The organism is Paraburkholderia sp. C35 (genome assembly GCF_003121405.1).
GTDB lineage: Bacteria > Pseudomonadota > Gammaproteobacteria > Burkholderiales > Burkholderiaceae > Paraburkholderia.
The window spans coordinates 1-56,698 of sequence record NZ_QBUY01000053.1 but is presented as its reverse complement, the minus strand read 5'-3'; the positions used below and the strand labels follow the sequence as shown (position 1 = coordinate 56,698).

Sequence of the window (56,698 nt, the reverse complement as noted above, 5' to 3'; positions counted from 1 at the left end):
GACACACCGTTTGCCACCTGGGCGGCCTGGGCCGAACTGGTAAGACCTGCTGAGACGCGGGTGTTTGAAGAGGGTGATGCGCCGTTAAAGAGCGCTGGCAGCGGGCATCAAGAAGAGTGATGCCGTGTGAAGGATAGGACCGGTGGGGGACCCGCAGGCAACTACAAGAACTGGCGGTGTTCAGCGGCTTTCTTTTGCCTACTTTTCTTTGCCGCGGCAAAGAAAAGTAGGTGCCGCCCCGCACAGGGGCGACGCTAGCAAACCAGAAGCAAACCGCGGACGCCAGCACAACAACAAAAAAGCCGCCCAGTAAAAAAACCAGACGGCTTCCACAACAAAACACCAGACAAGCGCCCGCCAAGGGCAAAAAAAATCACACCACGACAGTCTGCGCTTCACCTTCAGCGCTGTCGCGAACAACACCAATCTTCCAGACCTGCTCGCCAGCGGCGGACAAAAGCCCGATCGCAGCATCAGCATCAGCGGCAGAAACGATCACAGCCATACCAATCCCGCAATTAAACACACGATGCATTTCCGCATCAGCGACACCGCCATGCTTCTGCAGCCATGCAAACAGCGGCGGCAGCGGCCACGCGCGATGATCCAGCTCAGCCGTCAGGCCTTCACGCAACACGCGCGGAATATTCTCGACCAGCCCGCCGCCGGTGATGTGCGCCATGCCCTTCACTTCGAGCTGCTGCATCAGCGCCAGCAACGGCTTCACATAGATATGCGTCGGCGCCATCAGCGCCTCGGCCAGCGTGCGACCGTCGAAATCGGCATTCAGGTCCGGCTGCGCGCGCTCGATGATCTTGCGCACCAGCGAATAACCGGTCGAATGAATCCCGCTCGACGCCAGACCCAGCACGACATCGCCCGGCACGATCTTGCTGCCGTCGATGATCTTGCTCTTTTCCACCGCGCCAACGGCAAAACCCGCCAGATCGTACTCGCCGTCCGGATACATGCCCGGCATTTCCGCCGTTTCGCCGCCGATCAGCGCGCAACCCGCCAGTTCGCAACCCTGCGCGATACCCTTGACGACGGTGGCCGCCGTGCCGACGTCCAGCTTGCCGCACGCGAAGTAATCGAGGAAAAACAGCGGCTCGGCGCCTTGCACCAGAATGTCGTTGACGCTCATCGCGACCAGATCCTGGCCGACCGTGTCGTGACGGTTCAGCTGGAATGCCAGTCGCAGCTTCGTGCCCACGCCGTCCGTGCCCGACACGAGCACGGGCTCCTTGTAGCGCTTGGGCACTTCGAACAGCGCACCGAAACCGCCGATGCCGCCCAGCACGCCTTCGCGCAGCGTCTTCTTGGCAAAGGGCTTGATCGCATCGACCAGGGCGTCGCCTGCGTCGATGTCCACGCCCGCGTCGCGATACGACAAACCTTGGGTCGAATCAGGGGAATTCGGGGCGGATTTCGGTTGATTCATGGGGGGAGTGCTCGAAGGTCGGTAAAATGCGATTTTACCCGATGCCGGCCGCACGGCTGGAATTTGAGACGCCGGAACGACACCAGGGAAACCCGCTTTGCAGCAAAACAGTCCGATCCTCACGCCGTACCAGCGCCGCGCCTTTATCTGGCTTGCCATTGCGCTTGCCGTGGGCATTCTGCTCTGGCTGTTGAGCCCCGTGCTCACGCCGTTCCTGCTCGGCGCGATCCTCGCCTATATCCTGCAGCCGGGCGTCGCGTGGATGACGCGTCGCCGCGTGCCGCGCGGCCTCGCCGCGACGCTGATGATCCTGTTCTTCGTGGCGATCGTCACGTTGCTGGTCCTGCTCGTGCTGGGCGTCATCCAGAAAGAAGTGCCGCAGCTCAAGCAGCAGGTGCCTGTGTTCTTCTCGCACCTGCACGGCTGGCTGACACCGAAACTCGCCATGCTGGGCGTGAGCGACTCGCTCGATTTCGCCAGTATCCGCGACATGGTGATGGGCCAGCTCGAAGGCAGCGCGCAGACGGTCGCGCTTTACGCGTGGACGTCGATTCGCACCAGTTCGAACGTGATGATCACCGTGGTCGGCAACGTCGTGATGGTGCCGCTCGTGCTGTTCTATCTGCTGTACGACTGGAACGCGATGCTCGCGCGCGTGCGCGGCTTCATCCCGCGCCGCTTCTTCGCGAAGACGATCCATCTCGCCCGCGACATGGATCACATGCTGTCGCAATACCTGCGCGGCCAATTGCTCGTGATGGGCGTGCTCGCGGTGTTTTATGCCGTCGCGCTGTATATCGCCGGATTTGAAATCGCGCTGCCCGTCGGCATCTTCACGGGGCTGGCCGTGTTCATCCCGTATCTCGGTTTTGCCACGGGCCTCGGCCTCGCGCTGCTCGCCGCACTGCTACAGTTCGGCAACTGGTACGGTTTCGGTGCCGTCGCGTTGATCTACGGCGTCGGACAGATTCTCGAAAGCTTTATCCTGACGCCGCGGCTGGTCGGCGAACGGATTGGCCTGCATCCGCTTGCCGTGATCTTCGCGCTGCTCGCGTTCGGCCAGCTGTTCGGCTTTTTTGGCGTGCTGCTCGCGCTGCCCGTGAGCGCCATACTCTCGGTCGCGTTCCGTGAGCTGCGGCAGAGTTATCTGTCGAGTTCGCTTTACAAGAATTGATGCCTTATCGATCCGCTTATTCGTCTTAACGGCTTATCTATCGTGTCGCGCCAACTGACGCTCGATCTCGGCACCCCGCCGCCATCGACATTCGACAACTTCTTCGCCGGCACCAACGCCGAGCTGGTCACGCGCCTGCGCGAACTGGACGCGGCGCTCGCGGCCGGCCCGGTCGCGGACCGCTCGTTCTACGTGTGGGGCGAGACGGGCAGCGGCCGCACGCATCTGCTGGAAGCGCTCGTGCACGAAGCGCCGCCGGGCCATGCGCGCTACGCCGGCCCGCAGAGCAGCCTCGCCGCGTTTTCGTTCGATCCGGCCGTCGCGCTGTACGCAATCGACGATTGCGACCGCCTGTCGGGCGCGCAGCAGATCGCCGTCTTCAACCTGTTCAACGAGGTGCGCGCGCATCCGACCAGCGCGCTTGTCGCGACGGGCAACGCGGCGCCGATGGGCCTGAACGTGCGCGAAGATCTGCGCACGCGCCTCGGCTGGGGCCTCGTGTTCCACGTCGCGCCGCTCGCCGACGAAGGCAAGGCAGCCGTGCTCAAACGTGCGGCTCGCGAGCGCGGCATCAATCTCGCCGACGACGTGCCCGCCTATCTGCTCACGCATTTCCGCCGCGACATGCCGAGCCTGATGGCGCTGCTCGACGCGCTCGACCGCTTCTCGCTCGAACAGAAGCGCGCCGTCACGCTGCCGTTGCTGCGCACCATGCTCGCGTCGCCCGATAACGCAGGCAGCGCCGCCGACAGCCCACGCCGCGCCGCTCTGCAAGCCCAGTCATCCGCTTCAAGTAAAATAGTCCCCCATGGCTAACCTCGCTCTCTTCGACCTCGATCACACGCTCATCCCCACCGACAGCGACCACGAATGGGGCCGCTTCATGGTGAAGCTCGGCATTGTCGACGCCGACAGCTTCGCGCGCGAAAACGATCGCTTCTTTGCCGACTACAAGGCCGGCAAGCTCGACATTCATGCGTATCTGGTCGCGATGCTGACGCCGCTCGCGAAATATCCGCGCTCGCAACTGAAGGTATGGCACGACCAGTACATGCACGAAGTGATCAAGCCGGCCATCGTTCCCGCTGCAATGGAACTGGTGAACCGGCATCGCGACGCCGGCGATCTGTGCTGCATGGTCACCGCGACCAACGAGTTCATCACGGCGCCCATCGCTGAAGTATTCGGCGTCGAGAAGCTGATCGCGTGCGAAGTAGAGACCGTGGATGGCCATCCGGCATCTGACTACACCGGCTACCCGAAAGGCACGCCGAGCTACCGTGAAGGCAAGATCGTGCGCACGGAAGAATGGCTCGCGTCGCTGGGCAAAACCTGGTCGGACTTCGAGCGCAGCTATTTCTACAGCGATTCGCATAACGACATCCCGCTGCTCGAGAATGGCACCGACCCGATCGCGACCAACCCCGACGACACGCTACGCGCACACGCGCAGAAGAAAGGCTGGCGCATCCTCGAACTCTTTCAACCCACGTGATCAAGAAACTCATTCGCAAGCTGTTTGGACAGGACGCAGAGCCCGCTGACGAGGCCGCGCCCGCCACAGAATCAGACGACTCCGCGCGCGACGAACGCGCGCCGCATACCAGCCGTTCGACGCGTTCTACGTCGAAGAGCGGCACAGGCGCAGCCAAGAGCGGCGCCCGGCGCAAACCGGCCGCAGCCGCTGCCGTGCCTGAGCCGGATGCGCCCGTCATCGTCTCCTCCGATATCCATGGCATCGACCCGTCGCTGATCTCGCGTAACGCGATTCGCGTCACGGAAGGTCTGCAGCAGGCGGGCTTCCGGGCGTTTATCGTCGGCGGCGCGGTGCGCGATCTGCTGCTCGGCATCGCGCCGAAAGACTTCGACGTCGCCACCGCTGCCACGCCCGAACAGGTGCAAAAGCTGTTCCGCCGCGCGCGCATCATCGGGCGGCGTTTCCAGATCGTGCACGTGCAGTTCGGCCAGGAAATCATCGAGACATCGACGTTCCGCGCGCTGGTGGATGCACCGCCCGCCGATGCGCCGCCGCCGCGCCGTCTGAAGCGCGACGAGCTGGATCGCCGCACGCACGCCGTCGATGCCAGCGGCCGCGTGCTGCGCGACAACGTCTGGGGCGAGCAGCATGAAGACGCGACGCGCCGCGACTTCACCGTCAACGCGATGTACTACGACCCCGCCACGCAGACGGTGCTCGATTATCACAACGGCATGGCCGACATGCGTGCGCGCCTGCTGCGCATGATCGGCGACCCGGCGACGCGTTTCCGCGAAGACCCGGTGCGCATGCTGCGCGTGGTGCGTTTCGCGGCGAAGCTCGATTTCGAAATCGAAGAAGCGACGCGCGCGCCGATCAAGGAACTGGCCGATCTCATCAACAACGTGCCCGCCGCGCGTCTGTTCGATGAAATGCTCAAGCTGCTGCTGTCGGGCCACGCGCTTGCGTGCCTGCAGCGTCTGCGCAAGGAAGGCCTGCATCACGGCCTGCTGCCGCTGCTCGACGTCGTGCTCGAACAGCCGCACGGCGAGAAGTTCATCACGCTCGCGCTGAACAATACGGACACTCGCGTGCGCGCCGGCAAGCCGGTGTCGCCGGGCTTCCTGTTCGCTACGTTGCTGTGGCATGACATGCAGCAACGCTGGCAACAATACGAAGCCAACGGCGAGTATCCCGTGCCCGCGCTGCATCGCGCGATGGACGACGTGCTCGACATGCAGACCGAGAAGCTCGCCATCCATAAGCGCTTCTCGTCGGATATGCGCGAAATCTGGGGCTTGCAGCATCGCCTCGAAAAGCGCTCGGGCCGCAGCGCGCTGAAGCTGCTGGAACACCAAAGATTTAGAGCGGGGTATGATTTCCTCCTGTTGCGCTGCGAATCGGGCGAGCTGGATGAAGCCGTCGGTACGTGGTGGACGGAGTTCATCGAAGGAGACATCGCCGCGCGTGAAGCACTGCTTTCGCAAGGCGGGAAGGACCGGGCGCCCAGAAAACGTCGGCGGCGTAGCAATAGCCGGAACCGCAGCAAACAGGGCGACGGAATGGAGGGCGGCACGGCTTCAGGAGACCGCGCAGCAGACGATGCGAGCCACGACGGCCCGCACGAAGACTGACGCAGTTCCGGCCCGCGCCGTCGAACGCAAGTTGCAGGAAGTTATGCCATGACGGTTGCCTATCTCGGCCTCGGCGCGAACCTCGGGGACGCGCGCCAGACCCTGAAAGACGCGGTGGTGTGCCTCGCACAACAGCACACCATCACCGTGCTCGCCAAGTCGAGCCTGTATCGCACCGCCCCGATCGACGCGGGCGGCGACGATTATCTGAATCTCGTCGTCAAGCTCGATACCACGATGCCCGTGCGCCATCTGCTCGCGCTGTGCCACAAGATCGAGCATCACTTCGGCCGGGAGCGTCCCTTTCGTAACGCGCCGCGCACACTCGATCTCGATATCCTGCTGTACGGCGAACACGCCATCGACGAACCCGATCTGATCGTGCCGCATCCGCGCATGACGGAGCGCGCGTTCGTGCTGGTGCCGCTGGTCGAAGTCGAACCCGAACTGATCATTCCGCAACGCGGCCGCGCCGATGCGTTTCTGGCTGCCGTCGCCGATCAGCGTATCGAGAAGTTGAAATCGCCCTGCCAGTGCCTTGCGCCCGGCGCGGTGGACAACATCGGAAGCGCGGACGCCGCGCCCAAAGGCGGCTGCCCATGAGTTCGCTGCCCATGACCGCCCCGCCGCTCACCGTGACGGCGCCCGATCTGCGCCCGCCGCATGGTTACCTGACCATCGAAGGGCCGATCGGCGTCGGCAAGACCTCGCTCGCGCGGCGTCTCGCGCAACGCTGGTCGATGCACGAACTGTTCGAGCGCCCGCAGGACAATCCGTTTCTCGAACGCTTTTATCGCGATACGGCGCGCTATGCGTTGCCCGCGCAACTGAGCTTCGCGCTGCAACGCGCGCAGCAGGTGCAGGACATCAACGCGTTGCGCACGGCGAATACGCCACTCATCACCGATTTCATGACGCAGAAGAACGACATCTTCGCGCGTCTCACGTTGCAGGACGACGAGTATCAGCTGTATCGCGCGCTGGGCGCGAAGCTCGATGCGCCGGGTCCGTCGCCCGATCTGATCATCTATCTGCAGGCCAGTCCTGAAGTGTTGTTCTCGCGCATCCAGAAACGCGCGCTGCCGATGGAACTGCAGATTTCGGACGCGTACCTGCGCTCGCTGTGCGACGCGTACAACGACTTCTTCTATCACTACAGCGGCGCGCCCGTTCTCACGGTCAACGCCGAACACCTGAATCCGCTCGATTCCGACGCGGACCTTGCTTTGCTCGTCGAACGCATCGAATCGATGCGCGGGCGCAAGGAATTCTTTGTCAAAGGCGGCACGCTATAGCGTCTGGCTGTAGCGTGACGCCGTCTTTCCAACGGATCACCCATGACCTATTTGCAGGAGACGAGTCGCAGCGCCGTCACCGTCCCGAAACTTCAGGCGATGCGCGAAGCCGGCGACAAGATCGTGATGCTCACGTGCTACGACGCGAGCTTCGCGGCGCTGCTCGATCGCGCGGGCGTCGATTCGCTGCTGATCGGCGATTCGCTCGGCAACGTGCTGCAAGGCCAGAGCACGACGCTGCCCGTCACCATCGATGAGATCGCCTATCACACGGCCTGTGTCGCGCGCGCGAAGCCGTCGGCGCTGATCGTCGCCGATATGCCGTTCGGCACCTACGGCACGCCCGCCGACGCCTTCACGAACGCCGTCAAGCTGATGCAGGCAGGCGCGCAGATGGTGAAGCTGGAAGGCGGCGAATGGCTCGCCGATACCGTGCGCTTTCTGGTCGAGCGCTCGATTCCCGTGTGCGGTCACGTCGGCCTCACGCCGCAATCGGTGCACGCGTTCGGCGGCTTCAAGGTGCAAGGCAAGACGGAAGCGGGCGCGGCGCAGCTGCTGCGCGATTCGCTCGCGATGCAGGACGCGGGCGCGCAACTGCTGGTGATGGAAGCGATGCCGACGCTGCTCGCCGCCGAGGTGACGAAGCAAGTGCGCATTCCGACCATCGGCATTGGCGCGGGCGTCGATTGCTCGGGTCAGGTGCTGGTGCTGCACGACATGCTGGGCATTTTCCCCGGCAAGCGCCCGCGCTTCGTGAAGGATTTCATGCAGGGACAGCCGAGCATTCTTGCGGCCGTCGAAGCCTACGTGCGCGCCGTCAAGGACGGCACGTTCCCAGGTCCTGAGCACACGTTCTGAAGTTTTGACTGAATTGCGCGGCGCTTCGAAGCGCCGCTTTTTCTTTGAGATTATCTTTAAGACCGTTCTGATTCGGCCTGCAATTGGCATCCACTATCTTCGTTCTCTTTTCAACGCGCTCACCGCGCGCCACCGGAGATACGAACATGAGCCCCTTCTGCCTGATCGACGTCACGAGTATTCGTGACCACGGCAATCATCCCCACGAATACGACGTCACCTGGCATGCGCGCCTGACTGCATGGATCGGGCGCCTGTTTCACCGGCATCCCGTCTGATGCGTATTTCTTCTACGTTGCCGGCTCAATCATTCAAGCAATAATCCGCGCCGGCAACGCGCCACGCAGCGCATTGCAGAGCATCAGCGATTGCGCGTTCAACACGTCTTCCCGGGTCAATACCCGCTCGCCCGCCTGCATGTCGGGATCTCCCAGCAGCACACTGCGCATCACGCCCGGCAACACGCCCGATGACAACGGCGGCGTCCACCAGCGCCCATCCAGCATCACGAAAACGTTCGATCGACCGCCCTCGGTCAATTCGCCATGTTCGTTGAAGAACAGGGTATCGAACGCATCCTGCGATTCGGCTTCGCGCCAGCCGCGATCGTATTCCGCGCGACGTGTGGTCTTGTGGCGCAGCAGCGGATCGGTTGCGTGCATCGTCGCAAAACCGTGGTCCGGACCGAGCAGCACGCCGACCACTTCTTCCGCGAGCGGCACGAGCGGCGCGACCGTGATTTCCACCGCGCCCGCCTTGTCCAGCGTGAGACGCATCCGGTATTCCGTCGCGCTGCGCAGCGCCGCGCATTGAGCGACGAGTTGCGCGCGCACGCCTTCGCCGTCGAATGCGAAGCCCAGCCATCTCGCGCTATTGCCCAGCCTTGTGAGATGGCGATCGAGATGCCGCACGCCGTCTTCGCGTGTCGCGTACATCGTTTCGAATAGCTGGAAGCCTGGGTCGGCTTCCGTCAGGAAACGTGCTTTCAATTTGCACTCCGCGTATTCGTCTTGCGCAACGCTATCGAGCACGATGCCCGCGCCGATACCCATTTCACCGTGGCGCACGCCGTCCGGCGCCGCGGCACCGATCGACAGCGTACGAATGGCGACCGACAGGCAAAAGTCGCCGCATTGCTTGCCGACCGCGTCGCCGAGATCCGGCTGCGCGTCGAGCCAGCCGATTGTGCCTGTATACAAGCCACGCGGCGTCGATTCGAGTTGTTCGATCAGCTGCATGGTCTTGTGCTTCGGCGCGCCCGTGATCGAGCCGCACGGGAAAAGCGCACGCAGCACGTCGGCGAACGAGGTTCGCGGGCGCAATGTCGCCGTCACGGTCGACGTCATCTGCCAGACGGATTGATACGGCTCGATCGAGAACAGCGCAGGCGTTTTCACCGTACCCGTTTCCGCGATACGCGACAGATCGTTACGCAGCAGATCGACGATCATGACGTTTTCCGCGCGGTTCTTCGGATCGTTCGCGAGAAACTCGGCGGCTGCACGATCTTGCGCTGCGTCCGAGGCACGCGGCGCGGTGCCCTTCATCGGCCGTGTGCGCAGCGCAGCGCCTTTCTTCTCGACGAACAGTTCCGGCGAACACGACACGATCCAGCCGTCATCGGGCAGTGCGATCAGCGCGCCGTAGGGCACCGCCTGGCGCGCGCGCAGCCGCCTGAACAGCGCGGCGGGCGTGCCGAACACATCGAAGTACAGCCGGTATGTGTAGTTGATTTGATAGGAGTCGCCGACGCGCAGCGCGTCGTGAATCGCGCCGATGGCCTGCGCGAACTGCGCTTCGTCGACGCTCGCGTGGACGCCGCCGATGCCCGCCACGGAAGGCTCGACTGCCGCGCTGTCATGGAGCACGAGCCACGCATCGACCTCGTCTCGCGACATCTTGCGGCACTGTTCGAACAATAAAAAACGCAGCGTGCCGCTGGCACGCTGCGTTTTTTGCTGCAAAGCCTGTCCAAACTCGTAGTCGCCCAGCACGACTGCGAACAGCCCGCCGTCGACATCGGCCGAAGCCGCCTCGCACACAGCCTCGAGCTGCGCGGGATCAGTGCAGACGTGCTCGCGCCGAAACCCCGTGTACAGCCGGCTAGACCGGCGACTCGCACTCGAATCGCAGTCGTCCAGCAACGCGAACACCGAGCCTGTTTTTTGAGCCGCCATGCATACCGCCAACTTCTGAACGCGCGTCAGAACAGATTAGTCGAAAAAGCTCTTCACGCGGTCGAACCAGCTTTTGCTTTGCGGGCTGTGACGCGCACCGCCTTCCGTCAGCGACTTCTCGAACTGCTGGAGCAGATCGCGCTGCGCGTCGGTGAGCTTGACAGGCGTTTCGACCTGCACATGCACATACAGATCGCCCGCGATGCTGGAACGCAGACCCTTGATGCCCTTGCCGCGCAGACGGAACGTCTTGCCCGACTGCGTGCCTTCCGGCACCGTGAAGCTCGCGCGGCCAGCCAGCGTCGGCACTTCGATCTCGCCGCCCAGCGCTGCCTTCGTGAACGGAATCGGCATCTGGCAATGCAGATCGTCGCCGTCGCGCTCGAATACCGCGTGCGCCTTGATGTGAATCTCGACGTACAGATCACCCGACGGCCCGCCGTTGATGCCCGGCTCGCCATTGCCAGCCGAACGGATGCGCATGCCGTCGTCGATACCAGCCGGAATCTTCACTTCCAGCGTCTTGGTTTCCTTGGTCTTGCCTGCGCCGTGGCAGTGCGTGCAAGGCTCGGGAATGTAGGTGCCCGTGCCATGGCACTTCGGGCAAGTCTGCTGGATGCTGAAGAAACCTTGCGACATCCGCACCGCGCCCGAACCGTTACAGGTCGGGCAGGTTTCCGGCTTGGTGCCCGGCTTCGCGCCGGAGCCGTGGCAGATTTCGCACGATACCCAGCTCGGCACGCGGATTTGCGTGTCGTAGCCGTGTGCGGCCTGCTCGAGCGTGATTTCCATGCTGTAGCGCAGATCTGCGCCACGATAGACCTGCGGACCGCTGCGGCCGCCGCGTGCAGCGCCGCCCGCGGCCTGGCCGAAGATGTCGCCGAAAATGTCGCCGAATGCATCGGCAAAACCGCCAAAGCCCTGAGCGCCTGCACCCGCCATGTTCGGATCGACGCCGGCGTGGCCGTACTGGTCGTACGCGGCACGCTTTTGCGAGTCCGACAGCATTTCATAGGCTTCCTTCACCTCTTTGAAATGCTCTTCCGCATCCTTGTTGCCCGGATTGCGGTCAGGGTGGTACTTCATCGCGAGCTTGCGATAAGCCTTCTTGATTTCGTCGTCGCTCGCGTTCTTCGCGACGCCCAGAACCTCGTAGTAATCCCGTTTCGCCATATCGGTTCAACGCCATCCGCGCAATGGGGCGCGGCGGCTCCTCTTGAATGCTGGAGTCTCGCGACTCGTAAGGCCCGGACTTGCCCGCAATTTACGGGTCAAAAGCCCTGCCCTCCATAAAACAAATGTGCCCGGAGAGCCAGAAAGGCTCGCCAGGCGCGTATCCGGTTCGGTCACCCGGCCATGCCGGGCGCCAACCTTGTTAGCCGGGCTGCGCATGTCGCCATGCACAGCCTTACGGTCAAACCGCGACCCGGCTTTAGTCCTTCTTCACTTCCTTGAACTCGGCGTCGACGACATCGTCGGCCTGCTGGCTCGCGCCCGCTGCTGCTTCGGCACCCGCTGCGCCCGCACCTGCCGCGCCTGCTGCACCTTGCGCCTGCATGTCGGCGTACATCTTTTCGCCGAGCTTCTGCGATGCCGTTGCCACCGTTTCGATCTTCGCTTCGATCGCGGCCTTGTCGCTCGCGCTGTTCTTCAGCGTGTCTTCAAGGTCCTTCAGCGCGGTTTCGATCTTTTCCTTCTCGCCTGCGTCCAGCTTGTCGCCGTACTCGGTGAGCGCCTTCTTCGTGCTGTGGACCAGCGCGTCGCCCTGGTTACGGGCATCGGCCAGTTCACGCAGCTTGTGATCTTCTTCCGCGTTCGCTTCCGCGTCCTTCACCATCTTCTCGATTTCGGCTTCCGACAGACCCGAGTTCGCCTTGATCGTGATGCGGTTTTCCTTGCCCGTCGCCTTGTCCTTCGCGCCGACGTGCAGAATGCCGTTCGCGTCGATGTCGAAGCTCACTTCGATCTGCGGCACGCCACGCGGTGCGGGCGGAATGCCTTCCAGGTTGAACTCGCCCAGCAGCTTGTTGCCCGCTGCCATTTCGCGCTCGCCCTGGAACACCTTGATCGTCACGGCGCCCTGATTGTCGTCCGCCGTCGAGTACACCTGAGCGTGCTTCGTCGGGATCGTGGTGTTCTTGTTGATCATCTTCGTCATCACACCGCCGAGCGTTTCGATGCCCAGCGACAGCGGCGTCACGTCCAGCAGCAGCACGTCCTTGCGGTCGCCCGACAGCACCTGGCCTTGAATCGCAGCGCCGACAGCAACGGCTTCGTCCGGGTTCACGTCACGGCGCGGTTCCTTGCCGAAGAACTCCTTCACCTTCTCCTGCACCTTCGGCATACGCGTCTGGCCGCCGACGAGAATCACGTCGTCGATGTCGCTGACCTTCACGCCTGCGTCCTTGATTGCGACGCGCGCCGGCTCGATGGTGCGCTCGATCAGGTCTTCGACCAGCGCTTCCAGCTTGGCGCGCGTGATCTTCAGGTTCAAGTGCTTCGGACCCGATGCGTCTGCCGTGATGTACGGCAGGTTGATTTCCGTCTGCTGGCCCGACGACAGTTCGATCTTCGCCTTTTCAGCCGCTTCCTTCAGGCGTTGCAGCGCGAGCACGTCCTTCGACAGATCGACGCCCTGCTCTTTCTTGAACTCGCTGATGATGTAGTCGATGATGCGCTGGTCGAAGTCTTCACCGCCGAGGAACGTGTCGCCGTTCGTCGACAGCACTTCGAACTGCATTTCGCCGTCCACGTCAGCGATTTCGATGATCGAAATATCGAACGTACCGCCGCCGAGGTCGAACACGGCGATCTTGCGGTCGCCCTTTTCAGCCTTGTCCAGACCAAACGCGAGCGCAGCTGCCGTCGGCTCGTTGATGATCCGCTTGACTTCCAGACCGGCGATGCGGCCTGCGTCCTTGGTAGCCTGGCGCTGGCTGTCGTTGAAGTACGCCGGCACCGTGATCACGGCTTCCGTAACCGGCTCGCCGAGGTAGTCCTCAGCCGTCTTCTTCATCTTGCGCAGCACTTCTGCCGAAACCTGCGACGGTGCGAGATTCTGACCGTGCGCTTCGACCCACGCGTCGCCGTTATCGTGCTTGACGATCTTGTAGGGCATCAGGCCGATGTCCTTCTGCACCTCCTTTTCGTCGAAGCGGCGGCCGATCAGGCGCTTGACCGCGTACAGCGTGTTTTTCGGATTGGTGACCGACTGGCGCTTGGCAGGCGCGCCGACGAGAACTTCGTTGTCGTCCATATAGGCGATGATCGACGGCGTGGTGCGCGCACCTTCCGAGTTCTCGATCACCTTGACCTGGTTGCCTTCCATCAGCGCCACGCACGAATTGGTGGTGCCGAGGTCGATGCCGATGATTTTGCCCATTTTTACTAATCTCCTGACTTTGATCGCTGCGGGCATCGCTGGCTGGACCATTTGGCCACCGGGCGCCCCGCCCCTGAATTTCATCCTGCACTCAAAATGAGTGCCGCTGCATCGTTTTCAAGACCCTGAATACGATGCGGTCATTAATTTTTTTCAATCGGTCTGGCCAGCGATTGAGCGAGACAAACCCGCAACCGCCGTTCCGACGCCGGCCGCGCCTGCTTCAGCCGCGGCGCGGATTCTCTCACGAGCCGCCGAGACGGCCGCTTCGAATTGCGCCAGACCATGCCAGCCCGTCGCCCGCCCGAGGCGCTTGCCGCGGTGAAAGAAGAACCACGTGGGCACGCCATGCAGCAAAAAGCGCCTGCCAAGCTCGCGATGCTCATACACATTGCTGTGAAACCAGCGCAGGCCAAGGGCGCGAATCGCGTCCGGCTGTGCCAGCATGGCTTTCTTCGCGATTTCGCAGTTGAAGCAGTCCAGTCCCCAGAAGAACACCGCCGCCAGTTCGTCGCCCGCCGACTGGAGGCCGGCATCGAAGTTCGTGGCAGTGAGTTCCTGCATGTCGAAGACCGCGAACGCGGTGCTGTCGACGGGGATACCGGACATGGCCGCGCGAACTGCGCGTACTTCGGTGCCGCAACCGTGACGAGCGCCGGACGCAGCACGCGGTCGGCGATCACATAGCCCTTTTGCAGCACGGCAACGACGGTGTTCGGCTCCTGATCGGCCGGAACCATCGAAATGGCTTGATGGCGATGCGGATCGAACTTCTCGCCAACGGGGTTCAGAGCAACAACCTTGCCCTTCTCCAGCGCGCCCACCAGCTGGCGCAGCGTGAGCTCGACGCCTTCGCGGACCTTCGCGAGGTCATCAGTGGAGTGTGTGACGGCCGCTTCGAGGCTGTCCATCACGGGCAGCAGATGCTCGGCGAAGCTTTCGATGGCGAACTTGTGCGCCTTCGCCACGTCTTCCTGACCACGGCGGCGGACGTTTTCCGTCTCCGCCTTGGCGCGCAGGAAGCTTTCCTGCATCTCGGCCAGCTTGGCTTGTACTTCCGCCAGCGCGGCTTCGGCGCCGGACGGTTGTGCCTGCTGTTCGCCAGCCGCTTCCGGCTGTTGCGCCTGAGCTTGCGGCTCGCCCGATGCGGCCTCTGCGGCCTGGCGCGCGGCTTCGTCGGCGGGCGTGGGATTCTGGCTCGTCGGATTCTCTTGCGTGTTTTCCATGTCGCTGAAATTCAAATAAATAAGGCCAAGAAACGGCGGCAGTTTAATGGGACTCGCCCGTTGGGCGTGGTGCCGATACAACATGCCGGCCGCGCATCAACGGTGCAAGTAAGGGTGCGCCCGCCGTATTTCAAGGCTCCCGTCGATGCTTTTTGCACCTCGCAGGGGCCTGGAAATCTGGCGTAACAAGCATTTCGAGCGCGTCATCATATTGAGATTGAGCGCGGTGCGCGAGTGTCCTAAACTCAACTCAGGCGTCCGAAAAGGCACGTTAACCCTAATCTGACGTACGGCTTACTACTAGCTGAATCAACCAGATCAACCGTTTCCGCTTGCAATCTCAAGGGGGAGTACCGTGAAACTGACCTTCGCCATATCGGTGGTGGCATTGGTACTCATTGCTGGCACCACGACCATCTGCATGTCCGGCGTCGTCAACGAACACACGACCGAGTACGGCGGCGTTCACGCGACCATGGAACAGCTGTTCAACCCTCACGCGAAAATTTGTCGATAACGCGCCGGTCGCGTTTGGTCGGCCTTCCGTGCAACTCCGCGGTCGGCTCGCGATACGTCTTGCGCCGTTCGTGCTCCTGCACCCGCTTCACCTTGCTCTCTTCCGATTCGGCATAATGCGTCTGCGCGACGCTCGCCGGCCCGCGGACGTCGCACCCGCCTAGCACCTCGACCTGCCACACGATCCGCTCGATCTCGATCTCGACCAGATCGCCGACGCGCACGTCCTTGGCCGGCTTCACCGTCGCGCCGCCAATCCGCACCCGGCCCTTCTCGACGGCATCGGCGGCAAGCGAGCGGGTCTTGAAGAAGCGAGCCGCCCACAGCCATTTGTCGATGCGCAACCGCGCGCCCGGTTCGATAGAAATCTTGTAGTTCATCAGTCCTTCTTCAGGCGTTTTCAAACGTCTCAAACCGCTGCCCGAATGCAGATTGCATGCCGGACCCGCAGACTCAGGCAACCGACGCGCTTTGCGGCGCGCTCACCTGCACTGGCCAGCCCTGCAGATGCTGCGCGACGATTTCGCCCAGTGCCGCAATCCAGGCCGGCGACGCGTTCAGGCAGGGAATGGCGTGAAAAATTTTCCCGCCCGCGTGCACGAATTCATCGCGCACTTCCATGCCGATTTCCTCGATCGTCTCCAGACAATCAGCCGTGAAGCCTGGACAAAACACGTCCGCGCGATTCACGCCTGCCGCGCCCAGTTCCTTCAGCGTCGGTGCCGTATAGGGCTGCAGCCATTCGGCCTTGCCGAAGCGCGACTGGAATGTCACGCGGCATTCGACGGACGTCAACCCGAGCGCGTGCATCAACAGCGACGCCGTCTGCTGACATTGTTCGTGATACGGGTCGCCGAGATCGAGCGTGCGTTTCGGCACGCCGTGGAAGCTCAGCACCAGCTTGTCGCCCGCCGCGAAATCCGGGCGGCCGTGGGTGTGCCAGTAATGGTTGACCTGCGCGGCAAGCGCCGAGATGTAAGCGGGATGATCCGCGTACTGGCGCACCGTGCGGATTTCGGGCTGGTTGCGCATGCGCTTGAGCGCGGCGAACGCGTCGTCGAACGCCGTGGCCGTGGTCGACGACGAATACTGCGGGTACATCGGCATCAGCAGGATGCGGTCGGCGCCCGCGAGCTTCAGCTGGTTCAGCATGCCGGGAATATCGGGCGTGCCGTAGCGCATCGCGTACTCGACGATCACCGCGTAGTCGTTCAGATGCAGCAGATGCCGCAGCCCTTCAACCTGCTTGACCGTATGGACGCGCAGCGGCGAGCCTTCCGGCATCCACACGGCGGCGTACTTCTTCGCCGAGGCCACGCCGCGCGACGGCAGGATGAGCAGACGCAGAATGATTTGCCATATCAGCGACGGAATCTCGACCACGCGCGGATCCGACAGGAACTGCGCGAGATAGCGGCGCACGGCACGCGGCGTCGGCGCATCGGGCGTGCCGAGATTGATCAGCAAAACAGCAACGCGATGTGCCGCAGCAGACTGCAAGGGCCGCTCGAGGTCGAAGCGCATAGGCAAAGGAAAGAGCCGCACAGGCGCGCGGCACGTAATGAATCGAGAAGGTCATTATAGCGGCGCGGTCTGCCGCCGATACCTGGCCATTCGGCCAATTGGCACGGCGGAAAACGCCGCGCATGATTCACTCCATGCCGACCGCGGCGTCACCCCTGACTGAGCGTCATGGAAAGCAGACGTGCGGTGATATCGACGATCGGAATCACGCGGTTGTAGGCCATGCGCGTCGGCCCGATCACGCCGAGCGTGCCGACGATCTTGCCGTTCACTTCGTACGGTGCCGTCACCACGCTCATTTCTTCGATCGGCACGAGATTCGACTCGCCGCCAATGAAAATCTGCACGCCCTGCGCGTGACTCGACACGTCGAGCAACTGAAGGAGACTGGTCTTTTGATCGAACACATCGAACAGTTTGCGCAGTCGCGCCATGTCCGACGAAAGGTCGGCCACTTCGAGCAGATTGCGCTCGCCGGAAATCAGCACGGTTTCGCCCGTGTCGGTCATGTCCGTGCTCGCGGTGACGGCCGCGTGCATCAGCGTCGTCATGTCGCCGCGCAACTCGTCGATTTCCCCGCGCAGACGCAGACGCACCTCGTCGAACGAAAGACCCGCGAAGTGCGCGTTGATGTAATTGGACGCTTCCGTGAGCTGCGACGGCGAGAAATCGCGCTGCGTGGCCATGATGCGGTTTTGCACGTCGCCTTCCGGCGTCACGATGATCAACAGGATGCGTTTATCGGACAGGCGCAGGAATTCGATCTGCTTGAACACGTGGCTGCGACGCGGCGTCAGAATCACGCCCGCGAACTGCGACAGGCTGGACAGCACGCTCGCGGCGGCCGCAACCACCTTCTGCGGCTCGCCCGGCTGCAGCGTAGTCTTGACGGCGCGCATCACGGCGTCATCGTCGGCGGCGGGTTCGACGGTCAGCATCGTGTCGACGAACAGCCGGTAGCCGCGCGGCGTGGGAATGCGTCCCGCCGACGTGTGCGGGCTGATGACGAGTCCCAGTTCCTCCAGATCGGACATCACGTTGCGGATGGTCGCCGGGCTGAGCTCCAGCCCCGAGTACCGCGACAATGTGCGCGAGCCGACCGGCTGACCTTCGGCGATATATCGCTCGATCAGCGTTTTCAGGAGGGTTTGTGCGCGAGGATCTAGCATGGCGTGAAAATTTTAGCGTAACCACCGCATGGCGGCGAGCGCGCGGCGGCCCGCGGCGCAGCGGCTTGGCGGCCGCACACGCCCTGCGCGGCTCCCCGCCCGCGCTCGAGCCACAGTGCATGGATCGATGCAGTCGTCACGTCTGTCATGAGGACTTCACCATTCTAACGATAATCGGACCAGGTCTGTCCGGCGTCACGCGCGCGTCACGTATCCGCCCCGGCGGGCGCGCCAGCGGGGCGGACGGTTCTTTTCAGGTCGCACCTATGGTGTAATGCGGGCATGCAAGCTAACAGCCAGTTCAAGACCGTTGCGCTCGTCGGGCGCAGCAATACGCCGGGCATCGGGGAGCCGCTGACCGCGCTCGCCACGTGCCTCGAAAAGCATGGCTACGAGATCGCGTTCGAGGCAGAAACCGCCCAGGAAATCGGCGTGACGCAATGGCCTGCGCTGCGCCCGGCCGAGATCGGCGCGCGCGCGGACGTGGCGATCGTGCTCGGCGGCGATGGCACGATGCTGGGCATCGGCCGGCAGCTGGCGCCGTACAAGACACCGTTGATCGGCATCAATCATGGCCGGCTGGGCTTCATTACGGATATCCCGTTCTCCGACATGCGCGAGATCATTCCGCAGATGCTGTCGGGCAGTTTCGAGCGCGAAGAACGCACGCTGCTCGAATCGCGGATCATGCGCGACGGCCAGCCGATCTACCACGCGCTCGCCTTCAACGATGTGGTCGTGAACCGCTCGGGCTTCTCGGGCATGGCGGAACTGCGGGTGTCGGTGGATGGCCGCTTCATGTACAACCAGCGCTCGGACGGTCTGATCGTCGCGACGCCGACAGGCTCGACGGCCTATGCGCTGTCGTCGCAAGGACCGATTCTGCATCCGCAACTGCAAGGCCTGGTGCTGGTGCCGATCGCGCCGCACGCGCTGTCGAACCGCCCTATCGTCATACCGGACGATTCCAAGGTCAGCATCCAGATCATCTCGGGCCGCGACGTCAACGTGAACTTCGACATGCAGTCGTTCACCGCGCTCGAACTGAACGACACCATCGACGTGCGCCGCTCGCGCCACACGGTGCCCTTCCTGCATCCCGTCGGCTACAGCTATTACGCGACGCTGCGCAAGAAGCTGCACTGGAACGAGTATCCGTCGCACGAAGACGATCCACGCGACTGACGGCGTGCCGCCGCTGCCTGCCGGATAGTCGAACGCACCACCACTGCAACACGCCAACCCACGCACGCCACGCCATACAGATAGACGCGCCATGCTCCGCCACCTTTCGATACGCGACTTCGTCATCGTCGCCGCGCTCGACCTCGAATTCGACAGCGGCTTTACGGTCTTCTCCGGCGAAACAGGCGCCGGCAAATCCATCCTCATCGACGCCCTCGCGCTGGCGCTCGGCGCACGCGCCGATGCGAGCGTCGTGCGAACGGGCGAGGCTCGCGCCGACATCACCGCCGAGTTCGACACGCACCCGCTCGTCGATGCCTGGCTCGATGAACAGGCGCTCGCCGCGGACGAAACCGAGCACGGCAACATCGTGATGCTGCGCCGCGTGGTCGATGGCAACGGCCGGTCGCGTGCGTTCATCAACGGCACGGCCGCGACGCTGACGCAATTGCGTGAAGTGGGCGAAATGCTGGTCGACATTCACGGCCAGCATGCGCATCAACTGCTGATGCGGCCCGACGCGCAGCGCGAACTGTTCGACACGCACGCCGGTCTGCTCGACACCAAGGCCGGCGTCACGCGTGCGTGGCGTGCCTGGCGCGATGCAGCACAAGCCGTGGAAACCGCGCAGAGCAAGGACCGCGAACTGCAACTCGAACGCGAGCGGCTCGCCTGGCAACTTACGGAACTCGACAAGCTCTCGCCGCAGCCTGGCGAATGGGAAGAGATCAATACGGAGCATCGGCGGCTGTCGCATTCGGCGAATCTGATCGACGGCGTGCAGGGCGCGCTGTCGGCGTTGTCCGAATCGGACGAAGCGATGCTCGGCCATCTGTCGTCGATCATTTCGAAAATACGCGATCTCGCCGAGATCGATCCTGAACTGAACGATGCGCTCGCCGCGCTCGAACCCGCCGAAATCCAGTTGCAGGAAGCGTCGTACTCGCTGAGCCATTATGCGCAACGGCTGGAGCTCGATCCCGACCGGCTCGCCCAGGTGGAAAAGCGCCTCGACGCGCTGCATTCGGCCGCGCGCAAATTCCGGCTGCAACCGGAAACCTTGCCGCAAGAACATCAGGAGCGCCGCGAGCAGCTTGCCAAGCTCGACGCCGCCGCTGACATCGACGCGCTGCGCGCTGTCGAAGCCAAAGCCAAAGACGCCTTCGTTGCCGAAGCAAAGGTGCTGTCGAAGGCCCGCGCGAAGGCCGCGAAGGCGCTAGGCGCCGCGGTGACGACGGGCATGCAGGAACTGTCGATGGCGGGCGGCAGCTTCGAAGTCGCGCTGGTGTCGCTGCCCGAAGGCGGTCCACACGGGATGGAGCAGATCGAATTCCGCGTCGCCGGTCACGCAGGCGTGCCGCTGAGGCCGCTGGCAAAAGTGGCTTCGGGCGGCGAACTGGCGCGTATCAGTCTGGCGCTGTCGGTGATCGCGAGCGCGGCCAGCCCGACGCCAACACTGATCTTCGACGAAGTGGATACGGGTATTGGCGGCGGTGTCGCCGAAGTGGTCGGCCGTCTGCTGCATCAGCTTGGCGAGCAGCGTCAGGTGCTATGCGTCACGCACCTGCCGCAGGTTGCCGCGCGCGGCGATCATCACTTCCAGGTCGCCAAGAACAGCAAGGGCAAGAGCGGCACCGTCAGCACCGTGACGCCGCTGAACAAGTCGAGCCGCATCGAAGAAGTCGCGCGCATGCTGGGCGGTATCGAAATCACGGCCACGACGCGCAAGCACGCGAAGGAAATGCTCACAGCCGCGTGATCCATCGGTAAAGACGCGGCGCGGCAGTCAACGGGCCGCGCCGCCGCCGCTCACAGATTCAACCAAACACCCGCCGCCACAACCGCAACACGGCTTCGCGTTCTTTCTCGACGCTGTGCGGTTCGACGCGCGCTTTCTCCATCCCGTCGAGCCGCAGCTTGTGCTGCAGCTTCCGGTAAGTCCGGTAAGCCGCGCCCACCGTATCCGCCTCTTCGCCGCTCATCAGCCCGAAACGCGATACTTCCCGCAGCAGCGCGATATTGCCCGTGTTGCGGATCAGATCGGGATCGCGCGCCGCGTGCAGCAGCACCCAGTACTGCACGGTGAACTCAATATCGACCATGCCGCCGCGATCGTGTTTCAGATCGAACAGTTCGGTGCGGTTCGGATGCCCTTCCTCGACGCGCCGCCGCATATCGACGATTTCAGCGGCCAGCGGCGCCGCCTCGCGCGGCGTAGTCAGCACCTGTTCGCGAATCGCCTCGAACTGCGCGCCGACAGCAGGATCGCCCGCGCAGTAACGGGCGCGCGTCAGCGCCTGGTGCTCCCAGACCCAGGCCGTGTTGGCGGCGTCGCCCTCGCGCAACTGGTAGCGGCGGAACGCGTCGAGATCCGTCACGAGCAGACCCGATTCGCCGTTCGGCCGCAGCCGCAAGTCGACGTCGAACAGCGTGCCAGCACCCGTCGCCGTCGTAAGCCACGTGATAAGCCGGCGCGTGAAGGTGGCGTATATATCGGACGCGTTGTCGTCAGGATCGTCGTACAGGAAGATCAGATCGAGGTCCGACGCGTAGCCCAGTTCTTTCCCGCCCAGCTTGCCGTAAGCGATGATCGCAAAGCGCGGCACCGGCCGATGACGCTTGGCAAGCTGGTTCCAGACGGCTTCGATGGTCACGTCGAGCACGGCATCGGCGAGTTCGGACAGACGGTCGCTCACATGCTCGACGCTCAGCTTGCCCGCCAGATCGATCAGCAGAATGCGGAACACTTCGGCCTGGTGCGCGTGACGCAGCAGGTCCATCTGCTGCTCGACGCCATCGGCGGCGGCGAGGCGCGCGCGCAGCGTGCGCTTGAACTCGGGCCAGTCGAACGGGCTTGCCATCGCTTCGTCATCGAGCAGTTCGTCGAGCAGTTGCGGATGGCGGATCAGATAACCCGCCGCCCAGCGTGACGCACCCAGCACCGACAACACGCGATGCAGCGCCTGCGGATACTCGGTCAGCAGCGCGAGGTACGCGCCGCGCCGCCCGATCGCTTCGAGCAGATCGAACAGGCGCACCAGAATATCGCCGCGCCGTTCGGCAGGCTCCAGCGTCTGCGCGGCTTCGAGCGCGCGCTGCGCGACGATATCGAAGCGCTCGCGGCTGCGTTCCGCCAGCCCCGTATAGCGCGACGACTGCCACACGGCTTTCAGCCTCGACAGCAGATCGGCGGGATGCTCGATGCCGAGTTCGACCAGACGCGCGGCGAGCGCATCGTCGGCACTGTCGTCGGTGAGCGCGCTGCTCCAGATCCACACGGCCGCGCCGTCTTCGCGTGCGCCGCAGCCGCCCTGCCCGCTCACCTTGTCGGCGAAAATCTGGTCGAACTGCTGCTCGACCAGCTCGCGATGCGTTTCGAGCTTCGCCATCAGCGCCGCGTAGTCGTCGAATCCCAACGACTTCGCCAGATGCGCACGCTCGGCGGGATCGACAGGCATCGCGTGGGTCTGGGCGTCGTTCCTATATTGGAGACGATGTTCGAGTTCGCGCAGAAACAGATAGGCGCTGGTCAGATCGGCGCACACGCCCGGCGAAATGAGACCGCGCGCCGCCGCGTGACGCAGCACGGCGAGCGTCGGCCGCACGCGGAAGCCCGCGTCCTGACCGCCGCGAATTAGCTGGAACACCTGCGCGCTGAACTCGATTTCACGGATGCCACCGCGGCCGAGCTTGATATCGTCGGCCTTGTCGGGACGCATCGACGCGCGCCGCTGCGCTTCCTGGCGGATCTGCAGATGCAGCGACCGGATCGCGCTGATCACGCCGAAGTCCAGATAGCGCCGGTAGACGAACGGCTTCACGATCGCGTCGAGTTGCTTCGCGAGCCGGCGCGCCGAATCGCTGGCGTGTTCGGACACGACCCTGCCCTTGATCCACGCGTAGCGCTCCCATTCGCGGCCCTGCACGTAGAAATACTCTTCGAGCATGCCCAGGCTGCACACCAGCGGCCCGGAATCGCCGTTCGGCCGCAGCCGCATATCGACGCGAAACACGTAGCCGTCCGCCGTCACTTCGGCGAGCGCCGCGATCAGCCGCTTGCCGAGCCGCGTGAAGAAATCCTGCGTGGCGATGGGCGAGCGCTGGCCGCCCGTGGTCTCGCCATCGTCTTCATAGACAAAAATCAGATCGATGTCGGAAGACGCATTGAGTTCGCGTCCGCCAAGCTTGCCCATACCGACCACGCCGAGCGACAGCCGCTCGCCCTGCGAGCCGCGCGGCTCGCCATAGAGCGCTTCGAGATCGGCGCTGACCACGGCCATCGCGCGCTGCACGGTCGCTTCGGCCAGATCGGTCATCGTGCCCGTGACCTCGGCGACGTCGGCCGCGCCGGACAGGTCGCGCTCCATCACGGCGCAGAACACCTCGGCCCGAAGCTGCCGGAGCGCCTTTTTCAGTGCATCTTCGGAAAGCGGCGCATCGGGCGACGCACGCAGCGCGCCGATCAGCGCGTCGAGCCGTTCGTCGATCCGCTGGCGGCTGATCGCCGACGCCGCCAGCGAGGCGACGCGCGGCGCAAGACCTGGATTCGCCGCATAGGCGCGTGACGCAAACAGTGAATAGCTGGAACTCAACAGGGATGGTTCGGTCATCAAAGAGCTGGCTCGCTCGTTGCTTGAATTCTGCGTCGGGCCCCGGCGGCGGTTAGATGTGCCATCTGCCGGAACCGCGTGTGGCCTTGCCCATACAGGCCGTACCAAAGGCCCGTGGCTGCTGGCCTGTGTGATACATTTCGTCGTTAGACCGCAAAACTACCATACGCCTACCCCGTCGCAGCATGTCCGAGCGAAACTCATCCGCCGACCCGCACGAAGCTGGACGCGTCAAGCCCGTAGGCGGAGGCGATCATGCAGTGCTGCGCCACACACTGCGCGTCCTGCTCGGTATTGCGCTGTTCATCTATTTCATCGTCGTGCTGGCCGTGCTCGGCCTGCGCTACATCGTGCTGCCCCAGGCCGATTCGTTCCGGCCAAAAATCGAAGCGGCTATCTCCGAGAAAATCCACGCGCAGTTCAGGATCGGCAAGATCGCGCCGCACTGGACGGGTTTTCAGCCGGGCCTCGAAGTCACCAACGTCACCATCACCAATCGCGACGGCAAAGTCGCGCTGAACATTCCGCACGCCAGCGCGGCCGTGTCGTGGTCGTCCGTGTGGAAGCTCGCGCCGATCCTGTCGAGCGTGATCGTCGATAAACCGGATCTGCTGATCGAGCGCGAGACGGACGGCTCGCTGTCAGTCGCGGGCGTGATGGTGCCGACCACGCATTCGGGCAACGACACCTTCAGCACCTGGCTGCTGCGCCAGCAGGCCATCATCCTGCGCGGCGGCACGCTGCGCTGGCACGACGCGCGCCGCGACGCGCCCGAGATCGCGCTGCAGAACATTCGCCTCGCCATTCTGAGCGAGGGCTACGATCACCGCGTCGCGTTGCAGGCGCCGCCCGACGGCAAGGTGCTGTTCGGGCCGCTCGACTTTCGCGCGAACTTCCGTCACGCGCGACTTTCGGCGATGGGCAAGCCGATCAACTGGACGGGCGAAGCCTATATCTCGACAGGCACCGTCGATCTGCCCATGCTCGCCCGCTACATGGATTTCCCGATCGAAACCTATGCGGGCCGGGTGAACAGCGCGATCTGGCTGCAGTTCGCGCAAGGGCGCGTGCGCTCGGCATCGGGCGAACTGTCGGGCAACGACATCGCGCTGCGCGTGAAGCCGACCCAGCCGAAGCTCGACGTGCCCGTCGCGAGCTTTTCTTGGGCGGTCGCGCATGACGGCGACGAGTGGACGCTCGATCTGAACCACCTGCACGCCGAACTCGGCCAGCCGCCGCTCGCCGACGGCACGCCCGTCACCCGCATCCTCGCACTGCATACGCTGTCGAGCCGCTACCGGATGCCGAGCGTCCAGCACGGCCAGTTGATCAGCATTTCCGGCGATCGCGTCGATCTGGGCATTCTCGCGGAATTCAGCCGCGCGCTGCCGCTGCCCAGGCGACTGCTGAACAGCCTCGTGCGTTTCAACCCGCGCGGCCTGGTGGCGAATTACACGATCGAAGTCGAGCGCGGCAAGCCGGATTCGGGCGAAGCGGCTAGCGAGCATCGCGAGCCGAACGCGGAACCGATCATCCGGTATCGCTTCAAGGGCGATCTGCAGGGTATCAGCGTGGCGGCTCAAGAACCGCCGCCGGGGCTGACGGCGCGCGGCCATCCACGCGCGGGCATTCCGGGCGTCGAAAATCTGTGGGGCACCGTCGATGCCGACGACAAGCACGGCACGATCTCGATCGACACGGCCAACGCCGCGCTCACGCTGCCGGGCGTGTTCGACGATCCGCGTCTCACGTTCGATCATCTGAGCGGCAAAGGCACGTGGACCATCGGCTCTACGGTCGAGCCGGGCCAGTTGCACAAGGCGTTCAAGGTCGATGTGTCGGAGCTGAAGGTATCGAATGCAGACACAGCCGCGAAGGCGACGGCCAGCTATGCGAACGTCGGCAGCGGACGCGGCTCGCTCGATCTGAAAGCGGACTTCGAGCGCGCCCAGGTCACGCGCATCACCCGCTATCTGCCGACCAGCATCAGCGAAAAGCTGCGCGTCTATCTGACCCACGGTTTGCAGGCCGGGATTTCGCGCGGCGGCACGATCGAGATTCACGGCAATCTCGAGAAATTCCCGTATTCGCGTGATCCGAGTGCAGGCGTTTTCAGAATCATCGCGCCGTTCAAGGGCGGGCGCTTCGATCCATCGCCCTATCCGCCGCGCACGCTGAAAAACGGCACGCCGAACGTGTGGCCCGCGCTCGATGGCATCGACGGCACGTTCCAGCTGAAAGAGAACCTGCTGCGCTTCGACGTCGATCGCGCGCACTACAAGCACGTCGAGATGGGCAAAGTGACGGGCAAGATCGACGATCTCGGCAACCGCGCGTCGAGCCTGATCATCACGGGGGGCGGACACGGTCCGCTCGCCGATATGCTCGACTACGTGAACAACAGCGCGCTCGGCGGCATGGCGAAGCATGAGACCGAGAAGATTCACGCCGATGGCCCCGCCGCGCTCGCGCTCAAGCTGACCGTGCCGCGTAATCCGCCTACGCCGCCGGGCGTACCGCCGCCCAAGATGCATGTCGCGGTGGAAGGCTCGCTCGCGTTCGAGAACAACCGGCTCGCCGTGGACAATGTCCCGCCGCTGTCGCAACTGCGCGGCAAGGTGCGCTTCACCGAACGCACGGCGCAGGTCGATCAGTTGACGGGGCAGTTCATGGGCGGCGACGTGCGCGCGAAAGGCGGCCTCAGCGACAAGGGCAGCTATGCGCTCAACGTGTCCGGCCAGGTCGCCGTCGATGCCGCGCGCGACCTGAATCTGCACGGCCTGCCCGCCCAGGTGCTGACACACATGAGCGGCAGCGCGCCCTATGACATCAGCGTGCGCGGCGCGAAAGGCCGGCTGCCGGATGTCGCCGTGCATTCGGATCTGACGGGTCTCGCGCTCAATTTCCCTGCGCCGTTCAACAAGCCGGTCGGCACGCCCATGCCGCTCGATTTCACGTTCCGGCCCATCGGCAATGGAGACGGCAACGCGGGTGGAAGCGGCAGTAGTGCGAACAACGCCAGCAAGGGCAGCAGCGGCGGCAGCGACAACACCGCCAGCGCCAACACTGCCAGTGGCAGCAACGACAGCCCAACCGCGACCGGCCTGCAACGCGCCGACCTCACGTTCGGCCCGATCGCCGCGCCCTATCTGCTGCGCCACACGGCCGGCGAGCCGCCCCAGGTCGTGCGCGGCGCGATTGGTGTCAACCGGACGCCCGAATTGCCAACGGAAGGCGTGATCGCCGCCGTCGATATCGATTCGCTCGACGCCGATGCATGGCGCGCCCTCTTCCTGCAGATGCGCAAGGCCAACGAAGGCGTCGCGCCCGTGCCGCCCAGCGCGACGGCCGTGCAGTTCATGCCGAACCGCTTCGCCGTACACATTGGCACGCTGACGCTGCTCAAGCGCCACTGGGAAAGCGTGGTGGTCGGCGCGTCGCACTACGACCGGCAATGGCAGGCGAATATCGCGTCGAACCAGGTGGCGGGGCACGTGTCGTGGCTGCCGGGCGCCCAGCCGGGTTCGCCCGGCACGCTGCAGGCGCGGCTCGCGCGTCTGGTCATTCCATCGGCGACCGAGAACGATCTGCTCGGCCCGGCGATCAACCAGCCGGCGCAGAACATTCCGTCGATCGATCTCGTCGTCAACGAACTGATCGTGCGCGAGCGCAATATCGGCAAGCTCGAAGTCAACGCGCATAACTTCGAAGACAACGGCACGCCCGTCTGGCAACTCGACTCGCTCGAAATCAGCAATCCTGCCGCCGTGCTGAAGGCGACGGCGAACTGGCGCACGGGCCGCAACTACGGCCCGAATCAGGACGACGAGACCGAGCGCAGCACCGAAGTCGATTTCAAGCTGGACATCAAGGATGCCGGCCTGCTGCTGCAACGCGCCGGCCTGCCGCGCACGCTCAAGGCGGGCGAAGGCTCGCTGTCGGGCAAGCTCGGCTGGCAGGGCGGCCCGACCAAGCCCGACTATCCGACGCTCAACGGCAATCTCGCCGTCGATCTGCGGCACGGGCAGAGTCTCAAGGACGATCCGGGTGTCGCGAAGCTGCTCGGCGTGCTGAGCCTGCAAAGCCTGGCGCGCTACGCGCAGATGGACTTCCGCGACGTGATCGGCGAAGGGCTGCCGTTCGAGCATGTGACAGGCACCGCGCAGGTGGTGAACGGCATCGGCTCGACCAGCAATTTCGAACTGGTGACGGCGCCGGCACGCGCCAATATGAAAGGCACCGTCGATATGACGACGGAAACGCAGAACCTGAACGTACATATCGTGCCGACTGTCAGCGCGGGCGCGGGCGTGGTGGCGGCGGCCATCATCAATCCGCTGCTCGGTCTCGCCGCGCTGGCCGGCGATTTCGCGCTGTCGCATTCGATCGAACACGCGTTCGCGCGCGACTACTCGATCACGGGTTCGTGGGCCAAACCACACGTCGAGCGGGTGAAGGGAGATAGCGGTAAGATGGACGCGCCGGCTGCCATCGCGGCGCCGAACTGAGGGCCGGACCGGGTTCCTCAGACTCGGCGAGCGCACCAGATTCTGGTGAATCGCGCCGGCGTCCGCTGTCCGCACTGCCCAACGCAGGAGTTTTCCGAACGCCTATGAGCGACCTGAACACGCAGTCCGCGAAGTCCCCTTCCCACGCTGGTCCTTTCCGCGTCGCCGCCTTGCAGATGGTGAGCACGCCCGATCGCGACCGCAATCTCGCCGATGCCGAACGTCTGATCGCCCAAGCTGCCGCCGATGGCGCGCAACTCGTCCTGCTGCCCGAGTATTTCTGCTTCATGGGCTTCAAGGACACCGACAAGCTCACGGTGCGCGAAACCTACGGCGACGGCCCGATCCAGCAGTTTCTCGCCGATGCCGCGCGCCGCCACCAGGTGTGGGTGATCGGCGGCACGCTGCCGTTGAAAGCGCCCGAAGAAACCCGCGTGCTGAACACGACGCTCGTGTTCGATCCACAGGGCAACGAGGCGGCACGCTACGACAAGATTCACCTGTTCAACTTTGAAAAAGGTGAAGAATCGTTCGACGAAGCGCGCACCATTCGCCCCGGCGACACCGTGCGCACCTTCGAGGCGCCGTTCGGGCGCGTGGGCCTGTCCGTCTGCTACGATCTACGCTTTCCCGAGCTGTACCGGCGCATGGGCGACTGCGCGCTGATCGTCGTGCCATCGGCGTTCACGTACACGACGGGCCGCGCGCACTGGGAAACCCTGCTGCGCGCGCGGGCCGTCGAGAACCAGTGTTACGTGCTCGCCGCAGCGCAGGGCGGCAAGCACGAGAACGGCCGCCGCACGTGGGGCCACAGTATGCTGATCGACCCGTGGGGCGAAATCATCGACGTGCGCGACGAAGGCGCGGGCGTCGTCGCGGGCAATATCGAGCGTGCACGTATCGACGAAGTCCGGCAAAGCCTGCCGGCCTGGCGTCACCGCGTGCTCAGCTGATTACGTTTGACCTGAAATGCACGTATTGAAAGTGCCGCTGCCGTCACCCATCTGACAGGCGTGCACGTCAACTGAATACCCTGAATCGAGCGAACTTCGCATGAACATCATCGAACCCAGCATCCGTAATCTCGCGACAGCCAAAGACGTGCTTCTGACGCCCTACGGCCTCGACGAAGCCGTGCTGACCCGCACGCTCGCCGAAATCTTCACGCATCGCGTCGATTACGCCGACCTCTATTTCCAGGCTACCCGCAGCGAGGCGTGGAGCCTCGAGGAAGGCATCGTCAAATCGGGCAGCTTCAGCATCGACCAGGGCGTCGGCGTGCGCGCGGTGTCGGGCGACCGCACGGCGTTTGCGTATTCGGACGATCTGTCGCCGGAAGCGATCCGCCAGGCGGCCATCGCGACGCGCGCGATTGCCAAGGCGGGTGGCGGCAAGCAGAAGATCAAGGCAGCTTCGACGCTGACGGGCGTGGCAGGCCGCGATCTGTATCTGCCGTCCGATCCGCTGCATTCGCTCGACGCAACCGCCAAGGTCAAACTGCTCGAGCGCATCGAGCAGATGGCGCGCAGCCGCGATCCGCGCATTACGCAGGTGATGGCGGGCCTCGCCGGTGAGTACGACGTCGTGCTGGTCGCGCGCAGCGACGGCGCGCTGGCCGCGGACATCCGTCCGCTGGTGCGCGTGTCGGTGACGGTGATCGCCGAGCAGAATGGCCGCCGTGAAATCGGCAGCGGTGGTGGCGGCGGTCGCTATGACTACGGTTATTTCACGGATGAAATGCTGTCGAAATATGTCGACGACGCCGTGCATGCCGCTTTGGTGAATCTGGACGCACGCCCGGCACCGGCCGGCGCGATGACCGTCGTGCTCGGACCGGGCTGGCCCGGCGTGCTGCTGCACGAAGCGATCGGCCACGGTCTGGAAGGTGACTTCAACCGCAAGGGCTCGTCGGCATTCGCTGGCCGTATCGGCGAGCAGGTCGCGGCCAAGGGCGTGACGGTCGTCGACGACGGCACGCTGCCGAATCGCCGCGGCTCGCTGAACATCGACGACGAAGGCAACCCGACGCAGTGCACGACGCTGATCGAAGACGGCATCCTGAAGGGCTACATCCAGGACACGCTCAACGCGCGCCTGATGAAGATGCCCGTGACGGGCAACGCACGCCGCGAATCGTACGCCGCGCTGCCGCTGCCGCGCATGACCAACACCTACATGCTCAACGGCGACAAGGATCCGCAGGAAATCTTCGCGTCCGTGATGAACGGGCTGTATGCGGTGAACTTCGGCGGCGGCCAGGTCGACATCACGAACGGCAAGTTCGTGTTCTCGGCGTCCGAGGCGTACATGATCGAAAACGGCAAGATCACGTATCCCGTCAAGGGCGCGACGCTGATCGGCAGCGGTCCGGAATCGCTCAAGTACGTGAGCATGATCGGCAACGACATGTCGCTGGATACGGGCGTCGGTGTGTGCGGCAAGGAAGGCCAGAGCGTGCCTGTCGGCGTCGGCCAGCCGACGCTGCGGATCGACAAGATGACGGTCGGCGGTACGGTCTGATTTTGCATCGCCCGCACGTTTCGTGCATGTCAAGCATGAAACGTGCGGATTTCCCGCATTTTTGACCCTAACGGCTTGCCAGCCGAGCAAACCTCGGGTTATAAAGCCAATCAACCTTTTCGACGAGCCATCCCTTTTTCGCCATGTCCGCCAAGTTTTATTTTTACTTTTTTTGGGCATCTCAGACCGCTGGCGGATCGAGAGGGGTGTGAACGTACATAGGCACCTAGAATTCCCGAAAAAACCGCCAGCGAGTCTGGCGGTTTTTTTTCGCCCCTACCCACTTTGAATTTGAACTTTTAAGCCTGTTGATCTGTTCGTTGCGGCGCCGTCAGTCATACGCAGACCGCTCGAACCGCACCACACGCAAGGAACGAGGAGAAAACCATGCCCCCGCACAATACCGACGATGTCCGCATCCGTGAACTGAAAGAACTGACGCCGCCCGCTCACCTGATCCGCGAATTCCCGTGCGACGAGAAGGTATCGGACCTGATCTACAACTCGCGCCAGTCGATGCATCGCATTCTGCACGGCATGGACGACCGGCTGATCGTGATCGTCGGGCCGTGCTCGATTCACGACACGAAGGCCGCGATGGAATACGCCGGCCGTCTGATCGAGCAGCGCAAGCGCTTCGCGGGCGAGTTGGAAATCGTGATGCGCGTGTATTTCGAAAAGCCGCGCACGACGGTGGGCTGGAAGGGTCTCATCAACGATCCGTACATGGACAACAGCTTCAAGATCAACGACGGCCTGCGTACCGCGCGCGAACTGCTGCTGAAGATCAACGAACTGGGTCTGCCAGCAGGCACCGAGTACCTCGACATGATCAGCCCGCAGTACATCGCCGATCTGATCTCGTGGGGCGCGATCGGTGCGCGCACGACGGAATCGCAGGTGCACCGCGAACTGGCATCGGGGCTGTCGTGCCCGGTCGGCTTCAAGAACGGCACCGACGGCAATGTGAAGATCGCCGTCGATGCGATCAAGGCGGCTTCGCAGCCGCACCATTTCCTGTCGGTGACGAAGGGTGGCCATTCGGCCATCGTATCGACGGCGGGCAATGAGGATTGCCACATCATCCTGCGCGGCGGCAAGGCGCCGAACTACGACGCCGAGAGCGTGAACGCTGCCTGCAGCGATATTGGCAAGGCGGGGCTTGCTGCTCGTCTGATGATCGATGCGAGCCACGCGAATAGCTCGAAGAAGCATGAGAACCAGATTCCCGTTTGCGCGGATATTGGCCGCCAGATTGCTGCCGGGGACGAGCGGATCGTTGGCGTGATGGTCGAATCGCATCTGGTGGCGGGCCGCCAGGATCTGCAGGAAGGCTGCGCGCTGACGTATGGGCAGAGCATCACCGATGCGTGTATCGGGTGGGATGAGAGTGTCGCTGTGCTTGAAGGGCTTGCTGAATCCGTCAAGCAGCGTCGCGTTGCGCGAGGTAGCGGTAACTGATTGTCGGTTGTTTTGCTCTGGCATCCGCCGGTTGGTTTTTTGCTGCTTTCGCTGGCATCCGCGGTTTGCCTTCGCATTTCATGCGTTGCCCCTGTGCGGGGCGGCACCTACTTTTCTTTGCCGCCGCAAAGAAAAGTAGGCAAAAGAAAGCGGGCTAACACCGCCCACTCCGGTCTTTGCCTGCGGGCCCCCAACGGTTCCTATTCTTCACACGGCAATCTCTCAGTCCCCGCCCGTTGCCTTCGCTTCGAATAAGCGCCTACCCCACTCCAATCACCCGTAGCGCCCCAAGCGGCAGCGACTCGCATATGCAGCCCAGGTGGCAAACGGTGTGTAGGTTGTCGCACATTCTGCGTCGGCGATCCTACAAGACACACCGTCTTTGCTTTTCAGTCCGGAGTGAAGCGCATAAGGCGCGACAGCCGACACACCGTTTGCCACCTGGGCGGCCTGGGCCGAACTGGAAAGGCACGCTGAGACGCGGGTGCTTGAAGAGGGTGATGCGCCCTTTAAGAGCGCTGGCAGCGGGCATCAAAAAGAGTGATGCCGTGTGAAGGATAGGACCGGCTGGGGGCCCGCAGGCAAGGACCGTAGTGGGTGGTGTTCAGCGGCTTTCTTTTGCCTACTTTTCTTTGCCGCGGCAAAGAAAAGTAGGTGTGTAGCCCCGCACAGGGGCGACGCTAGCAGACCACTAACAATAAGCGGATGCCAGCGAAAAAAAGCAAACCGCGCCTGCCAGCAAAAAACACCCTCCCCCATACCCTGGCCATTCAGCCGAATCGAACCTTTCCCTTCCCTTCTGTAACTTCAAATCTCGTCCCGGTACTGCAAAAGCAGATTGAACACCGGAGGCCGCAGGTATAAAATTTTATACATGAAGGGACTACATGGAGCTGGAAAAAGAGATTCGCTGGATCGGCTCCAGCTACGAAGACCTGCTCGCGTTTCCCGATGCACCGCGCCGCCAGGCTGGTTTTCAGCTTGCCAAGGTTCAGGCAGGTCTCGATCCGGACAACTGGAAACCATTCGATATCGTCGGCGCGGGCACGCGCGAGATTCGCGTCAACGAGCAGGAAGGCGCCTTTCGCGTGATGTATGTCGCCAAGTTCGTCGAGGCCGTTTATGTGCTGCACTGCTTCCGCAAGAAGACGCAGACCACCAGCCGGCATGACAGGGAAATCGCCGAGGCGCGCTATCGCGCCGTGGCCAATGTGAGGAAACTATGAAGACCATCGACACCAAGGTCCGGCACGTCACCAAACCGGGCGCCAACCTGTTTCTCGAACTCGGCTTTCCCGCCGAGGAAGCGAAGCGCCTGCATGCGGCGTCGCAGAAACAGATCAACGACACGCGGGTGCTCAAGGAACAACTGATGACCGAGCTCTCCACGTGGATCGAGCAGCATCATCTGAAGCAGTCTGAGGCGGCCGAGATCCTGATGGTGTCGCGGCCACGCGTGTCCGATGTCGTGAACAAGAAAACCGCCAAATTCACCATCGATACGCTCGTCGAAATGATGAGCCGTATCGGCAAACCCGTGACGCTCGCGGTTGGCTGAGCAACGCAGCGAGCGGCGCCGTTACACGTTGCCTGGCTCAGTGGCCTTGCTCGCGCCGCGATCATGCCGCCACAGCACGTCGCTGCCACCGTCCACGCGGTTCAGCACGCGTGCCAGTACGAACAGTAGATCCGACAGCCGGTTCACATACCGGCGCGGCGCATCGTTGATGGTCTCGAGCGTGCCGAGCGCGACAATCGAACGTTCCGCGCGGCGGCAAACCGTGCGGCACACATGCGCCAGAGACGCCGCCCGCGTGCCCGCCGGCAGGATGAACTCCTTGAGCGACGGCAGCGTCGCGTTGTACTCGGCCAGCCATGTGTCGAGTTGCGCGAGGTGGTTATCGGTGATCATCGAATGTCCTGGAATGCATAGCTCGCCGCCCAGATCGAACAGATCGTGCTGGATCGCCGTCAGCGCAGTGCGGACCTCGACGGGTAAGGTCTCGCACAGCAACACGCCAATGTTCGAGTTCAGTTCGTCGACGTCGCCGATCGCGGCAATACGCGCATCGTCCTTGCGCACGCGGCTGCCATCGCCGAGACCCGTGGTGCCGTCGTCACCCGTGCGTGTCGCGATTTTGCTCAAGCGGTTGCCCATGATCCGTGTCCTCATAACGTGTTGCGATGCATCCACACGGATATATCGCGGCATGCCGTATAGCATTGATCCATTATAAGGAGGCCGGCGCCAACGTCCGTCGCGCCCATCTGCAAGCCTGGCGCCGCGCCAGCGATCGATGGGCGTAAAATGGGCATCAACCATCAGAATATTCGCCAACAGGAGACGCAGGTGAACCATCCCGTGCCGCCCGCCCCCGTGCGCCGCCCTTTTCCTGCTGAACTTCTTACTGCGCTCAAGTCGGCCTTCGGCGAACGCGTAGCCACTTCCGAAGCCGTCCGCACCCATCATGGCCGCGACGAGTCGCCTTTCGACCCGCAATTGCCCGACGCCGTCGTGTTCGCGCACAGCACGGAGGAAGTGCAGACCATCGTCAGGCTGTGCGGCCAATACGGCGTGCCGATCATTCCCTACGGCAACGGTTCGTCGCTGGAAGGTCACCTGCTCGCGGTGCAAGGCGGCGTGTCGATCGACCTGTCCGGCATGAACCGCGTGCTGTCCATCAATGCCGAAGACCTCACGGTGACCGTTGAACCGGGCATCTCGCGCAAGCAGCTGAACGACGCACTGCGCGACACCGGGCTGTTCTTCCCGATCGATCCGGGCGCGGACGCCAGCATCGGCGGCATGTCGGCCACGCGCGCGTCGGGCACGAACGCCGTGCGCTACGGCACGATGCGCGAAAACGTGCTGGGCCTGACCGTCGTACTGGCCGATGGCCGCGTGATCCACACAGGCACGCGCGCGCGCAAATCGTCGGCGGGTTACGACCTTACGCGTCTGTTCGTCGGCTCGGAAGGCACGCTCGGCGTGATCACAGAAATCACCGTCCGGCTTTATCCGCAGCCCGAAGCCGTGTCGGCGGCCGTGTGCACGTTCCCGTCGATGGGCGATGCCGTGCGTGCCGTGATCGAAACCATCCAGATCGGCGTACCGATTGCGCGCGTCGAGTTCGTCGATTCGCTCGCCGTCCGCTCGATCAACCGTCACTCGAACCTGACGCTGCGCGAAGCGCCCACGCTGTTCTTCGAATTTCACGGCACGGAAGCCGGTGTGAAGGAACAGGCCGAACTGGTGCAGGACATCGCCGCGCAAAACAATGGCGAAGGCTTCGAATGGGCCACGCGCCCGGAAGACCGCAGCCGCCTGTGGAACGCGCGTCACAACGCATACTTTGCGATGCTGCAACTGAAGCCAGGCAGTCGCGCGGTCACCACGGACGTCTGCGTGCCCATCTCGCGTCTGGCCGAATGCGTGGTCGAAACGGAAGCGGATCTGAAAGCGTCGCCGCTACCCTGCCCGATCGTCGGCCACGTTGGCGACGGCAACTTCCACGTGGCGATGCTGATCGACCCGAACAAGCCGGAAGAGCTGGAAGAAGCCGAGCGCCTGAACCATCGCATCGTGCAGCGCGCGCTGCGCATGGACGGCACCTGCACGGGCGAGCATGGCGTGGGCCTGCACAAGATGGGTTTTCTGCTCGAAGAGCACGGCCCCGTGGCCGTCGACGTGATGCGCTCGATCAAGCATTCGCTCGACCCGCACAATCTGATGAATCCCGGCAAGATCTTTACGTGGGCGGCATAGCGTAATCGTATGTCCGGCTGCATCGCGCACAAGCGCGCGGCCGTTGAAGGAGGAGACATTCCATGAACGCACCCGGCGAGCTGTCCCCCGAACTGTCGCCCGAGATGCTTGCGCAACGTCAGCGCGAAGTCGTGCAGGCGTTGATGGCCGTGCTGCCAACGCACTGCCTTTTGTATCGCGAGGAAGACACCGTCGCTTATGAATGCGACGGCCTTGCTGCTTACCGGCGCTTGCCGCTGGCTGTCGTATTGCCCGAGACGGAATCGCAGGTGCAGCGCATCGTGCAGATCTGCCACCGGCTCAACGTCCCCATCGTGCCACGCGGTGCGGGCACCAGCCTGTCAGGCGGCGCAATGCCGATCCGGCATGGTGTGGTCGTCTCGCTTGCGCGCTTTCGCAAGATAATCGAAGTCGATCCGTATGCGCGTACGGCGACCGTTCAGCCCGGCGTGCGCAACCTGTCGATCTCCGAAGCCGCCGCACCTTACGGCCTCTACTATGCGCCCGACCCTTCGTCGCAGATTGCCTGCACGATCGGCGGCAATGTCGCGGAAAATTCCGGCGGCGTGCATTGCCTGAAATATGGGCTGACCGTCCATAACGTGATGCGCGTGCGTGCCGTCACGATGGAAGGCGAGATCGTCGAGTTCGGCTCGCTCAGCCCCGATGCGCCGGGGCTCGATCTGCTGGCCGTGGTGATCGGCAGCGAAGGCATGTTCGCGATCGTCACGGAAGTCACCGTCAAGCTGATTCCGAAGCCACAAGCCGCACAGGTCATCATGGCCAGTTTCGACGATGTCGTGAAAGGCGGCGACGCCGTCGCGGGCATCATCGCCGCGGGCATCATCCCGGCCGGCCTCGAAATGATGGACAAGCCGGCCACGCGCGCCGTCGAGGAATTCGTGAAAGCGGGCTATGACCTCGACGCGGCAGCCATTCTGCTGTGCGAATCGGACGGCACGCCCGAGGAAGTCAGCGAAGAAATCGTCCGGATGACGGCTGTCTTGCGCGAGCAAGGCGCGACGCGCATCCAGATCTCGCGCACGGAGGCCGAACGACTGCGCTTCTGGTCGGGTCGCAAGAACGCGTTCCCCGCCGCCGGCCGTATTTCGCCCGATTACTACTGCATGGACGGCACGGTGCCGCGCCGCAGCATCGGGCCGCTGCTCGCACGCATCGAAGCGATGGAAAAGAAGTACAACCTGCGCTGCATCAACGTGTTCCATGCGGGCGACGGCAACATGCATCCGCTGATCCTCTTCAACGGCAACGATCTCGACGAGTGGCACCGCGCCGAAGCATTTGGTTGCGACATCCTCGAAACCTGCGTCGAACTGGGCGGCACGGTGACGGGCGAACATGGCGTGGGCATCGAGAAGATCAATTCGATGTGCGTGCAGTTTTCGCCGGAAGAGCGCGATGCGTTCCACGCGGTCAAGCGCGCCTTCGATCCCGCCTGCCTGCTCAACCCCGACAAGGGTATTCCGACGCGCGCCCGCTGTGCCGAGTACGGCAAGATGCACGTGCGCGGCGGCTTGCTGCCGCATCCCGATCTGCCTCGTTTTTAAGCAGTACGCCGCGCTGCCGGGCCGGGCAGCGCCGTTGCATCGTCATACCGCATGAATAATGCCGTCCTGTGATACGGGTCGGAACCGGGTTGCCAGCGCGGCGTGCCTCGGTACAATCGAACGCACTACAACGAAGCAACGCACCATGAAAGAGGACGACATCGTCGCCGCGTGGTCGGAACGGGTTCGTGCAGCTACGGCTGCAGAACAGCCGATCCGCATCCGTGGCGGTGGCACAAAGGACTGGTACGGCCAGTCATTGCAGGGTGAGATCCTCGACACGCGCGCGCATCGCGGCATCATCGCGTACGATCCGGCCGAGCTGGTCATCACGGCACGCGCCGGCACGCCGCTCCTCGAAATCGAAGCGGCACTGGCCGAACACGATCAGATGCTCGCCTTCGAGCCACCCCACTTCGGCCCGCAAGCGACCCTTGGCGGCTGCATTGCCGCGGGTATCGCGGGTCCGCGCCGCCATTCGGCGGGCGCGGCGCGGGACTTCGTGCTGGGCGCCGTCGTCATGAACGGCCAGGGGCAGGCGCTGACATTCGGCGGACAGGTGGTGAAGAACGTCGCCGGTTACGACGTGTCCCGTTTGATGGCCGGTTCACTAGGCACGCTCGGGCTGATTCTCGAGTTGTCCGTTAAGGTGCTGCCACGTCCGAAGGCTGAAGCAACGCTCAAGTTCGACATGAACGGCACCGACGCCGTCCGCAAGCTCAACGAATGGGGCGGCCGCCCGCTGCCCATCACGGGGAGCGCGTGGCGTAACGGCACGCTGGCCGTGCGGCTGGGTGGCGCCGAAGCAGCGGTCAAGTCGGCGCGTACGGGGTTGGGCGGCGAAGTGGTCGATGCCGTCGAAGCCGAACGCTTCTGGGCGGGCCTGCGCGAACAGACCGATCCGTTCTTTGCGGCCATCGCGCCGAAGTCCGCGTTGTGGCGCCTCGCACTGCCGACCATCACCGAGCCGCTGCAACTGCCCGGCGCGCAACTGATGGAATGGGGCGGCGCACAACGCTGGTGGATCACCGACGCCGACGCTCAAACCGTGCGCATGTCCGCGAAACAGGCTGGCGGCCATGCGACCATCTTCCGCACCGGCCTCGGCTACGACCGCGGCGCAGGCGTATTCACGCCGCTGCCCGCGCCGCTGATGAAAATCCATCGCGGCCTGAAGGCCGCCTTCGACCCGGCCCGCATCTTCAACCGCGGCCGGCTGTACCCCGACTTCTGAGCGCACGATGCAGACCAACCTCGCCGACTTCATGCGCAACACACCGGACGGTGAAGAAGCCGACGCCATCCTGCGCAACTGCGTGCATTGCGGCTTTTGCACGGCCACCTGCCCGACCTATCAACTGCTCGGCGACGAACTGGACGGACCGCGCGGGCGCATCTATCTGATCAAGCAGATGGTGGAAGGCGCACCCGTCACGCGCAGCACGCAACTGCATCTGGACCGCTGCCTCACGTGCCGCAACTGCGAATCGACCTGCCCTTCCGGCGTGCAGTACGGCAAGCTTGTCGAGATTGGCCGCAAGCTCACCGAAGAAAAGGTGCCGCGCCCGTTCGGCCAGCGCCTGATGCGCCGGATGCTCGCGAGCTTCGTGCCGAACGCCACGCTGTTCACGCCTGCCATGCGCCTTGGCCAGCACTTCCGCCCACTGCTGCCGAAGAAGCTGCGGGACAAAGTGCCGCAACGCCAGCGCCAGCTCGAATGGCCGACGGCCACGCATGCTCGCAAGATGCTGATGCTCGCAGGTTGCGTTCAGCCCTCGATGATGCCGAACGTCAACATCGCCACCGCGCGCGTGCTCGACGCACTCGGCATCCAGACGGTCGTCGCGCCCGAGGCAGGCTGTTGCGGCGCGATCCGCCTGCATCTGGGCTACAACGACGAAGCGCTCGACGACGTGCGGCAGAACATCGACGCATGGTGGCCGCATGTCGAACTGGGCGCCGAGGCGATCGTGATGAACGCGTCGGGCTGCGGCGCGACCGTGAAGGAATACGCGCATCTGATGCGCAACGATCCCGCCTACGCGGAAAAAGCGCGGCGCATTGTCGAACTGACGCGCGACATCAGCGAGATCCTGCCGGACTTTGAGGAAGCGTTGACGCCACTCACGCGCCGCCGCGCGATTCACACAGTCGCGTATCACCCGCCCTGCACGCTGCAGCATGGCCAGCAGATTCGCGGCAAGGTCGAGCATCTGCTGGGTGCGTTGGGCATCGACGTCAGACTGCCCGCCGACAGCCATCTTTGCTGCGGCTCGGCTGGCACTTACTCGCTCACGCAGCCCGCGCTGTCGTACGCGCTGCGCAACCAGAAGCTGGACAAGCTGAAGGCACAGGAGCCGCAGATCATCGTGTCTGCGAATGTGGGTTGTATTTCGCATCTGCAAAGCGGCACCTCCACGCCTGTCGTGCATTGGGTCGAACTCGTCGAGCACATGCTCGCGTCCTGATCGACAGCTTGCCGCTTTGCGAATGGGCACACCACCTGGCCGATCGGCCGGGTCGTGCCATGCGGGCGGCGTCCGTATAATCCGATTCGTCGCCCTCGCATCGGTACACAACGTTTCATGCCCGATCTCGCTCACAATCTCGACGCAGTGCATCAGCGCATCGCCCTCGCCGCGCAGGTCGCGGGCCGCGATCCTGCTTCCATTGCGCTGCTCGCCGTCTCCAAGACATTTCCCGCCGAAGACGTCCGCGCCGCGCATGCCGCGGGCCAGCGCGCTTTCGGCGAAAACTACGTGCAGGAAAGTCTCACGAAAATCGAGGCTTTGTCCGATCTGCGCACGTCGCTCGAATGGCATTTCATTGGGCCGTTGCAATCGAACAAGACGCGGCCGGTCGCTGAGAATTTCGCCTGGGTGCATTCCGTCGACCGACTGAAAATCGCGCAACGTCTGTCGGAGCAGCGGCCGGAAGGCTTGCCTGTGCTGAACGTTTGCCTGCAAGTCAACATCAGCGGCGAGGCATCGAAAAGCGGCGTGACGGCTGACGATGCTGTCGATGTCGCGCGCCAGATCGCCGCGCTGCCCAGGCTGCGTCTGCGCGGCCTGATGGCCATTCCCGAACCGGCGGGCGATGTCGAGCAGCAGCGCGTACCGCATCGCGCATTGCGCGAGCTGTTCGAAAAACTGCGCTCGGAAGGGCTTGAACTCGACACGCTATCGATAGGCATGTCGGGCGATCTCGAAGCCGCCGTGCTCGAAGGCGCGACCATCGTGCGCATCGGCACCGCCATTTTCGGCGCCCGCGATTACTCTCACTGACCATCCCGAACATCATGAAAATTGCCTTCATCGGCGGCGGCAATATGGCCGCTGCACTCATCGGCGGACTGATCAAGCGTGGCGTCGCGCCGTCGGACATCCTTGCGATCGATCCCAACGAAGACGCCCGCAAGCGTAGCGTCGAGCAGTTTGGCGTTGGCGCGAGCGCTGCGGCGGATGCGTCGCTGCAATCGTTCGATGCCGTCGTGCTGGCCGTAAAGCCGCAGATCGTGAAGGACGTCGCGGCTGCGCTCGCGCCGCACCTCACGGCGTCGCAACTCGTCATCAGCATCGTCGCGGGCATTCGCGGCGAAGATCTCGTGCGCTGGCTCGGCGGCCACGCGCGTGTCGTGCGCACGATGCCGAACACGCCCGCGCTGATCGGCATGGGCGTGACGGGTCTGGTCGCGCTGGAAGGCGTCGATGAAGCGGGCCGCGAGCTCGCGTCTCAAGTGCTTGGCGCGGTCGGTCAGACCGTGTGGTTCGACGACGAAGCGAAGATCGACGCTGTCACTGCCATCTCCGGCAGCGGCCCGGCGTACGTGTTCTATTTCATCGAAGCGATGCAGGAAGCGGCACGCCAACTCGGCATGGACGAAGAGCAAGGTCGCGCGCTGGCCGTCGCGACGTTCACCGGCGCGGCTCAACTTGCCGCGCAATCGGGCGAACCGGCGAGCGTGCTGCGTGAGCGCGTCACGTCGAAAGGCGGCACGACGGCAGCCGCGCTCGCTGCATTCGACGCGCAAGGCGTGAAGGACGCGATCGTACGCGGCGCATTGGCTGCAGACGCGCGTGCGCGTGAAATGGGCGAGGAATTTGGCAAGCAGTGATATTGCTTGCCTTGTGACTGGGACGGTTTGAGACGAAGCGGCGACACGCCTGCTTCGTCTGGCGGGTCAATCAGTCCTAGAACGCCTGAGCCGCATAGTGCGCGGCGATACCCGCGAACAACGCGCCGCCCAGCCAGTTGTTGTGACGGAACGCAGCGAAACAGGCCATGCGCTCACGGTCCTTGATCAGCGTGTAGTGGTAGACAGCGCAACCAGCCGCAGCGGCCAGACCGATCCAGTACAGCACGCCAAAGCCCAGCATCACGCCGATACCGGCATAGATGCCAAGCGTGACGGCATAGCAGAGCATGATCGCGAGCACATCGAAGCGGCCAAAGGTCAGCGCCGAGGTACGGATGCCGATCTTGATGTCGTCGTCGCGGTCGACCATCGCGTATTCGGTGTCGTACGCAACCGACCAGAACACGTTCGCCAGCAACATGACCCACGCGAGCACCGGCACCTGATTCTGAATGGCCGCGAACGCCATCGGAATGCCGAAGCCGAACGCGATGCCCAGATACGCCTGCGGAATCGCGAAGAAGCGCTTGGTGAACGGATACGTGCCCGCGACGAACAGCGCAGCCACCGACAACTCCTTCGTCAGCGCATTGAGCGGCAGGATCAGCAGGAACGCCAGCAAAGAAAGTCCCGCGGCCAGCGCCACCGCTTCCCATGCCTTGATCTTGCCCGACGTGATCGGACGATTTTCGGTGCGCTTCACGTAGCGGTCGAAATCGCGGTCCGCGTAGTCATTGATTGCGCAGCCGGCCGAGCGCATCAGCACCGTGCCGAGCGTGAAGATCACCAGCAGGGACAGCGACGGATGACCGTCCGACGCAATCCACAATGCGTTGAGGGTCGGCCACAGCAGCAGCAGGCTGCCGATCGGCTTGTCCATGCGGACAAGGCGCAGAAAGAGCGGGAGTCGGGCGAACATGGCGGTGCGCGGAGATACGATCCCGGTATTTTAGAGCAGCGCGCGTGACAGCCCTGCTCAGGTGCGCATGAACAAATGCAAAAGCCCGGCGGGCACTCACCCGCCGGGCTTTTATCGATGCATCTCGTTACGCGGCCGCGAACGCTTCAGACACTGTCAGCGCTACACAGCCTTCTCGATCATCAAGCCAGCATCGAACGCAGCATCCACGCGTTCTTTTCGTGCGTCTGCATACGTTGCGTCAGCAGGTCGGCCGTCGGCTCGTCGTGAGCCGCGTCCGTCACCGGGAAGATCGCGCGCGCGGTGCGCACCACGGATTCCTGGCCTTCCACCAGCTGGCGGATCATGTCTTCGGCGGCGGGCACGCCGTCCGCTTCAGCGATCGACGACAGCTTGGCGAATTCCTTGTAGCTGCCCGGCGCTGCAACACCCAGCGCGCGGATGCGCTCGGCGATCAGATCGACAGCCATCGCGAGTTCCGTGTACTGCGTTTCGAACATCAGATGCAGCGTGTTGAACATCGGACCCGTCACGTTCCAGTGGAAGTTGTGGGTCTTCAGATACAGCGTGTACGTATCGGCGAGCAGACGCGAGAGACCTTCGGCGATCTTCTTGCGGTCCTTGTCGCTGATACCAATATTGACGTGCGGTACGGCTTCTTTCTTGGCCATGATGACTCCTTTTAAGAGTGATTTGAACCGGTCTGCATGCCCGGAACTGCGCGTGTGCAATCGTTCAACGCTCGAACGCCCGCCAGTTTAGCGTAGAACCGCTAACCGTTCGCGAGACCCATCGCCGCGCTGCGCGTGCGTTTCAGACCACGCATGGCCATCCGCGCGATACGTCAGCCGTGAACTGCGCGCACCAGCGTCGCGACGATCGCCACGTAGCCACTGCTCACAATCGCGAAGCCCACGAGCTTCTGAAACAACATCGGCGCGCGCACCTGTTGCGCGATGCTGCGAGTGCCAGCGCTATTTGCACGACTTGCGCGGCCTGCCTGAAATCCAACTGCGTTCATCACCATCTGCACCATGATCTTTCTCCTTCACGGGCGACAGCGCTGCGCTGCCGCCCTTCACTCTCTATATCGTTACTTCGCGTTCGCTTTTGCGAGCGCCTCGATTGCACCGATCACACCATCGGCATAGGCCGGATCTATCTTGCGGAAATGCTCGACCTGACGCGCGACGATATCGGCAGGCACGCCTTCGATCGAACGCGCGATATTGCTGAACAGACGCTCGCGCTGCGCATCGTCGAAGAGCCGGAACAGCGCTGCCGGCTGGCTGTAGTAATCGTCGTCCTCGCGATGGTTGTAGTGATCGACATTGCCTGCCGCGAGCGGCGGTTCCATTGCGTTACGGTCCTGCGCGAAATCGCCGAGACGGTTCGGCTCATAGTTCACGTTGCCGCCGAGGTTGCCATCCACGCGCATGCCGCCGTCACGATGGAACGACCGCACATGCGGTGCACGCGATGCATTCACGGGAATCAGATGGTGATTCACGCCCAGGCGATAGCGCTGCGTGTCGCCGTACGAGAACAGACGCCCTTGCAACAGACGGTCGGGCGAATAGCCGATGCCCGGCACCACATTCGCCGGCGTGAACGCGGCCTGCTCCACGTCTGCAAAGTAGTTCTGCGCATTACGGTTCAACTCGATCACACCCACATCGATCAACGGATAGTCGTTGTGCGGCCAGATCTTCGTCACATCGAACGGGTTGTAGCGATACGTCGCGGCGTCCGCTTCAGGCATCACCTGAATCTGGAAGCGCCATTTCGGAAAGTCGCCGTTATCGATCGAGCCGACCAGATCGCGCTGCGCACTCTCACGATCACGCGCGACGACTTGCGCGGCTTCTTCATCGGTGAAATTCTCGATACCCTGCATCGACTTGAAATGAAACTTCACCCAGAAGCGCTCGTTGTCCGCGTTGATGAACGAATACGTGTGCGAGCCGAAACCGTGCATCTGCCGGTAGTTCTTCGGAATGCCGCGATCGCTCATCAGAATCGTCACCTGATGCAACGACTCCGGGTGATACGCGAAGAAGTCCCACGCATTGGTCGCGCTGCGCATGTTCGTGTACGGGTCGCGCTTTTGCGTGTGGATGAAATCGGGGAACTTCAACGGATCGCGGATAAAGAACACGGGCGTGTTGTTGCCGACCACGTCCCAGTTGCCCTCTTCCGTGTAGAACTTGATCGAGAAACCGCGCACGTCGCGTTCGGCATCGGCGGCACCGCGCTCGCCCGCCACTGTCGAAAAGCGCATGAACAACGGCGTTTCCTTGCCGACCTGCCCGAACACCTTGGCCTTCGTGTAGCGCGAGATGTCGTGCGTCACCTTCAACGTGCCGAACGCGCCCGAACCTTTTGCGTGAACGCGGCGCTCGGGAATCACTTCGCGGTCGAAGTGCGCGAGCTTTTCGATCAGCCACACGTCCTGCAGCGCGACGGGGCCGCGCGGGCCAGCCGTCAGCGAGTTCTGGTTGTCGGCGACGGGTGCGCCCGAGGCGGTGGTGAGATTGCGTTCAGACATATTGTTCTCCGGGTGTTTCTGAAATGTGCGTGTGGGGTGTGTTCGGATGAGGAGATGTGCAGCGCCGTGTCAGGCGGACAGCGCGCGATCGACGAGCAGTGCAAACGCGACCGAGCGGAAACTGGACGCGCTACTAGCGGCCGGCGCGGCCTGCTGCGATGACGGCGAGGGAGAAACTGACGGGAACAGCGAAGACGTGGACGGCTGCATGATTTCCTCCGGTTTGTCGTGTTGGATCTCGGCGACCCATGGAGGAAATCTTAAAGAAAACTATCGAACTAGACGATTTGATTAATTTTATATATTCGATAGGGCCGCCTCATGCAGAGGGCGGCGAGCGCATCGGCTTCGAAACGGCCGATGCGCGCAGGACTAACGCTTAAGCGATGGCGGCTGGCAAATCCAGCTTTTTTACGCCGGGAAGATCACACGCGGCGATGGCGTCGCAGATTGCGTCGATGGCAGGCATGCGCGTGAAGCTCTTGCGCCACGCCAGCACGACACGGCGGTCCGGCACCGGCTCGTCGAATGGCACGTAGCTGAGCAACCCGGAATCGACGCCGCCCGCGTGCGGCTTCACTTCATGCACGGACATGCGCGGCAGCACCGTAATACCGACGCCGCTCGCCACCATATGCCGGATCGTTTCCAGCGACGATCCTTCGAAGGTCTTCTGGATGCCGTCCGCGTTCTGCGAAAAGCGCATCAGTTCCGGGCACACGCCGAGCACGTGATCACGGAAGCAATGACCGCTGCCGAGCAGCAACATGGTTTCCTGCTTCAGATCGCCTGGATCGATCTTGTTGCGCGACTCCCATGCGTGGCCCGACGGCAATGCGACCACGCACGGCTCGTCATACAGCGGACGTAGCATCAAACCCGTTTCCGGAAACGGCAGCGCCATGATGGCGACGTCGATTTCGCCCTGCTTGAGCAGTTCGATCAGCTTGAGCGTGTAGTTTTCCTGCAGCATCAGCGGCATCTGCGGGACGCGCTTGATCATCTGCTTGACGAGTGTAGGCAGCAGGTACGGCCCGATCGTATAGATCACGCCGAGACGCAGCGGCCCGACCAGCGGATCCTTACCTTGCTTGGCAATTTCCTTGATGGCGAGCGTCTGTTCGAGAACGCGCTGCGCTTGCGTGACGATCTGCTCGCCAATCGGCGTGACGCTGACTTCGCTCGTGCCGCGCTCGAAAATCTGTACGTTCAGCTCGTCTTCGAGCTTCTTGATCGCGACGGACAACGTCGGCTGGCTCACGAAACACGCTTCTGCCGCGCGCCCGAAATGCCGCTCGCGCGCTACGGCAACGATGTACTTCAGTTCTGTGAGGGTCATTGGGGACCAATCAGTGCGATGAATTCGATAGGTTTCTGTTATACACCTATGGGGCCAATTCGCCAACCTTCAAGCGGGAATCAGGCATGGTGCGGTGCGGAAACGCTTCCACGCCCGTCTTTCACTAGGCCTTCAGATACTGTTCGCGCGTATTCAGCCAGCGCAACAGATGCTGCGTGACGACGTTCGGATACTGCGCGAGCAGCGTCGTGGCCGCCTCGCGCGCCGGCTCGATCAGCCAGCCGTCGTTTTCGAGATCGGCGAAGCGCAGCATCGCCGCGCCTGACTGTCGCGCGCCGAGAAACTCGCCGGGTCCGCGAATTTCGAGGTCGCGACGGGCGATTTCGAAGCCGTCGGTGGTTTCGCGCATGGTTTGCAGACGCGCGCGAGCCGTCATCGACAGCGGGCCGGTGTAGAGCAGCACGCACACCGACGCTGCGCTGCCGCGCCCCACCCGTCCCCGCAACTGGTGCAATTGCGCGAGACCAAAGCGCTCGGCGTGCTCGATCACCATCAGGGACGCATTCGGCACATCGACACCCACTTCGATCACCGTGGTCGCGACCAGCAACTGCACTTCGTTGCGGCTGAACGCGTCCATCACCGTGGCTTTTTCGACGGGCGTGAGGCGTCCGTGCACCAGCCCGACCTTCAGTTCCGGCAGCGCGGCGACGAGCGTTTCGTACGTTTCGACGGCAGTCTGCAACTGCAACGTCTCGCTTTCCTCGATCAGCGGACACACCCAGTACACCTGGCGGCCCGTCAGCGCGGCCTCGCGCACGCGACCGATCACTTCTTCGCGGCGGCCATCGGAAACGAGCTTGGTCAGGATCGGCGTGCGGCCGGGCGGCAGTTCGTCGATGGTCGACACTTCGAGATCCGCGTAGTAAGTCATGGCCAGCGTGCGCGGAATCGGCGTCGCCGACATCATCAGCTGATGCGGCTGGAAGTCGCGTGCGCCATCGGCGGCGTTTTGCGCCTTGGCGCGCAATGCCAGCCGCTGAGCGACACCAAACCGATGCTGTTCATCGACGATCACGAGGCCCAGCCGTGCGAATTCGACCGCGTCCTGAATGATCGCGTGCGTGCCGATCACGAGTTGCGCGGTGCCTAGCGCGGCGGCTTCGATCGCGCTGCGCTTTTCCTTCGTCTTCAGGCTGCCCGCCAGCCACGCCACTGACACGCCCAGCGGCTCCAGCCAGCCGCGCAGCTTCCGCGCGTGCTGCTCGGCGAGGATTTCGGTGGGCGCCATCATCGCGGCCTGATAACCGGCGTCGATGGCCTGAGCCGCCGCGAGCGCGGCGACGACCGTCTTGCCGCTGCCGACGTCGCCCTGCAACAGACGCTGCATCGGATGCGGCTGGGTCAGATCGTGCGAGATTTCCGCGCAGACACGCTGCTGCGCGTTGGTCAGCCCGAACGGCAGCGTTTTCAACAAACGCGTCACCAACGAGGCTTCATTACCCGGTTCACTGCGCGGCATGACAGGCGCAGCACGCGTGCGACGCTCCTCGTGCGCACGCTTGAGCGACAGTTGCTGCGCGAGCAGTTCCTCGAACTTGATGCGCGTCCACGCCGGATGCGTGCCGTCGATCATCGCCGCTTCGTCCGAATGCGAATTCGGATGATGCAGCGTGCGCACGGCGTCCATCAGTTGCGGCACGTCGAGCGGTTGCAGGTATTGGCGCGCGACGGGTTCCGGCAAAAGCTCAGGCAGCGACGTACGTGCCAGCGCGTTGTCGATCGCCTTGCGCAGATATGCCTGCGACACGCCCGCCGTGCTCGGATAAACGGGCGTCAGCGCCTGCGGCAACGGCGTGTCTTCATCGACCACGCGCACGGCCGGATGCACCATCTCCATCCCGAAGAAACCGCCGCGCACGTCGCCGCGCACGCGCAGGCGCGTGCCGATTGCCATCTGCTTGACCTGCGAGCCGTAGAAATTGAGGAAGCGCAGGATCAGTTCATCGCCTGCGTCGTCGCGCATTTTCACCAGCAACTGACGGCGCGGCCGGTACGCGATCTCGTTGTCGTAGACCACGCCTTCCGCTTGCGAAACGCCGCCCGGTAGCAACTCGCCGATCGGCGTCAGCGAGGTTTCGTCCTCGTAGCGCATCGGCAGATGCAGGACGAGGTCGATATCGCGCGTCAGGCCCATTTTTGCGAGCTTGTCGGCGGTTTTGGCTAACGTGGTTTTCTTCGCCGCTACGGGCTTTTTCGCGGCGTCGGCGGCAGGCGCATCGGGCGTTTGAGCCGCGTCCGCGTCCGCCTTGCTCCGGGCGGCGCGGCGCTTCTTCGGGGCGCTGTCGTCGTCGGTGTCGAGAGGTGAACGGGTATCGGACAAAGGCATGAGTCGCTTCGCAAGTACAATATCGGCTTCAGAAGTTTCGCGGCCAGCGCGTGTGTGAGTCACTCGCGCGCAGGGCCGCTGCGGCAATGTCCCGCAATCATAGCCGCTCGACGGGCGCTGTCGTAGACGCTGATGCTCCGCAGCGCGTTCCGCCCGAGACGCAATTCCATTGAGTACCGCTTCAAGCCAGCCCGCATGTTCACGCTTTCCGATTTCGATTTCGACCTGCCGCCCGAACTGATCGCGCAGGTCGCCTTGCCCGAGCGCAGCGCCAGCCGCCTGCTCGAAGTGAATGGGCAAACCGCGCCCGCGACGCTCGTCGACCGGCGTTTTGCCGAACTGCCCGACTGCATCGAGTCCGGCGATCTGCTCGTCTTCAACGATACCAAGGTTCTGAAGGCGCGCTTCCTCGGCCAGAAGGCCAGCGGCGGCAAGATCGAAGTGCTGGTCGAACGGCTGACGGGCGAACGCACGGCGCTGGCGCAGATTCGCGCGAGCAAGAGTCCGGGCGAAGGCACCGTGCTGCGTCTGGCCGACGCGTTCGATGTCACCGTCGGCGAGCGCGTCGAGCCGTTCTACACGCTGCACTTCCCCGACGACTGCCTGACGCTGATCGAACAGTTCGGCCGCCTGCCGCTGCCGCCGTATATCGAGCACGATCCCGACGCATTCGACGAAACCCGCTATCAGACGGTCTACGCGCAGAATCCTGGCGCCGTCGCCGCACCCACGGCCGGCCTGCATTTCGACGATTCGATCTTCGCGCGTCTAGATGAAAAAGGCGTCGAGCGCGCGACGCTCACGCTGCATGTCGGCGCGGGCACGTTCCAGCCGGTGCGCGTCGAGAATATCGCCGAGCACAAGATGCATAGCGAGTGGTATCAACTGCCGCAATCGCTGGTCGACAAGATCGCTGCGACGAAAGCGCGGGGAAATCGCGTGATTGCGGTGGGCACGACCTCGATGCGCGCGCTCGAAGCCGCCGCGCGCGATGCTGACCAAGCTGGAAGGCCTCTCGCCGCAACCAGCGCCGAGACGGACATTTTCATCACGCCGGGCTATAAGTTCCGCGTGGTCGACCGGCTGGTGACGAACTTCCATCTGCCGAAGTCCACGCTGCTGATGCTGGTGTCGGCGTTCGCGGGCATCGAAACGATCCGCGCGGCGTACCGGCATGCAATCGACGAGCGCTATCGCTTTTTCAGCTACGGCGACGCGATGCTACTCACGCGCAGCGAAGACGCGCTTAACGCATAATCCCTCACCCGCCGCCGGGAGCCTCCCGGCGGCGCACATCACATTGCGCCGAACTGTTCTTCGGTTGCATACGGAGTCAAAACATGACCGACGGTCATCACACCGCTGCACGCGCCGACGGCGCCTACCTCGGCGACCACGTTCGCCCCGACAACGGCCTGAAATTCGAGCTGCTGAAAACCGACGGCCAGGCGCGCCGCGGCCGTCTGACGCTGAATCACGGCGTGATCGAAACGCCGATCTTCATGCCCGTCGGCACGTACGGCACCGTGAAAGCGATCCAGCCGCGCGAACTGGAAGAAATCCACGCGCAGATCATTCTCGGCAACACCTTCCACCTGTGGCTGCGTCCCGGTCTCGAAACCATCGGCGCGCACGGCGGTTTGCACAATTTCATGGGCTGGAAGCGACCGATTCTCACGGATTCGGGCGGTTTCCAGGTCTTCTCGCTCGGCGATCTGCGCAAGATCACCGAAGACGGCGTCACGTTCGCGTCGCCGATCAACGGCGACAAGCTGTTCCTGTCGCCCGAAGTGTCGATGCAGATCCAGAAGGTGCTGAACTCGGACATCGTGATGCAGTTCGACGAATGCACGCCCTACGCGACCAACGGCGTGGCGACTTCGCATAAGGACGCTGCCGATTCGATGCGCATGTCGATGCGCTGGGCAAAACGTTCGATCGACGAGTTCAACCGGCTCGGCAATCCGAATGCGCTGTTCGGCATCGTCCAGGGCGGCATGTTCGAAGATCTGCGCGACGAATCGCTGGCGGGTCTGTCGGAGATCGGCTTCCACGGTCTGGCGATAGGCGGGCTGTCCGTCGGCGAGCCGAAGGAAGACATGATGCGCGTGCTGAACCACATCGGCCCGAAGCTGCCCGCCGACAAGCCGCACTACCTGATGGGCGTGGGCACGCCGGAAGACCTCGTGGCGGGCGTCTCGGCAGGCGTCGACATGTTCGACTGCGTGATGCCGACCCGCAACGCGCGCAACGGCTGGCTGTTCACGCGTTTCGGCGACATCAAGATCCGCAACGCGACCCACAAGAACTCGCTGCGTCCGCTCGACGAACAATGCGGCTGCTACACCTGCCGCAATTTCACGCGCGGGTATCTGCACCATCTGCATCGCGTCGGCGAAATTCTCGGCGCGCAGTTGAACACGATCCACAACCTGCACTACTACCTCGAGCTGATGCAGGAAATGCGCGACGCGATCGACGCGCAGATGTTCGACACCTTCCGCAAGCTGTTCCACGAGAACCGCGCGCGTGGGACGGACTAAAGTAAATGGAGCATTGGGAGACGCGTAAAAAAACCGTTCTCCCACATAGCGCAGCAGACATTACAATTAACTTTCGGATTCTCGGCAAAAACCCCTTGACAGCCCGTCAGGAAAACCCGTTCCGGGTGCCGTCCCGTAAATGGCCGGTGGTAGAATAACCGGCTGATTTTTTTCGATTGTTATAACGGAGAGACCAACGTGTCGTTCATTACCGATGCCTTCGCGCAAGGCAGTGCAGCAGGTGGCGCCGAATCGAGCCTGATGAGCTTCCTGCCGCTGATTCTGATGTTCGCGGTGCTGTATTTCATCATGATTCGCCCGCAAATGAAGCGCCAGAAGGAACACCGCAACATGCTTTCCGCCATGGCGAAGGGCGATGAAGTGGTGACGAACGGCGGTATCGTCGGCAAGGTGACCAAGGTGGGTGAAGCCTACGTTGGCGTCGAAATCGCAGAAGGCACCGAAATCACCGTGCAGAAGGCGTCGGTGACGACCATTCTGCCGAAGGGCACCCTGAAGTCGCTGTAAGGCCTGCTCTCTCGCGTCCGGCGCGGCCTCGCGCCGATCGAAGCCCATCACGCATGCTTCGCCTCCTCGCGCTCATCGCCGGACGCATCGCTTTCAAGCCAACCTCCCGTTGGACCACTCCATGAATCGTTACCCCCTCTGGAAGTATGCCGTGATGCTGGTGGCGCTCGTCATCGGCCTCGTCTACACGCTGCCCAATTTCTTCGGCGAAGCGCCGGCGGTGCAGGTGTCGAGCGGCAAGGCAACGGTCAAGCTCGATTCGACCACGCTGTCGCAGGTCGAAGCGGCGCTCGCATCGAGCCAGATCAAGCCGGACGATGTCACGTTCGACAACTCGACGCAAAACGCGAATATCCGCGTGCGTCTGAAGGACACCGACACGCAGTTGCGCGTCAAGGATCTGCTGCAGAAAGCGCTCAACAGCGACCCGAACGATCCGCAGTACATCGTTGCGCTGAATCTGCAGAGCGCGTCGCCGCACTGGCTGACTGCGCTGCACGCGCTGCCCATGTACCTCGGTCTCGACTTGCGCGGCGGCGTGCACTTCCTGCTGCAGGTCGACATGGCGGGCGCACTGAACAAGAAGCTCGATTCGGACGCATCGGATGCACGCACGCTGCTGCGTGACAAGGGCATCCGCGACGGCGGCGTGAGCCGTAACGGCCAGACGGTGGTGGTCAATTTCGCCGATCAGGACGTCGCGGAGGGCGCACGCAAGCAGTTGGCAACCGGTGTTGCCGAGCTTCAGTGGGCGACGCAGCCGAACCCGGCTGGCGGCTTCCAGGTGGTAGGCACGTTCACGCCGGCGGTGCAGAAGACGGTCGAGGACGCTGCACTCAAGCAGAACATCACGACGCTGCATAACCGCGTCAACGAACTCGGCGTGGCCGAACCGGTGATCCAGCAGCAAGGCTCAGACCGTATCGTGGTCGAACTGCCGGGCGTGCAAGACACGGCAAAGGCGAAGGACATCATCGGCCGCACGGCGACGCTCGAAGCGCGCCTTGCCGATCCGAACGGTCTGCATCCGAATCCGAACGATCCCGTCCCTGCTGGCGACGAACTCTTCACGCAAGGCAATGCTGTTCCCGTTCTGCTGCGCAAGGCCGTGATCTTCACGGGCGACCGCATCATCGACGCATCGGCGGGCTTTGACGAGCATCAGCGTCCGTCCGTGAACATCCGTCTGGATTCGGCGGGTGGCCGTGCCGTGCGCAGCGTGTCGCGCGACAACATCGGCAAGCCGATGGCGATGGTGCTGTTCGAAAAGGGCAAGGGCGAAGTGCTGACGGTTGCGACGATCCAGTCGGAACTGGGTGACCGCTTCCAGATCACCGGCCAGCCGACGCCGCAAGCCGCAACCGATCTCGCGCTGCTGCTGCGCGCCGGTTCGCTCGCTGCGCCGATGGACATCATCGAAGAACGCACGATCGGCCCGAGCCTCGGCGCGGACAACATCAAGAAGGGCTTCCACTCGGTGGTGTGGGGCTTTGCCGCGATCGCGGTCTTCATGATCGCGTACTACATGCTGTTCGGCCTGATCTCGATGATCGCGCTGTCGGTCAACCTGCTGCTGCTGATCGCCGTGCTGTCGATGCTGCAGGCCACGCTGACCTTGCCGGGTATCGCCGCTATCGCGCTGGCGCTCGGTATGGCCATCGACGCGAACGTGCTGATCAACGAGCGCGTGCGTGAAGAACTGCGTAACGGCGCGCCGCCGCAACTGGCTATCCAGAGCGGCTACGCGCATGCATGGGCGACGATTCTCGACTCGAACGTGACCACGCTGATCGCCGGCCTCGCGCTGCTCGCCTTCGGTTCCGGCCCGGTGCGCGGCTTCGCTGTCGTGCACTGTATCGGCATCATGACGTCGATGTTCTCGGCTGTGTTCTTCTCGCGCGGTCTCGTGAACCTGTGGTACGGCGGCAAGAAGAAGCTGCAATCGCTTGCGATCGGTCAGGTGTGGAAGCCCGCTCCCGCTGAAGGCGCTGCCGCTTACCTCGACAACGCGGACACGCAAACCGACACGGCTCGCGCCATGGCTGCAACGGTAGCGCCGAAGCAGAAGGCCAAGGCGAAGGCCGCGGCCGGCGCGAAGGCCAGCGCCGCCAAGCCGACGCTGCGCAACCGCAACGCGTCAGGTGGCACGAACAAACCGGGTTCATCCCGCTGAGTCCCGGAGAAAGAGAACATGGAATTTTTCCGCATCCGTAAAGACATTCCGTTCATGCAGCGCGCGTTGATCTTCAACGCGATCTCGCTGCTGACGTTCATCGCTGCCGTGTTTTTCCTGCTGCATCGCGGGCTGCATCTGTCCGTCGAGTTCACGGGCGGCACTGTGATCGAAGTGCAGTATCCGAACGCCGTGCCGCTCGAACCCGTGCGCGACACGCTGTCGAAGATCGGTTACGGTGACGCGCAGGTGCAGAACTTCGGCACCTCGCGCGACGTGCTGATCCGTCTGCCGCTCAAGCAAGGTCTGACGTCTGCGCAACAGAGCGATCAGGTGATGGCTTCGCTGAAGTCGCAGGATTCGAATGCGCAATTGCAGCGCGTCGAATTCGTCGGTCCGCAGGTCGGCAAGGAACTCGCCACCGACGGCCTGCTCGCGCTCGCGTGCGTGGTCGCGGGCATCGTGATCTATCTGTCGTTCCGCTTCGAATGGAAGTACGCGGTGGCGGGCGTGATCGCGAACTTGCACGACGTCATCATCATTCTTGGCTTCTTCGCGTTCTTCCAGTGGGAGTTCTCGCTGTCGGTGCTGGCTGCCGTGCTGGCCGTGCTCGGTTACTCGGTGAATGAGTCCGTGGTTATCTTCGACCGGATTCGCGAAACCTTCCGCCGCGAACGCAAGATGAGCGTGATCGAGGTAATCAACCACGCCATTACGAGCACGATGTCGCGTACGATCATCACGCACGGCTGTACGCAGATGATGGTGCTGACGATGTTCCTGTTCGGCGGCCCGACGCTGCACTACTTCGCACTCGCGCTGACGGTCGGTATTCTGTTCGGTATCTACTCGTCGGTGTTCGTCGCGGCAGCGCTGGCGATGTGGTTCGGCGTGAAGCGTGAAGACCTGATCAAGGACAAGAAGGAACGCCACGATCCGAATGATCCGAACGCGGGCGCGCAGGTTTGATCGCGCAAAGCGTCTGATACTTTTAGCAGCAAAGAAAAAAGGCCGGTTCGATATGAACCGGCCTTTGTCGTTTACGGCGGTGCAGCCATCACCGGAAGCCGAGCTTGCTCCGTGCTGCGAGCAACGCAATCACGCTCAGCACGGCGGCGAACATCAGATAGAAACTCGGCGCGATTTTCATGCCCGTCGCCTGAATCAGCCACGCGATGATGAACGGCCCGAAGCCACCAAAGATCGTCACGGCGATGTTATAGGCGAGCGACATACCCGTCGTGCGCGTCTGCACGGGGAAAATCTCGGACAGCAGTCCCGGCAGCGAGCCGAAATATGCCGTCATCAGAAAGCCGAGCACGATCTGCATCGCGATCAGCGCGCCGAAGGTCGGGTGCGCGACAAGATAGCTGAAGGCAGGACAGATCAGCAGGAACAGCAACACCGCGGGAACGAGCATGATGCGCACGCGTCCGTGGCGGTCGGACAGATGCCCGACGACAGGCGAGAACACCATCTGGATCACGCCGATCAGACCGATCGCCGCGAACGCCACGGACGGCGCGAGACCGAGTTGCTTGATCGCGAAGGTCGGCATGAAGAGCACGAGATAGGTCGACACCGTGCCGAGCACGACGATGCCCATGCCGACGAACAGACGCAGCTTCTGGGTGGCGAACGTATCGCGGATAGGCGTCTGCGTGGTTTCGGCGGCGAGGAACTCGGGCGTTTCATCGAGTTTCGTGCGGATGTACCACGCCACTGGTCCGATCAGCAGGCCGAAGAAGAACGGCACGCGCCAGCCCCACGACGCCATTTGCTCCGGCGACAGGTTACCCGTCAGCACCATGCCGAACAGCGCGGCGAGCAGCGTGGTCAGTCCCTGACTGGCGATCTGCCAACTGGCGAAATAGCCGCGCCTGCCGGGCACGTGTTCGGCGAGGAAGGCCGTGGCACTGCCGAACTCGCCGCCCGCCGAGAAACCTTGCATCAGCCGTGCGACCACGAGAATCAGCGGCGCTGCGAGGCCGATCGACTGATAGGTGGGCAATACGGCGATGATCAGCGTGCCGACCATCATCAGCAGGATCGAGAGTGTGAGGGCAGCCTTGCGTCCGGCGCGGTCGGCGTAGGCGCCAAGCACGATCGCGCCCAGTGGCCGCATGAAGAACGACACGCCGAAGGTGCCGAGCGTGAGCAGGAGCGACACGGTGTCGTTGCCTGACGGAAAGAACAGCTTCGAGATGATGACGGCGAAGAAACCGTAGACCACGAGGTCGAACCATTCCAGCGCATTGCCGATCGATGCGGCGACGATCGTGCGCCAGGTGTTGGAACGGCTAGGCGCCGCCGTGCTGGCTAGTGTTGAACTCATTGCGGATCTCCATGTGCGCGGCAGTTTCTGGTTTTTTTTGTCGAATCGCCGGATTCGATGTGCGCACAACGACCGATCCGGTGTTGCGTTCGATTTTTACCGAAATAATAAGTCTGTACGAGGGGTGGAAATGCTTAGTTTTTGGTTTGGAGTGGTGTTGGGGGTTGATTGTTTGGGGTATTTGCTGGCATCCGCTTTTTGTTACTGGTGCTTCATGCGTTGCCCCTGTGAGGGGCGGCACCTACTTTTCTTTGCCGCCGCAAAGAAAAGTAGGCAAAAGAAAGCGGGCTAACACCGCCAACACTTCTTCTTGCCTGCGGGCCCCCTACGGCCCTGT

47 protein-coding genes and 1 pseudogene are annotated in these 56,698 nt (G+C 63.2%); 29 read left to right on the top strand and 19 right to left on the bottom strand.

The annotated features are described in order from the left end of the window. Positions 1-373: 373 nt before the first annotated feature. Entirely contained in the window at positions 374-1,441 is a 1,068-nt protein-coding gene (gene purM, locus DK391_RS26505; protein WP_109480972.1) for a phosphoribosylformylglycinamidine cyclo-ligase, read from the bottom strand. Positions 1,442-1,538: 97 nt separating this feature from the next. Here purM and DK391_RS26500 point away from each other — a divergent pair, with 97 nt between their 5' ends. The 8 genes from DK391_RS26500 to DK391_RS45625 all read left to right on the top strand — a co-directional run bounded on the left by DK391_RS26500 (position 1,539) and on the right by DK391_RS45625 (position 8,157). Next, complete coding sequence (locus tag DK391_RS26500; RefSeq protein WP_109480971.1) at positions 1,539-2,615, top strand: AI-2E family transporter; 1,077 nt, start codon at positions 1,539-1,541, stop codon at positions 2,613-2,615. 42 nt (positions 2,616-2,657) lie between these two features. Continuing rightward, positions 2,658-3,431 carry a DnaA regulatory inactivator Hda gene (gene hda / locus DK391_RS26495; protein WP_109480970.1) on the top strand — a complete coding sequence of 258 codons (774 nt, stop codon included), beginning with the start codon at positions 2,658-2,660 and terminating at the stop codon, positions 3,429-3,431. Next, positions 3,424-4,110 (top strand): HAD family hydrolase, encoded by a 687-nt coding sequence (locus tag DK391_RS26490; protein WP_109480969.1) that lies wholly within the window; start codon positions 3,424-3,426, stop codon positions 4,108-4,110. The genes hda and DK391_RS26490 overlap by 8 nt, the downstream gene beginning before the upstream one ends. Further along, a complete protein-coding gene (gene pcnB, locus DK391_RS26485) occupies positions 4,107-5,726 on the top strand; it encodes a polynucleotide adenylyltransferase PcnB (RefSeq protein WP_109480968.1) in 1,620 nt (539 codons plus the stop codon). Before DK391_RS26490 ends, pcnB begins: the two co-directional genes overlap by 4 nt. A 48-nt stretch (positions 5,727-5,774) precedes the next feature. Further along, positions 5,775-6,329 (top strand): 2-amino-4-hydroxy-6-hydroxymethyldihydropteridine diphosphokinase, encoded by a 555-nt coding sequence (gene folK / locus DK391_RS26480; protein ID WP_109480967.1) that lies wholly within the window; start codon positions 5,775-5,777, stop codon positions 6,327-6,329. 11 nt (positions 6,330-6,340) lie between these two features. Next, positions 6,341-7,021 carry a deoxynucleoside kinase gene (locus DK391_RS26475; protein WP_109480975.1) on the top strand — a complete coding sequence of 227 codons (681 nt, stop codon included), beginning with the start codon at positions 6,341-6,343 and terminating at the stop codon, positions 7,019-7,021. 42 nt (positions 7,022-7,063) lie between these two features. Beyond that, entirely contained in the window at positions 7,064-7,879 is an 816-nt protein-coding gene (gene panB / locus DK391_RS26470; protein ID WP_109480966.1) for a 3-methyl-2-oxobutanoate hydroxymethyltransferase, read from the top strand. A gap of 146 nt (positions 7,880-8,025) precedes the next feature. Then, entirely contained in the window at positions 8,026-8,157 is a 132-nt protein-coding gene (locus DK391_RS45625; protein WP_275426833.1) for a hypothetical protein, read from the top strand. A gap of 33 nt (positions 8,158-8,190) precedes the next feature. On the opposite strand, the gene pabB is transcribed toward DK391_RS45625, so the two are convergent. From pabB to grpE, 5 genes and pseudogenes are all read right to left on the bottom strand, one after another. Then, positions 8,191-10,056, bottom strand: a complete 1,866-nt coding sequence (gene pabB / locus DK391_RS26465) for an aminodeoxychorismate synthase component I (protein WP_109480965.1) — start codon at positions 10,054-10,056, stop codon at positions 8,191-8,193. Positions 10,057-10,092: 36 nt separating this feature from the next. Next, a complete protein-coding gene (dnaJ, locus tag DK391_RS26460) occupies positions 10,093-11,229 on the bottom strand; it encodes a molecular chaperone DnaJ (protein WP_109480964.1) in 1,137 nt (378 codons plus the stop codon). 259 nt (positions 11,230-11,488) lie between these two features. Then, on the bottom strand, positions 11,489-13,438 hold the full coding sequence (gene dnaK, locus DK391_RS26455; protein WP_109480963.1) for a molecular chaperone DnaK: 1,950 nt from the start codon (positions 13,436-13,438) through the stop codon (positions 11,489-11,491). A 153-nt stretch (positions 13,439-13,591) separates the two neighbouring features. Beyond that, positions 13,592-14,047 carry a thioredoxin family protein gene (locus DK391_RS26450; RefSeq protein ID WP_109480962.1) on the bottom strand — a complete coding sequence of 152 codons (456 nt, stop codon included), beginning with the start codon at positions 14,045-14,047 and terminating at the stop codon, positions 13,592-13,594. 20 nt (positions 14,048-14,067) lie between these two features. Next, positions 14,068-14,664 (bottom strand): annotated as a pseudogene (gene grpE, locus DK391_RS26445) (nucleotide exchange factor GrpE); the annotation flags it as partial. A 355-nt stretch (positions 14,665-15,019) separates the two neighbouring features. Here grpE and DK391_RS44970 point away from each other — a divergent pair. After that, the gene (locus tag DK391_RS44970; protein WP_165489460.1) at positions 15,020-15,181 is read left to right on the top strand and encodes a hypothetical protein; all 162 of its coding nucleotides are present in this window, start codon (positions 15,020-15,022) and stop codon (positions 15,179-15,181) included. On the opposite strand, the gene DK391_RS26440 is transcribed toward DK391_RS44970, so the two are convergent. From DK391_RS26440 to hrcA, 3 genes are all read right to left on the bottom strand, one after another. Then, entirely contained in the window at positions 15,153-15,560 is a 408-nt protein-coding gene (locus DK391_RS26440) for an RNA-binding S4 domain-containing protein (protein ID WP_109480974.1), read from the bottom strand. The two genes, DK391_RS44970 and DK391_RS26440, sit on opposite strands and share 29 nt — an antisense overlap. 73 nt (positions 15,561-15,633) lie before the next feature. Next, complete coding sequence (gene hemH / locus DK391_RS26435) at positions 15,634-16,704, bottom strand: ferrochelatase (RefSeq protein WP_109480961.1); 1,071 nt, start codon at positions 16,702-16,704, stop codon at positions 15,634-15,636. 149 nt (positions 16,705-16,853) lie between these two features. Then, positions 16,854-17,873, bottom strand: a complete 1,020-nt coding sequence (gene hrcA, locus DK391_RS26430) for a heat-inducible transcriptional repressor HrcA (RefSeq protein ID WP_109480960.1) — start codon at positions 17,871-17,873, stop codon at positions 16,854-16,856. A gap of 282 nt (positions 17,874-18,155) precedes the next feature. Between hrcA and DK391_RS26425 the strand changes: the two genes are divergently transcribed. Next, entirely contained in the window at positions 18,156-19,058 is a 903-nt protein-coding gene (locus tag DK391_RS26425; RefSeq protein ID WP_109480959.1) for an NAD kinase, read from the top strand. Positions 19,059-19,149: 91 nt separating this feature from the next. After that, the gene (recN, locus tag DK391_RS26420; protein ID WP_109480958.1) at positions 19,150-20,817 is read left to right on the top strand and encodes a DNA repair protein RecN; all 1,668 of its coding nucleotides are present in this window, start codon (positions 19,150-19,152) and stop codon (positions 20,815-20,817) included. A gap of 58 nt (positions 20,818-20,875) precedes the next feature. On the opposite strand, the gene glnE is transcribed toward recN, so the two are convergent. Next, entirely contained in the window at positions 20,876-23,668 is a 2,793-nt protein-coding gene (gene glnE / locus DK391_RS26415; protein WP_109480957.1) for a bifunctional [glutamate--ammonia ligase]-adenylyl-L-tyrosine phosphorylase/[glutamate--ammonia-ligase] adenylyltransferase, read from the bottom strand. A 185-nt stretch (positions 23,669-23,853) separates the two neighbouring features. Between glnE and DK391_RS26410 the strand changes: the two genes are divergently transcribed. The 6 genes from DK391_RS26410 to DK391_RS26380 all read left to right on the top strand — a co-directional run bounded on the left by DK391_RS26410 (position 23,854) and on the right by DK391_RS26380 (position 33,715). Next, entirely contained in the window at positions 23,854-28,176 is a 4,323-nt protein-coding gene (locus DK391_RS26410) for an AsmA-like C-terminal region-containing protein (protein WP_109480956.1), read from the top strand. Between the two features lie 104 nt (positions 28,177-28,280). Further along, a complete protein-coding gene (locus DK391_RS26405) occupies positions 28,281-29,129 on the top strand; it encodes a carbon-nitrogen hydrolase family protein (RefSeq protein WP_109480955.1) in 849 nt (282 codons plus the stop codon). Between the two features lie 100 nt (positions 29,130-29,229). After that, on the top strand, positions 29,230-30,696 hold the full coding sequence (gene tldD, locus DK391_RS26400; RefSeq protein ID WP_109480954.1) for a metalloprotease TldD: 1,467 nt from the start codon (positions 29,230-29,232) through the stop codon (positions 30,694-30,696). Positions 30,697-31,083: 387 nt separating this feature from the next. Continuing rightward, positions 31,084-32,157 carry a 3-deoxy-7-phosphoheptulonate synthase AroG gene (aroG, locus tag DK391_RS26390; protein WP_109480953.1) on the top strand — a complete coding sequence of 358 codons (1,074 nt, stop codon included), beginning with the start codon at positions 31,084-31,086 and terminating at the stop codon, positions 32,155-32,157. An 887-nt stretch (positions 32,158-33,044) separates the two neighbouring features. Next, complete coding sequence (locus tag DK391_RS26385; protein ID WP_109480952.1) at positions 33,045-33,383, top strand: type II toxin-antitoxin system RelE/ParE family toxin; 339 nt, start codon at positions 33,045-33,047, stop codon at positions 33,381-33,383. Beyond that, positions 33,380-33,715 (top strand): XRE family transcriptional regulator, encoded by a 336-nt coding sequence (locus DK391_RS26380; protein ID WP_109480951.1) that lies wholly within the window; start codon positions 33,380-33,382, stop codon positions 33,713-33,715. Before DK391_RS26385 ends, DK391_RS26380 begins: the two co-directional genes overlap by 4 nt. A gap of 21 nt (positions 33,716-33,736) precedes the next feature. On the opposite strand, the gene DK391_RS26375 is transcribed toward DK391_RS26380, so the two are convergent. After that, entirely contained in the window at positions 33,737-34,315 is a 579-nt protein-coding gene (locus DK391_RS26375) for a cob(I)yrinic acid a,c-diamide adenosyltransferase (RefSeq protein ID WP_109480950.1), read from the bottom strand. 192 nt (positions 34,316-34,507) lie between these two features. On the opposite strand from DK391_RS26375, the gene DK391_RS26370 reads away from it, so the two are divergent. The 6 genes from DK391_RS26370 (at position 34,508) to proC (ending at position 41,605) form a co-directional block, all read left to right on the top strand. Beyond that, positions 34,508-35,923 (top strand): FAD-linked oxidase C-terminal domain-containing protein, encoded by a 1,416-nt coding sequence (locus DK391_RS26370; RefSeq protein WP_109480973.1) that lies wholly within the window; start codon positions 34,508-34,510, stop codon positions 35,921-35,923. 62 nt (positions 35,924-35,985) lie between these two features. Beyond that, positions 35,986-37,491 (top strand): FAD-linked oxidase C-terminal domain-containing protein, encoded by a 1,506-nt coding sequence (locus DK391_RS26365; RefSeq protein WP_109480949.1) that lies wholly within the window; start codon positions 35,986-35,988, stop codon positions 37,489-37,491. Positions 37,492-37,636: 145 nt separating this feature from the next. Then, positions 37,637-38,725 (top strand): glycolate oxidase subunit GlcE, encoded by a 1,089-nt coding sequence (gene glcE, locus DK391_RS26360; protein ID WP_109480948.1) that lies wholly within the window; start codon positions 37,637-37,639, stop codon positions 38,723-38,725. A gap of 7 nt (positions 38,726-38,732) precedes the next feature. Continuing rightward, positions 38,733-39,959 (top strand): glycolate oxidase subunit GlcF, encoded by a 1,227-nt coding sequence (glcF, locus tag DK391_RS26355; protein ID WP_109480947.1) that lies wholly within the window; start codon positions 38,733-38,735, stop codon positions 39,957-39,959. A 117-nt stretch (positions 39,960-40,076) separates the two neighbouring features. Beyond that, on the top strand, positions 40,077-40,775 hold the full coding sequence (locus DK391_RS26350) for a YggS family pyridoxal phosphate-dependent enzyme (RefSeq protein ID WP_109480946.1): 699 nt from the start codon (positions 40,077-40,079) through the stop codon (positions 40,773-40,775). 14 nt (positions 40,776-40,789) lie between these two features. Beyond that, the gene (gene proC / locus DK391_RS26345) at positions 40,790-41,605 is read left to right on the top strand and encodes a pyrroline-5-carboxylate reductase (protein WP_109480945.1); all 816 of its coding nucleotides are present in this window, start codon (positions 40,790-40,792) and stop codon (positions 41,603-41,605) included. A 76-nt stretch (positions 41,606-41,681) separates the two neighbouring features. On the opposite strand, the gene ubiA is transcribed toward proC, so the two are convergent. From ubiA to recG, 7 genes are all read right to left on the bottom strand, one after another. Then, positions 41,682-42,545 (bottom strand): 4-hydroxybenzoate octaprenyltransferase, encoded by an 864-nt coding sequence (gene ubiA, locus DK391_RS26340; RefSeq protein ID WP_109480944.1) that lies wholly within the window; start codon positions 42,543-42,545, stop codon positions 41,682-41,684. 182 nt (positions 42,546-42,727) lie between these two features. Then, positions 42,728-43,216: a Dps family protein gene (locus tag DK391_RS26335; protein ID WP_109480943.1), complete on the bottom strand. Its 489-nt coding sequence runs from the start codon at positions 43,214-43,216 to the stop codon at positions 42,728-42,730. A gap of 173 nt (positions 43,217-43,389) precedes the next feature. Then, complete coding sequence (locus tag DK391_RS26330; protein ID WP_109480942.1) at positions 43,390-43,581, bottom strand: hypothetical protein; 192 nt, start codon at positions 43,579-43,581, stop codon at positions 43,390-43,392. Between the two features lie 57 nt (positions 43,582-43,638). Then, positions 43,639-45,093 carry a catalase gene (locus DK391_RS26325; protein ID WP_109480941.1) on the bottom strand — a complete coding sequence of 485 codons (1,455 nt, stop codon included), beginning with the start codon at positions 45,091-45,093 and terminating at the stop codon, positions 43,639-43,641. A gap of 69 nt (positions 45,094-45,162) precedes the next feature. Then, complete coding sequence (locus tag DK391_RS44425; protein WP_162600912.1) at positions 45,163-45,303, bottom strand: hypothetical protein; 141 nt, start codon at positions 45,301-45,303, stop codon at positions 45,163-45,165. 169 nt (positions 45,304-45,472) lie between these two features. Further along, positions 45,473-46,432 (bottom strand): LysR substrate-binding domain-containing protein, encoded by a 960-nt coding sequence (locus tag DK391_RS26320; RefSeq protein WP_109480940.1) that lies wholly within the window; start codon positions 46,430-46,432, stop codon positions 45,473-45,475. A gap of 124 nt (positions 46,433-46,556) precedes the next feature. Next, complete coding sequence (recG, locus tag DK391_RS26315; RefSeq protein ID WP_109480939.1) at positions 46,557-48,782, bottom strand: ATP-dependent DNA helicase RecG; 2,226 nt, start codon at positions 48,780-48,782, stop codon at positions 46,557-46,559. A 195-nt stretch (positions 48,783-48,977) separates the two neighbouring features. Between recG and queA the strand changes: the two genes are divergently transcribed. The 5 genes from queA (at position 48,978) to secF (ending at position 54,995) form a co-directional block, all read left to right on the top strand. Beyond that, positions 48,978-50,039, top strand: coding sequence for a tRNA preQ1(34) S-adenosylmethionine ribosyltransferase-isomerase QueA (gene queA / locus DK391_RS26310; RefSeq protein WP_109480938.1), 1,062 nt, complete (start codon positions 48,978-48,980; stop codon positions 50,037-50,039). An 83-nt stretch (positions 50,040-50,122) separates the two neighbouring features. Then, positions 50,123-51,325, top strand: a complete 1,203-nt coding sequence (gene tgt, locus DK391_RS26305; protein ID WP_109480937.1) for a tRNA guanosine(34) transglycosylase Tgt — start codon at positions 50,123-50,125, stop codon at positions 51,323-51,325. A 198-nt stretch (positions 51,326-51,523) separates the two neighbouring features. Next, positions 51,524-51,853 (top strand): preprotein translocase subunit YajC, encoded by a 330-nt coding sequence (yajC, locus tag DK391_RS26300; RefSeq protein WP_028371880.1) that lies wholly within the window; start codon positions 51,524-51,526, stop codon positions 51,851-51,853. 121 nt (positions 51,854-51,974) lie between these two features. Continuing rightward, a complete protein-coding gene (gene secD, locus DK391_RS26295; protein WP_109480936.1) occupies positions 51,975-54,026 on the top strand; it encodes a protein translocase subunit SecD in 2,052 nt (683 codons plus the stop codon). 18 nt (positions 54,027-54,044) lie between these two features. Then, positions 54,045-54,995: a protein translocase subunit SecF gene (gene secF / locus DK391_RS26290; RefSeq protein ID WP_109480935.1), complete on the top strand. Its 951-nt coding sequence runs from the start codon at positions 54,045-54,047 to the stop codon at positions 54,993-54,995. A gap of 88 nt (positions 54,996-55,083) precedes the next feature. Here the strand turns inward: secF and DK391_RS26285 are convergent, their stop codons facing one another. Then, positions 55,084-56,361 (bottom strand): MFS transporter, encoded by a 1,278-nt coding sequence (locus DK391_RS26285; RefSeq protein ID WP_109480934.1) that lies wholly within the window; start codon positions 56,359-56,361, stop codon positions 55,084-55,086. 59 nt (positions 56,362-56,420) lie between these two features. On the opposite strand from DK391_RS26285, the gene DK391_RS44965 reads away from it, so the two are divergent. Further along, positions 56,421-56,698: hypothetical protein (locus DK391_RS44965; protein ID WP_204117439.1), on the top strand; the 278-nt coding region annotated here is incomplete at its 3' end.

Coding starts and splice junctions, on each gene's coding strand:
- DK391_RS26410 (WP_109480956.1), top strand. CDS start 23,854: ATGTCCGAGCGAAACTCATCCGCCGACCCGCACGAAGCTGGACGCGTC.
- DK391_RS44425 (WP_162600912.1), bottom strand. CDS start 45,303: ATGCAGCCGTCCACGTCTTCGCTGTTCCCGTCAGTTTCTCCCTCGCCG.
- hemH (WP_109480961.1), bottom strand. CDS start 16,704: ATGCGCTTCGACCTCGAGCGGCCCTTGCAGTCTGCTGCGGCACATCGC.
- DK391_RS26320 (WP_109480940.1), bottom strand. CDS start 46,432: ATGACCCTCACAGAACTGAAGTACATCGTTGCCGTAGCGCGCGAGCGG.
- DK391_RS26285 (WP_109480934.1), bottom strand. CDS start 56,361: ATGAGTTCAACACTAGCCAGCACGGCGGCGCCTAGCCGTTCCAACACC.
- tldD (WP_109480954.1), top strand. CDS start 29,230: ATGAACATCATCGAACCCAGCATCCGTAATCTCGCGACAGCCAAAGAC.
- DK391_RS26330 (WP_109480942.1), bottom strand. CDS start 43,581: ATGGTGCAGATGGTGATGAACGCAGTTGGATTTCAGGCAGGCCGCGCA.
- dnaJ (WP_109480964.1), bottom strand. CDS start 11,229: ATGGCGAAACGGGATTACTACGAGGTTCTGGGCGTCGCGAAGAACGCG.
- pabB (WP_109480965.1), bottom strand. CDS start 10,056: ATGGCGGCTCAAAAAACAGGCTCGGTGTTCGCGTTGCTGGACGACTGC.
- recG (WP_109480939.1), bottom strand. CDS start 48,782: ATGCCTTTGTCCGATACCCGTTCACCTCTCGACACCGACGACGACAGC.
- DK391_RS26490 (WP_109480969.1), top strand. CDS start 3,424: ATGGCTAACCTCGCTCTCTTCGACCTCGATCACACGCTCATCCCCACC.
- DK391_RS26365 (WP_109480949.1), top strand. CDS start 35,986: ATGAACGCACCCGGCGAGCTGTCCCCCGAACTGTCGCCCGAGATGCTT.
- secF (WP_109480935.1), top strand. CDS start 54,045: ATGGAATTTTTCCGCATCCGTAAAGACATTCCGTTCATGCAGCGCGCG.
- secD (WP_109480936.1), top strand. CDS start 51,975: ATGAATCGTTACCCCCTCTGGAAGTATGCCGTGATGCTGGTGGCGCTC.
- DK391_RS26380 (WP_109480951.1), top strand. CDS start 33,380: ATGAAGACCATCGACACCAAGGTCCGGCACGTCACCAAACCGGGCGCC.
- DK391_RS26405 (WP_109480955.1), top strand. CDS start 28,281: ATGAGCGACCTGAACACGCAGTCCGCGAAGTCCCCTTCCCACGCTGGT.
- DK391_RS26350 (WP_109480946.1), top strand. CDS start 40,077: ATGCCCGATCTCGCTCACAATCTCGACGCAGTGCATCAGCGCATCGCC.
- ubiA (WP_109480944.1), bottom strand. CDS start 42,545: ATGTTCGCCCGACTCCCGCTCTTTCTGCGCCTTGTCCGCATGGACAAG.
- glcF (WP_109480947.1), top strand. CDS start 38,733: ATGCAGACCAACCTCGCCGACTTCATGCGCAACACACCGGACGGTGAA.
- DK391_RS26385 (WP_109480952.1), top strand. CDS start 33,045: ATGGAGCTGGAAAAAGAGATTCGCTGGATCGGCTCCAGCTACGAAGAC.
- recN (WP_109480958.1), top strand. CDS start 19,150: ATGCTCCGCCACCTTTCGATACGCGACTTCGTCATCGTCGCCGCGCTC.
- DK391_RS26325 (WP_109480941.1), bottom strand. CDS start 45,093: ATGTCTGAACGCAATCTCACCACCGCCTCGGGCGCACCCGTCGCCGAC.
- hrcA (WP_109480960.1), bottom strand. CDS start 17,873: ATGCTAGATCCTCGCGCACAAACCCTCCTGAAAACGCTGATCGAGCGA.
- DK391_RS26425 (WP_109480959.1), top strand. CDS start 18,156: ATGCAAGCTAACAGCCAGTTCAAGACCGTTGCGCTCGTCGGGCGCAGC.
- folK (WP_109480967.1), top strand. CDS start 5,775: ATGACGGTTGCCTATCTCGGCCTCGGCGCGAACCTCGGGGACGCGCGC.
- DK391_RS26375 (WP_109480950.1), bottom strand. CDS start 34,315: ATGGGCAACCGCTTGAGCAAAATCGCGACACGCACGGGTGACGACGGC.
- queA (WP_109480938.1), top strand. CDS start 48,978: ATGTTCACGCTTTCCGATTTCGATTTCGACCTGCCGCCCGAACTGATC.
- aroG (WP_109480953.1), top strand. CDS start 31,084: ATGCCCCCGCACAATACCGACGATGTCCGCATCCGTGAACTGAAAGAA.
- glnE (WP_109480957.1), bottom strand. CDS start 23,668: ATGACCGAACCATCCCTGTTGAGTTCCAGCTATTCACTGTTTGCGTCA.
- DK391_RS26440 (WP_109480974.1), bottom strand. CDS start 15,560: ATGAACTACAAGATTTCTATCGAACCGGGCGCGCGGTTGCGCATCGAC.
- DK391_RS26450 (WP_109480962.1), bottom strand. CDS start 14,047: ATGTCCGGTATCCCCGTCGACAGCACCGCGTTCGCGGTCTTCGACATG.
- tgt (WP_109480937.1), top strand. CDS start 50,123: ATGACCGACGGTCATCACACCGCTGCACGCGCCGACGGCGCCTACCTC.
- DK391_RS45625 (WP_275426833.1), top strand. CDS start 8,026: ATGAGCCCCTTCTGCCTGATCGACGTCACGAGTATTCGTGACCACGGC.
- proC (WP_109480945.1), top strand. CDS start 40,790: ATGAAAATTGCCTTCATCGGCGGCGGCAATATGGCCGCTGCACTCATC.
- DK391_RS26335 (WP_109480943.1), bottom strand. CDS start 43,216: ATGGCCAAGAAAGAAGCCGTACCGCACGTCAATATTGGTATCAGCGAC.
- dnaK (WP_109480963.1), bottom strand. CDS start 13,438: ATGGGCAAAATCATCGGCATCGACCTCGGCACCACCAATTCGTGCGTG.
- panB (WP_109480966.1), top strand. CDS start 7,064: ATGACCTATTTGCAGGAGACGAGTCGCAGCGCCGTCACCGTCCCGAAA.
- DK391_RS26475 (WP_109480975.1), top strand. CDS start 6,341: ATGACCGCCCCGCCGCTCACCGTGACGGCGCCCGATCTGCGCCCGCCG.
- glcE (WP_109480948.1), top strand. CDS start 37,637: ATGAAAGAGGACGACATCGTCGCCGCGTGGTCGGAACGGGTTCGTGCA.
- purM (WP_109480972.1), bottom strand. CDS start 1,441: ATGAATCAACCGAAATCCGCCCCGAATTCCCCTGATTCGACCCAAGGT.